Source organism: Actinomadura sp. NTSP31 (assembly GCF_041951385.1).
Taxonomy (GTDB): Bacteria; Actinomycetota; Actinomycetes; order Streptosporangiales; family Streptosporangiaceae; genus Spirillospora; species Spirillospora napierensis.
On the sequence record NZ_JBGNUT010000010.1, the window covers coordinates 230,165 to 284,291 of the forward strand.

Here is a 54,127-nt window from a genome sequence, read left to right on the forward strand (position 1 = left end):
GGTTGCCGGCCACGCAGCTGACCGACACGAGCGCGCTGTTGCCGAGCCAGTGCCCGAGCGGCGCGTCCCGCAGCGCGTCGGTGTAGTTGTGCCACTCGATCCCCGACGGCAGGCCGGGCGGGAACCGCCGCGTCTCCGCCTCGGTGGAGATCGACAGCAGCACCATCCACAGCAGCGGCGCGGTCATCACCAGCGCGATCGGCAGCAGGATCAGGTGCAGCGGGCTCGGCCGCCGGAACCGGGACCGGCGCGCGGCCGGGGCGTTCATCGTCGACATGCTCATCGGCCCTCGTAGAAGGAGGCGCGGCGGGTGATCGCGAGCTGCACCACCGTCACCAGCAGGATCACCAGGAACAGCGCGCAGCCGACCGCGGCGGCGTAACCGCCGTCGAAGTCGACGAACGCCTTGTCGTACAGGTGGTAGACGACGACGGTCGTGGCGCGCAGCGGCCCGCCTTTCGTCGTCACGTACACCTCGTCGAACAGCTGCAGCGAGTTGATGGTCAGCCACACCAGCAGGAAGCCGGACGCGGGCGCCAGCAGCGGCAGCTCGACGTGCCGGAACGCCTTGACCCGGCCGCAGCCGTCCAGCGCCGCCGCCTCCATCAGGTCGTTCGGGACGCTCTGCAGCGCGGACAGGTAGATGATGACCGCGAAGCCGAGCCAGCCCCACACCGTCATGGCGACCAGCGCGAACAGCGCCTGGTTCGGATCCTGGAAGAAGCCCTGCTTGGGCAGCCCCGCCTTGTCCAGTGCGGCGTTGACCGGGCCGAACTGCGGGTTCAGCAGCCAGTTGAAGATGATGCCGGTCGCGACCGTGGAGGTGACCAGCGGGACGAACACCGCCATCCGGTACAGCGTGATCCCGCGGATCTTCTGGTTGAGCAGCACCGCGATGGGCAGCGCCAGCACCATCGTCAGCGGCACGAACAGCACCGTGTAGATCGCCGACCGCTTCGCCGCGTCCCACATCAGCGGGTCCTTGACCAGCTCGGCGTACTTGGCGCCGCCCGCGAACGTGCCGGGCGAGGTGAGGTCGGTGTCCTGGAACGACAGCCAGAACGACCACAGCACCGGCAGCATGCCGAAGACGCCGATCAGCAGGATGGCCGGGGAGACGAAGCCCCAGCCGGCCAGGTGCTCGCTCAGCCGCCGCCGCGACCGGCGCGGCCGCCGGTCCCCGGCGGCGCGCGCGGTCAGTGCGGTGGACGCCATCAGGAGCCCGCCAGGATGCCGTCGACCTGCTTGGCCGCGTCGGCCAGCGCCGCCTGCGGCTGCTCCTTGCCGAGCAGCACGCCCTGCACGGCGGTGCCGAGGACCTTCGAGATCTGCGGGTACTGCTCGATGTTCGGACGGGACTTGGTGACGTTCTTGCTCAGGTTGTCGACGAACACCTTGTTGCCGGGGAATTTGGCCAGATAGTCCTTGTAGCCGGGCAGCTTCTCTTCGGACGTGCGCAACGGCAGGTCACCGGTCTGCGTGGCGTACCGCAGGTGGATCGGCGCCGAGGTCAGCCACGTCAGGAACGCCCAGGCGGTCTTCTGCGCCTTCTTGTCGAAGAGCATGTAGTTGTCGGGGCCGGAGATCGTGGCGTGGGTGACCTTGCCGGGCAGGTACTGCACGCCGTAGGAGACGTCCTTGTTGATCTGTCCGAGGTCCCAGGGGCCGGTCCACAGCATGCCGATCCGGCCGGAGTTGAACAGGTTGAGGTACTGCTGGTCGCCGGTGTCGAGGTAGACGGACTTGTCGGTGACGGCCATGTCGCGCAGCAGCTGCATCGCCTGCAGCCCGGCCGGGGAGTTGAACGCGGCCTTCTGGTTCCCGGCGTCGAGCAGGTCCCCGCCGGCCTGCCAGAGCAGGGCCAGGAAGCGCCAGACGGTGTCCTCGGTGCCGTCGTTGACGTACGACCACCCGTACTTGCCGTCGCCCGACAGCTTCTTCGCCGCGTTCCGGAAGTCGTCCCACGTCCAGTCCGGCGTCGGGTAGTCCAGGCCGGCGGCGTCGAAGACCTTCTTGTTGTAGACGAGGCCGAGGTTGTCGACCAGGGCGGGCACACCGTAGACCTTGCCGGCCACGGTCGCGCCCTGCCGGGCCGCCGGGTAGAAGTCGTCCCAGTTCAGGTCCGGGCTGCTCTTGACCAGCGAGGTGAGATCCTGGGTCTGGTGCCGCCCGGTCAGCGCGGTGATCGAGGAGCCGTACTGGTAGGCGACGGACGGCGGCTTGCCGGACACGAAGGACGCGAGGGTCTTCTGCAGCGTGTTGTCGTTGTTGCTGAAGACCGGCTCCACCTTCTGGTCGGGGTGCGCGCCGTTCCATTCGCCGACCAGCTTGGTGATCGCGTCGGCCTGGACGTCGGTGTAGCCGTGCCAGAAGGTGATCTTCTTGGCCGTGCCGCCGCCGCCCGAGCCGCAGCCCGCGGAGAGCCCGGCCACCAGGGCGACCCCGGTGACCAGCGCGGTGATCCGGCGACCGCTCGGCTGCCTCATGATCGCCTCCAGTGCTCGTGCTCGATTGTGCAGGATGCGCGGCACTTTAGAACACAATCGCTCAGCGGGCAAGGGATCGGTCGCCTGCCGTGCGGCTTGGCGATCGATAACCCGGGCAATCGATCACAACGATGCATCCCCCTGGGGCCTTCACGGGCGTTATGCGGCGCCGGTGTCCCGCTCCGGCCCAGCGGCGGCGCCGTCCGCGAGTGCGCTGGTGTCGCCGCATGGGTGTCTCTCGGGACCGCGCCTCGGTTTGTGAGTCTCTGTTCGTTTATAGATGATTGTGACGGTTTCCGAGCGCAAAGCGGCAACAACGGGAGGCGAAGATGACGGAACCCGGCGGATCGCCCGGGTCGGCGAGCGAGGCGGACCCGTGGTGAGGCGGCTGGCCGCCGCCCTGTCCGGGTTGCTGGCCCTGTTCGTCTTGGCGGGCGCCGTGCCGGCGGACGAGGCGGCCGGCAGCGTGCGGATCCGGCAGGGGGACGACTGGACGCTGCCCGCGTGGGTCCGCCCCTCGGCGAACTCCGGGTTCTTCTCCGAGCAGGCGGCGCCGGAACACCACGTCGACCTGCGCGGGCTCGACCTCACCTGGCGGCAGCTCCAGCCGGACGGCCCGGGACGGGTGCGCGACGACACCACCGGCACCGCCGAGGACATGGCCTTCCGGCCCCTGCGCGAGCAACTCGCGCAGAAACGGCCCTTCTGGATGCGCGTGTTCGCCAGCGGCTCGACATGGGCGCCGCAATGGGTGGCCGACGAATGCGGTGTGGAGACGGTCGGGCCCGACTACGAGGACCAGAAGCACCTGCCCATCTGGAACGAGTGCGTGTGGAGCCGGCTCCTCGCCCTCTACAAGAAGCTGTTCGTCGACTCGGGGCTGCGCGCCGACCCGCGGCTGCGGTTCGTCTACGTCCCCGGCGCGTTCACGTGGGCGGAGTTCGACTACGACGTCATCGGCGCCGCCGCGAAAGAGGGCCTCACCTTCCAGCGGTACCGGTCCTGGTACGCGCACGCCTGGCGGGACCTCGCCGCGTTGTTCGGGCCGTACCGCACCAAGCTGGTCTTCACCGGCGAGGACTATCCCTTCGGACCGTGGGGCAGCAAGACGGACCTGTTCGCCAGGCAGGCGGTCGACGCGGGCCTCGGAGTCCGCACCGGCATCACCGAGGAGTTCAACTACCACCTCAGCGAAGCCCCCTCCTACGGAAGCCGCATCGGCCCGGACGGCCACATGACGGTCGACGAACGCATGCCCGTCCACGATGGACGGCACGTCGTCGCCACCGAGAACGAGTGCTTCAACGACTGCGGCTACACCACCGGCGACCCGTACTACGCCGTCCGCCAGGCGAACCTCAAGGCGCTGCAACTGCGCATGAACTGGCTGTACGTGGTGCCGGGCCCCTCGTACATGAAGCAGTACCCGGCCCAGTGGCGGTGGGTGCGGCTGAGCCTCGGCAAGACCGCGTCCGATTCGCCGGACGCCTGGGCGGCGCTCCGCGACGCGGAGGACACCTACTGGCGGGACGAGACCGGCCCCTTCACCGGGAACCGCCTATGGCGGACCCGGCCGTGGGTGCGCAACCTCGAACGCTGGCTCGTCCAACGGGACGTCGAACCGGACGGCAACGCGCGCAGGTCGGCGGCCGACGTCCACCGCAACGTCTTCTCCGAAGAGAACGGCACCGCCTACGAGGGGCTGAGCACCGACCGCGCCCACGGGCAGACGTCGCTGTACTTCGACGTGGACGAGCGGTTCCGGCCGCGCCGCGAACGCGGACCCGTGCAGATCAAGGTGACCTACCGGGACGCGGGCCGCGGCTCCTGGTGGATCGAGCACGAGGGCGGCCGCTCGCCGCGGGTGCGGCGCACCGGGGGCGGCGCGTGGAAGACCGCGACGGTGCGGCTGCCTCGGCCCGTGTTCGCCGACCGCCTGAACGGCGGCACGGACTTCCGCATCACCACCGGCGCGGGCGACGACCTGGACGTGCGTTTCGTGCGGGTGGTCCGGCAGCGCCGTCCATGATCGCCGGCGGTCGCCCGTCCGGGCCGCGGCGATCCGGGCGGTTTTGCATCCCGCAGGGCGGATAGAGAGCGGGACGAGCGACGTCGTGCGATCACGGAACGTGATCGTTCTCTTGGGCCTTGGGGAGGCAGTGATGAGCATGCCGCACAGGATGGTGCGCCGGCTGGAGAAGGCGGAGGCGCTGGACAGGGTCGCCGGGCCGGTGAGCAAGGCGGTCCAGCGCCTGATCGGCCCGCGCCTGGTGCGGAACCTGCTGAGCGGGACCAACCTGGGCCATCCCCTGCACCCGCCGCTCACCGACGTCGCGGTCGGCGCGTGGACGTGCTCGACGCTGCTGGACGCCGTCGGCGGCCCGGCCGCCGAGCCCGCCGCCGACATGCTGGTGGGCGCCGGCGTGCTGGCCGCCGTCCCCACCGCCCTCACCGGGCTGAACGACTGGGCCGACACCCTCGGCGCCGAGCGGCGGGTCGGCCTCGTCCACGCCATGGCCAACACGACGGCGCTGAGCCTGTACGGGGCGTCCATGGCCATGCGCGCCCGCGGCGACCGCCGCGCGGGCAGGGCGCTCGGCCTCGCCGGGTTCGCGGTGCTGTCGGCCGGCGCCTACCTTGGCGGCCACCTGTCCTTCGTGATGGGCGTCAACGTCAACCGCACCGCGTGGCAGCAGGGCCCGCAGGACTGGACGCCGGTCCTGGGCGAGGACGAGCTGCCCGACAGCGAGCACCGCACGGTGGACGTGGACGGCGTGCCGATCATGCTCTACCGGGCGGAGCAGCGGGTGTACGCGCTGGAGGCGACGTGCACTCACATGGGCGGGCCGCTGGACAAGGGCACGATCGCGGACGGCTGCGTGACGTGCCCGTGGCACGGGAGCACCTTCCGGCTCGCCGACGGCGGCATCGTCCGCGGCCCGGCGAGCACGCCGGAGCCCTGCTTCGAGACGCGGGTACACGACGGGCGCATCGAGGTCCGGGTCCCTCCGGCGGGCGCGCCGCCCCGCAAGGCCGAGGGCGCGCACGCCGGTTCCGGCGAGCGGATGGGACGGGCGGCCCGCCGCCGGCTCGCCCGGATCTCGTGACGGCCTGATCCGCGTCCCCATGGCGGGCCCGGGGCCGCGGACGCGGCGCCCGGGCCGGGGAAGCGCCCAGCGGATCAGCCGAGGACGGCCGGCTTCAGCTCCTCCTCGCACCACGTGCGGAAGGTGGTGGGCGAGGAGGACTCGGGCGTGCGCGGCTCGGCGTCGTCGAGGCCGTTCTCCTTGGCCACCACCATTTCGACCAGCCCCTGGGCGTTCGCCTCGGACACCCCGCGCGCGAGCATGCTCTCCTTGAACGCCTCGACGGAGATCTGCTGGTGGCGGACCGGCCGCCCGAGGACCTCGGTCATGATCCGCGCCATGTCGTCGTTCGACAGGTCCTCCGGGCCGAGCACCGGCACGTCGCCGCGCCCCGTCCACGACGGGTCGAGCAGCAGCTTCACGGCGGCGTCCGCGATGTCGCCGCAGGAGCACGTCGGCAGTTCGCGGTCCCCGGACAGCGCCGAGAAGAACACGCCCTCGTTCCTGATGCTCTCCGCCTGGCCGAGCATGTTGTCCATGAAGGTCGGCACCGTCAGCGCCCGGTAGTGCACGCCGGTGCTCGCGATGAGGTCGTCCATCGCCAGGGTCGCCGTCACGTGGCCGGCGACGGGGAGCACTCCGCGGCCCAGGGCGGAGACGGCGACGACCCGCTGGACGCCCTCGCTCTTGAACGCCTCGCAGGCCGGCCCGGCGAAGCGGGAGTAGATGTCGTCCAGGCTCGCGGCCCGGTGGTCCGGCGGCGCGAGCCAGAAGACGGCGTCGGCGCCGGCGAACGCCTTGGCCACGACGTCGGGGTCGCCGTGCGACCCCTCGACCACCTCGGCCCGGTCGCGCACCTGGGCGGGCAGCCGGGACGCGTCGCGGACGATCACGCGGACCGGAGCGCCGGCGGCGAGCGCGCCGTCGACGACCCGCCGGCCGATCCTGCCGGTGGGCGTGGTGATGACGATCATTGGAGTCTCCAGAGCGGTGCGAGGGCGGGCGCCGGAACGGCGCCCGTACCGACGAGTCAAGCCGCCGCCGCCGCGAAGCTGAAGGATCGATCCGGTCCGCATTGATACCCTGGTGATATGAATGATCTGGAGTCGCGGCAGCTCAGGTACTTCGTGGCCGTGGCCGAGGAGCTGAGCTTCCGGCGGGCCGCGGAGCGGCTGGGCATGGCGCAGCCGCCGCTGTCGCGCGCGATCCGGGAACTGGAACGCGGTCTGGGCGTGCACCTGTTCGAGCGCACCACCCGCCAGGTCAGGCTGACCGCCGCCGGGGAGGTGCTGCTCCGCGACGCCCGGACCGCGCTGGAGGCGATCACCGCCGCCGCGCGGCGGACCCGCCACGCCGGACGGCCCGCCCCCGAGCTGCGGCTCGCGCTCAAGGCCGACTTCGACGCCGGGCTGCTGCCGCAGTTCCTCGCCGCCTACCGGCGCGAGGCGGAGGCGATCCCCGTGGAACTGGTGCTGGGCGGCCGGGGCGACCAGGAGGCCGCGCTGCGCGACGGCCGCGCGGACGTCGCGATCGTCCCCGAGCTGGCCGACGGCCGCGGCCTGGACGTCGAGCCGCTGCTGACCGAGCCCCGGCTGGCCGGGCTGGCCGCGTCCGATCCGCTGGCGGCCCGCTCCTCGCTGCGCCTGTCCGACTTCGCCGGCCGGTTCCTGCCCGACGGGAAGCCCGCCGAGCTGGGCGGCCTGCCGCCCGACCCGGCACGCGGGGACGGCCGGCCGCGGCCGCCCGCCGAGCGCGAATCGTTCGCCGGGAGCCGGCGGCCCGTCCGGGACCTGACGGAGCTGTTGAGCCTGGTGGAGCTGGGCGGCATCATCTGGTTCGTGCCGGTGTCGATCGCGCGGCGGCACGCGCGTCCCGGCATCGCCTACCGGACCGTCCGCGACCTGCCGCCGGCGGAGTTCTCCATCGCCTGGCCGCAGGACTCCCGCTCACCGGCCGTCGCCGCGTTCGTCCGGGCGGCCACCGCCGTCGCGGCCGCCGCGCAGCCCGTGCTCACCGCGCAGCCGTTGGACATCGCGCAGCCGTTGGACATGGCCCGGCCCGTCGGCGGTCAGCGGGCGGACGCCGCCGGGGCGGCGCCTTCGCCGGGCTTGGCCAGGAGCGAGACGAACCCGGTGACGGTGCGCAGGTAGCGGCGGAGGTCCGCCGGGTCGTCGGCGTCGACGCCGGCGCTGTTCACGAAGACCAGCGACAGCACGATGCGGGTCAGCACGTCGATGAGGACCGGCACGTCGACCGGCGGCAGCTCGCCCCGGTCGATCTTCTGCTGGACGACCGGCGCGGCGAGGGCGGTGACGCGGGCGACGGTGATGTCGGCGCGGACCGTGAACCAGGGCAGCACCATGTCGGGGACGTCCCGGACGGCGGCCGACAGCAGCGGGTGCGCGCGGGCCCGGCCGATGAGGAAGGCCAGCAGGTCGGACACGTAGTCGGCGTCCCAGCGCGCGGCGTCGATGATCGGCACGGCCTCGGCGAGGTAGGCGGTGAGCTCGCGCTCGATCAGCGCTTCCTTGATCTCGTCGAGGGTGCCGCCGTACTTGTACAGCGTCGGCCGCGACACCCCGGCGCGGCGCGCGATCGCCGACAGCATCCGGTTGGAGCTGAACCCGCCCTCGGTCAGGCACGCGGCGGCGGCGTCGAGGATGCGGGCGTGGATGTCCCCGTCCTGCCTCGGCATGCGCCGATTCTATGACGGGTCCCACAGCCGGCCTCCGTTGACCCGGTAAGCGGTCACTGTTTACAGTTCATAGAGGAAGTGTAAACGATCTGGGAGGTCCCCGATGGCACAGGTGACCGAGTACCGCGAGTTCCTGCGGACCCTCTCCAACGGGTCCGTCCACCGCCGGTTCGACCCCTACCTCGACATCGACTGGGACTCCCCGGAGTTCGCCGTCGACGCCTCCGACCCGCGCTGGACGCTGCCCGACTGCGACCCGCTCGGCGCGCACCCCTGGTACAAGGCCCAGCCGGACGAGAAGAAGATCGCGATCGGGCTGTGGCGCACCGCCAACATGCAGAAGGTCGGGCTGAGCTTCGAGAGCATCCTGATCCGCGGGATGATGCAGTACGCGATGAAGCTGCCGAACGGCTCCCCGGAGTTCCGGTACTGCCTCCACGAGATGTCGGAGGAGTGCAACCACATCCAGATGTTCCAGGAGCTGGTCAACCGCACCGGCGTGGACGCCCCCGGCATGAGGGCCCCCTACCGGGCGACCTCCTCGCTCTGGCACCTGGCCGCCTACGCCCCGGTGCTGTTCTTCATCGGCATCCTCGCCGGCGAGGAGCCCATCGACCACTTCCAGAAGGACGTCATCCGGGACGGCGCCGCGCGCCCGCCCGCGCTGCTGCGCACCATGGAGATCCACATCGCCGAGGAGGCCCGGCACATCTCCTTCGCGCACCGGTTCCTCAACGAGCACGTGGCGCGGCAGGGCAAGGTCGGCAAGGGCGTCACCTCGATCGCCTACCCGCTGGTCATGCGCTGGCTCGCGGGCGCGATCATGGCGCCGCCGCGGCAGTTCGCCAAGGAGTTCGACATCCCCCGCAAGGTGATGCGCGAGGCCTTCTGGCGGAGCGAGGAGTCCCAGGCGATCCTGCGGAACTACTTCGGCGACGTGCGGATGCTCGCCGAGGAGCTCGGCCTGATGAACCCCGCCGCCCGGAAGGTCTGGAAGGCCTGCGGCATCGACGGCAAGCCGTCCCGCTACCGCGGCGAGCCGCACCGCCAGGCGCACGCCGCCTGAGCCGCGCCGCCTGACCTGTTAAGGAACCGCCCCCGCCATGCCCCACGTGGTCACGCAGTCCTGCTGCGGCGACGCGTCCTGCGTCTACGCCTGCCCGGTGAACTGCATCCATCCCACCCCGGACGAGCCGGACTTCCTCACGTCCGACATGCTCTACATCGACCCGGTCGCCTGCGTCGACTGCGGCGCCTGCGTGAGCGCGTGCCCGGTGGACGCGATCGTCCCGCACGACCGGCTGGCGGAGTCGCAGGAGCCGTTCGTGCCGATCAACGCGGCGTTCTACGCGGACGGACGGCCGCGGCCGCTGCTGGCGCCGCACGTCCCGCCGCTCACCGTGCCGCAGGGGCGCGAGCCGCTGGACGTGGCGATCGTCGGGACGGGCCCGGCCGCCATGTACGCGGCGGACGAGGTGCTCACCGTCCCCGGCGCGCGGGTCACGATGTACGAGCGGCTGTCCACCCCGTACGGGCTGGCGCGCACCGGCGTCGCCCCCGACCACGTGAAGACCCGCCAGGTCAGCGAGCTGTTCGACCGGATCGTGGCGCAGGACGGGCTGCGGATCGTCTACGGCACGCAGGTCGGCCGGGACGTGGCGCACCAGGAGCTCCTCGAGCGGCACCACGCGGTGGTCTACGCGGTCGGCGCGTCCGCGGACCGGCGCCTCGACGTCCCGGGCCGCGACCTGCCCGGCACCGCGACCGCCACCGAGTTCGTCGCCTGGTACAACGGCCACCCGGACTTCGCCGACCGCCGCTTCGACCTGTCGCACGAGCGCGCCGTCATCGTCGGCAACGGCAACGTCGCGCTCGACGTCGCCCGCATCCTGACCGCCGATCCCGAGCGCCTGGCGGGCACGAGCATCGCCCCCTACGCCCTGGAGGCGCTGCGGGGCAGCCGCGTCGAGGAGGTCGTGATCGTCGCCCGGCGCGGCATCGCCCACTCCGCGTTCACGGTGCCGGAACTCGTCGGGCTCATGCAGACGCCGGGCATCGACCTCGTGCTCGACTCCGCCGACCTGGATCTGGAGAACGGCGCCGCCGACCCCGCCACCTCGCAGAAGATCCGGCTGCTGCGCGACCTGGCCGGACGACCCGCCTCCGGCGGGGGGAGGCGGATCGTCCTGCGGTACCTGGCATCGCCGCTCGCCATCACCGGCGGCGACCGCGTGCAGGGCGTCGAGCTGGCCCGCAACGCCTACGTCCCCGGCTCCGGCGATCGCGTGGAGCCCACGGGCGAGCGCGAGACGCTCGACGCCGGCCTGGTGCTCAGCTCGATCGGGTACCGCGGCACCGCCGTCCCCGGCGTCCCGTTCGACGAGGCCCGCGCCGTCATGCCCAACGCGGGCGGCCGCGTCCTCACCGAACCGGGCGGCGCCGTCCTGCCCGGCGTGTACGCGACCGGCTGGATCAAGCGCGGCCCGACCGGCTTCATCGGCACGAACAAGCAGGACGCCATGGAGACGGTCCGCCACCTGGTCGACGACTACGCCGCGGGCCGCCTGACCGCACCCCGCACCAGCCTGGTCTGAGCCTCAGCTCATCCGGTGCCGGATGCGCCACAGGCCGAATCCCGCGAGGAGCCCGGCGAGCAGGAGATAGGCGGCGGTCTCCAGCCCCTGGAAGGTCCAGTAGCGGTCTTTCGGCTGGTAGGTGACATCGACGTGGAGATCGAGCCGGCCGAGGCAGACGGCGGTGTCGCCGAACCGCCCGCCCGCGCCGGTCCGCTGCGGGCTGTTGAGGCACGCGTCGAACTTCGCCCCGCTCAGCGTCCGGCCGTCCGCCGTGCGGAACGGGCTGATGCCGCTGATCCAGGCGCCGGGGGAGCCGGGGACCGCGATGCCGTGCAGACGGCGACGCCGGTGACGGCCATCGCGGGCAGCGTCCGGCGCACGAGCAGGCCGACGACGGTGCCGAGCGTGAACGCCAGGACTGCGTAGCCGATAGGCGCGATGCCGCGGGCGCCGAACACGATGGCGGAGAAGCGGTCCTCGGTCGCCTCGTCGAACGGATGGGCCGCCCAGCTGAGCAGTGCGGCGGCCGCACCGGTGAACGCCGCGCCGGCCAGCGCCACGGACACGGTCTTGACGGTGAGTCAGCGGCGCCGGGTCACGCTCTGGTTCCACACGAGCCGGTGCGTGCCGGTCTCCAGCCCCCGGGCGATCAGCGGCGCGCCCATCCGCAGGTGGTCGGCGACACTGAACGACCCGTACACGGGCGTGTCCTGCGCGACGAACCCGACGCGCGCCAGATGCGACGGCCCGGCCGCCGGGGACGACCCGAGCACGCGCAGCGAGCCGGCGGTGGGCTCGATCCTCCCGGTCGTGCTCGCGGCCGGTTCCGTCCGTCAGCGGGCGGGAGAGCGGCGGGTGGCGAGGAGCAGCCAGCCCAGGTAGGCGCCACCGAGAACGCCGGTCACCACGCCGACGGGCAGGAGCGCGGAACCGGACAGGCGCTGCGCCGTCCAGTCGGCGGCGGCGACCAGGACGGAGCCCGTCAGCCCGGCGGTGAGGACGCCCGGCCCGGTGGCGCGGGTGACGCGGCGGGCGAGTTGCGGCGCGGCGAGCGCGACGAACGGGATCGGCCCGGCCGCCGCCACCGCGATCGCGGTCAGCCCGGTCGCGGTGGCGAGCAGCGCGAGCCGGGCGCGCTCGGCGGGACGCCCAGGGCGGAGGCGGCGTCGTCCCCCATCTCCAGCATCGTCAGCCGCCGGACCTGGAGGAACAGCAGCGGGCCGAGGACGAGCAGGCCGCCCGCGGCGACGGCGGCGTCGTCCCGGTCGCGCCCGCCGAGGCTGCCGACCATCCAGGTGGCGGCCTGCGCGGCCTTGCCGAGGTCGGCGCGGACGAACAGGAACTTGATCACCGCCTCCAGGGCCGCCGAGACGCCGATGCCGATCAGCACGAGCCGGTTGCCGTGCACGCCGCCGCGCCAGGCCAGCAGGTAGACGGCGAGCGCGGTGAGGCCGCCGCCGGCGAGCGCGCCGAGCGTGGTCCGCGCGGTCCCGGCGTCGAACACGATGATCGCGAGCAGTGCGCCGGCCGACGCGCCGTTGCCGAACCCGATGATGTCCGGGCTGCCCAGCGGGTTGTGCGACAGCGACTGGAACACGGCGCCGCTCATGCCGAGCGCGAGTCCGGCGAGCAGGGCGTCCAGGACGCGGGGGAGCCGCAGGTCCAGCACGACGAGGGCGGCGCCCGGCGGGCCGTTCCCCGCGAGAGTGCGCACCACCTGCGCCAACGCCGGCGCCGTCACCAGCGTGATCCGCTGGCAGAACGGAGCCCCGTCCGTCGTCGGCAAGGGCAAGGGCCACGTCGGCGAGACCCTGACCGCCCTCGGCCTCACCCGCCCCGCGGACCAGCAGGGCGCGGGCGTCGGCCACAGCGAACCGGTGAGCCTGGAGAAGCTCGACACCATCGACGGCGACTGGCTGTTCTTCGGTGCCCTCGGCGACAAGGCCACCAGCGAGAAGGCCCTCGCCGAAGCCGAGAAGACGCCGAACTTCACCCGCCTCGAGGCCGTGCGGGAAAAGCACGCCGTCACCGTCGACGGCTCCGCCTGGAACAGCGCCGGCGGGCCCCTCGCCGCCGAGACCGTCCTCGCCGACATCCGCTCCGCCATGACCGCCTGACCCCGCCGCCGAGTCGTCGCCATGACCGGCTCCATGGCGACGGCTCAGATGGGCGTCACGCGCGCGAGCGCCCCCCCGCCGCAACCTCGACAACGGCCGGACGCTACCGGAAGCGCCCGGCCCGGGCGATGGCGTCGCGTTCGGCCGCCTCGCGTTCGGCGGCCTCCTGCTCGGCGGCCATCCGCCGGTCATAGGCGGCGCGCGCCGCCGCGATGGCGTTCTGATGCTCCTCCGTCCAGCCGACCAGGGCCCGGATGGTGCTGTGCAGGGTCGCGCCCATCGGCGTCAGCGCGTAGTCCACCCGAGGCGGGACGGTCGGGTGCACCGTCCGGCTCACCAGCCCGTCGCGTTCCAGATGCCGCAGCGTGCGGGTCAGCATCCGCTGGCTGACCCCGTCGATCGCGCGCCGCAGCTCGGTGAAGCGCAGGCTCCGCTTGTCCAGCAGCGCGATCACCAGGAGCGACCACTTGTCGGCGATGCGGTCGAGGATCTGCCGCACCTCGCAGTCCGCGCGCTGGTCCCACTGGAGAACGTCGTCGTCGACGCCGGTATCCGCGCAGTAACCGAGGGACTTGAGAGTGCCGTCTTCCATGGTCACCGATGGTGCCCGAGGATTCTGCCGGTAACAAGAGGGAACCGGCGGGCACTCGGGGAACCGCCCCGGGACGCGGTTCCCGCGAGAGGGGGTCGAGCACCGATGTCCAATTCCGTCACCGGATCCGGCGGGCGCCTGACAGGCCGCTCATGGGGCGTGCTCCTGGTGCTGTGCGGCGCGATCTTCCTGGAGGGGATCGACGTGGCGATGCTGAACGTGGCGCTCCCGTCGATCCGGGCCGACCTGGGGCTGTCCACCGGGATGCTCAGCGGCGTCGTCAGCGCCTACGTGCTGGGCTACGGCGGGTTCATGCTGCTGGGCGGGCGCGCCGCCGACCTGCTGGGCCACCGCCGGATGTTCGTGCTGTGGCTGGCGGTCTTCCTGGTCTTCTCCGGGCTCGGCGGGCTCGCCACCGAAGGCTGGACGCTGCTGCTCGCCCGGTTCGTCACGGGCGTCGCGGCCGCGTTCATGGCGCCCGCCGGGCTGGCGCTGGTCACGTCCGCCTTCCCGGAGGGACCGGCGCGCACCAGGGCGCTCGGCGTGTACGCGGGGACGGCGGCGGGCGGCTTCTCGCTCGGCGTCGTCGCGGGCGGCGCGCTCACCTCGATCGGCTGGCGCTGGGTGTTCTTCGCTCCGGTCGTCCTCTCGGCGCTGATCCTGGTGGCGGCGCTCGTCCTCGTCCGCGACGCGGGCGGCGAGCGAACCTCGGACGGCTTCGACCTGGCGGGGGCGTTCACCCTGACCGGAGCGATGCTGCTGCTGGTGTACGGGGTCGTCCGGCTGGAGCGCGCCGGCGACGGCCCGTTCCTGACCGCCGGTGTGCTCGCCGCCGCGCTGGTGCTGCTGCGGCTGTTCACCGGCATCGAGCGCCGCTCCCCGTCTCCGCTGGTGCGCCCGGGCATCCTGCGGACGGCCCCGCTCGTCCGGGTGAACGCGGCCGCGCTGCTGTTCCTGGCCGCGTTCGCGGGCTTCCAGTTCCTGGCCACCCTGTACTTCCAGGAACTGCGCGGCTGGAGCACGATGCAGACCGGCCTGGCCATGCTGGTCATCGGGACGGACACCGTCCTCGCCCCCGTCCTCACGCCCCGCCTGGTGAACCGGTTCGGCAACACTCGCGTGCTGTTCGCCGGCATCGTGCTCGCGGCGGTCGCGTACGCGCTGTTCCTGCCCGTCGGGATGGACTGGACCTACGCCGCCATGCTCCCGGCGCTGGGCCTGCTCGGGCTGTCCTTCTCTCTGGCGTACGGGCCGCTGACCATGGCCGCCACCGACGGCGTCGCCGAGGACGAGCACGGCCTGGCGGGCGGACTGCTGTACACCGCCATGCAGTTCGGCACGGCGCTCGGGCTGTCGGCCGTGACCGCCGTCGACGTCGCGGCGGGCGGGGGACTGGGCGGCCTGCGCGCCGCGCTGATCGTCCCGGTCGCGGCGGCGGCACTCGGCGCGGCCGTCATCGCGTCCGGCCTCCGCACGCCCGCCGGGCGGAACGGCACGCCACAGGACGCGACGGCTCCGGCCGAGTCCGCCACGACCGCCGCCTGAGCGGAATGAAGTCGGGTGAAGCGGGCATTCTGTTGTCGCGGGACAACGGTCCGGCGCCCGAGCCGGGCCGATGGCGATGAGGAGTGACGGACATGAGCCTCTTGCAGCGGTTCTCACGTGCCCGGGCGGGACGCCGGGCCATGGCCGCCGAGCGGCGGCGCACCCCGAGCTTCCGCGAGATGCGCGCACGGCTGCGCACTGAGAAGGCCGAGGCCGACCTCCTCGCGACCGAGGAGCGCATCCACATGGAGGCCGCCCGCATCCGCCGCGGCCGCTGACCCCCACCATCACCTGAGCCCGGGAACCGCGCGGCCGGTAGTACGAGGGCTCACCCGGCCGCGCGGCGGCCCGTTCACCGGCGGGACCGCGCATCGGCGATGACGGCGTCCGGGCCGGGTCATTCCGGCGAGGGCAGGGTCCACAGGTGAACGGTGGTCTGGTCCTTGGAGAGCGTGTACCAGGCTCCCTCCCCGGCGGAACGGGCACAGCCTGAGACGGGGAAGGGATAAGCGATCCGTCCGCGCAGGGTCATCGTGCGCGGGTCGATGACCCAGTGGCGGGGTGACTCCGCGTAGTACTCGGTGCCGGCCACGGCGATGTCGTCGTACGGGAACGCCGCCTCGAAGTCCCAGGCGACGCGGTCTTCGCTCAGCGGGGGAACGGCCCCGTCCGCGTCCAGCTGCCGCAGCTCCACGCCGTCCGCCGCCCGGTGCAGGTAGAGGGTCCACTGCCCGGTGTCCGTGGTGAGGAAGTGCTCCCCGGACGGGCTCACGGCGAGGAGGACCTCGTCGACGAACCGGTGGACGGTGAGGTTCGCGCCGTCCCAGTGCCCCCACAGCACGGGGGAGTCCTCTTCGCCTTCGGCGACGGTGAGCCCCATGTACGACGGGTCCGGATGCGGGAAGTGGTAGGAACCGGATCCCACGGTCATCGTGTCGGCCCTGGCCAGCACGGTGCCGCCGGCAGGGTCGATGATCAGCCACTCTTCCTCGACGTCGTGCCCCGCGCGCTTGCGGACGTGGGCCCAGAGGATCCTGCCGTCCGGGGAGAAGGCCGCCGAGCCGTGGTCCCCGTGGCCGTGGTGGTGATCGTCGGCGTATTCGGAGAACGAGGCGTGGACCTCGGTGCACACGGCGGCGGACCAGCAGCCGTGGCGGATCTCCCACCGGACGGCGCCGGACGGATCCACGGCTCGCAGCGCGTGCACGCCGGCGAACACCGCGACGTCCCCGGCGGGAGAGACGGCCACCTTGCCGTACTGCCGAGGCCAGGGTGCGGGGAACCGGACCTCCGCCCGCTCGCCGCCCAGGTCACGGACCGCCAACTCGGTGTCCCCGCGCTGCACCAGCAACCTGCTTCCGGGACAGTGCAGCACCTGTGGAGCGTCTGCCGACGCGGGGGCGAGCGGACCGGCGGCGGCGGCCAGGAGCTGCGCGGCGAACTCGGTGATGTCCCCGCGGGCGGCATCTCTCGGCACGCCCACATGCTCTCACGCGAACCGACCGGCGATGATCTCCCTGCCGGCAGGGTCCGATCCGGCGTCCTCGGTGGTCAGCGGTGACGGTCGGCGATGGCCATCGTCCACTCGTAGAACGCTTCGGGGACGCCGAGTTCGGCTTGCAGGGCGGGGTCGATGACGGGGGCGTTGGCGGCGGTGAGGAGGTCGAAGAGGCCGAGATGGACCCATTCCCAGACCATGGCGCCGAAATTGTAGGCGAGCATGATGGGGGCGAGCCGCCGTCGGATACTGGTGATCGCCTCCTGCGCGAAACCGGCTGCGCGCAGCCGGTCGATGGTGGCGCGTTCCTGATCGGCGTCGATCCGGGTGTCGAGGAATGGCTCGAGCAGATCACCCCACGTGTCGGGACGGGACACTCCGGCGATCCCGTGGCGGTGGCAGAACGTTTCCAGGTCGGCCTTCCGGTCGTGCGGAACGAAGAGGGTCTCGCCGCGCGCGGTCCGGATCTCGGGTCTGATGGCCTTCCAGTCGGCGTCGCGGATCAGAGTGGGCGTGAGCTTTCCCATGGGGTGGACCGTGGCACCGCGAAAGTCATAGTCGAGGAAACGGATGTGGTCCTCGGCGAAGCGAACCTCCATCGGTTCAGGGTGGTCGTTCGCGGGCGCGGGCGGTAGATGAACACGCTGTGAGGTCCGCCGCTCCCGCCGGCCGGGACGGGTGCGGCTGCCGGGAGTTCCGGGGCAGCACGTAGGGTGCCTTCGACGGCACGTGGAAGGTCGGGCGGATGGACGCGGCGCAGGCGGTTTCCCTGGTGGTGGAGTGGATCCGGTCTCGCGGCCTGGACTATCCCACGGAGGGATTGGCGGCGGATCGCTTCGAGGCGGGCTGGAGCGTGTACGCGCCGGTGGACGTCGATGAGACGGACCCGATGGCCTTCCTGGACATGCCGGTCGGGCGGTCGGTGTTCCTGGTGGGCGATTCCGGCCGCATCGAGGAGGTCTCGTCGTCGATTCCCCCGCAACAGGCCGAAAAACGATTCACCGCACGGGAACGCGCCGCCCGATCGTCCGATGGCGCAAGCGGTCCGATGCCCCACGACCCTTTGGCGGGCGACGACATCGAGGTGGTCGCCTCCGAGGCGTCGATGCTGATCGAGCCGATCGTCCAGCAACTGGCTCTTCTCGGGCCGCCCGAATGGGAGTGGCTGTGGGCGGAGTTCGCCTTCACGGTCTCCGCTGAAATCGCCCACCTGCGCTTCTCGTCCTACCACCGGTCGGTGGTCGTCCCGGTGCCGGAATCGGTGGCCGCGCTCGTCCGCAAGCAGCGGGGGATCGTGGCGATGATGCCGGCCGGGCCGTGGTGGCGGCTGCTGCTCACCGTCACGAACCGCGGTGAGACGACGGTGAAGTACGACTACGGCGACGGCCCGTTCCCCTACGACCGGCTGTTGGCGCCCGAGCATTACCGCAACGACCTGGAAACCTATCCCCGGCCGAGCGTGCCGGCATGGCTCGCCCGGTACATCGACCGGCCCGGCCTGTGAGCGGGCGCGGCATGCCCGTCACGATCGTGGACGCGTGCCGGCGGGACGGCCGGGGCGGCAGCCCCACCGCCGTCCTGGACGACGGGCCCCTCAGCGACGCCGAACGCCGCGCAGTCCCCGCGCTGATGGGCACCTCGCACGCGGTGTTCGTCTCCGCGCAGGACGACGGGCCCGACGTCTCGATACGGTTCTTCACCACCGAGGGCGAGTTGCCGGCCTGCGGCCACGGGACGGTCGCCGCCCTGGCCGTCCTCGCCGAACGCGCCGGAAGCGACGACCACCGGGCCGTCCTGCGCACCTCTCGACGCACCTTCACCGGCCGCTGCATCCGGAACGGATCCCAGTTCACGGCCGACTTCGACCCCGGGCCCGTGGACCTGCGCGAGCCCACGGCGCACGAGAGCGCCCTCGTCCTTCCCGCGCTCGGCATCGAACCCGGCGTCCTCGCCTCCGGCCTCCGCGTCGCGTCGGTCGGACGGCCCCGGATGCTCGTCCCCGTCCCCACCCGCTCCGCCCTGACCGCCCTCGCCCCCGACCAGGTCCGGCTCCGCGCCGCCTGCGACGAACTCGGACTCCTCGGCGCCTACGTCCACACCCCGCCGACCGGCGGGGGCCGCCTCGCCGCCCGCCTGTTCGCCCCGTCCATCGGCGTCCCGGAAGACATCGCCAACGCCAACAGCACCGCGTGCCTCGCCGCCCACCTGGCCGGACGGGGCATCACCGACATCAGCGTCGACATGGGCGACTCCCTCGGCGCCCCGTCCACGATCACCGCCACCACCCGGCAGGGTGCCTCGAGGCCGGTGGTCCGCGTCGGCGGCACCGCCACGATCGCGCGGATCACCGTCCTCCCGCAGGCGTGAGCGGGGACTACGATCGGTCGGCCATGAGCCGAATGTCGAATACGCGGGGACGGCTGCTGGGCGGGGCGGGCCTCGTGGCGGCGGGCGCGCTGGTGGCGGTCGGCTGGGCACGCAGCCGCCTGGTGGTCGTCACCGTCGACGGGACGAGCATGCTGCCCACGCTGCGTGACGGTGACCGCGTGCTCGCCCGGCGGCGGCCTCTCGACCGGGTGCGGCGCGGGGACGTCGTCGTGCTGGAGCCGCCCTCGGACGGCCCGTACCTACCGGGTCCCGCGGGTTCCGACGGACCGGTCTGGAACGTCAAGCGCGTGGCCGCGCTCCCCGGGGACCCCGTGCCGCCGGGGATCACCGGTGAGGGCGGCACCGTGCCGGACGGGTCGCTCGTGGTGCTCGGCGACAACCCCGACAGCGTCGACTCGCGACAGCGGGGCCCCTACCCGGCAGACCGGCTACTGGGTGTGGTGGTGCGCCGCCTGGGCATCACCCCGGCACCGAGTCAAGGTCCGGCGCCTTGGCAGAAAGCCCCAACGCCCGGCGGACCTTGATCGCAGAGTGCACAAGACGGTTCCGGGCGGCGCTTGGACCCTTGTCGACGGTGATCGCCGGGGTTAGCTTCTGGACCAGCGAGCGCTGATCATTTCGGCAGCGTCCGCCGGTCGGAACCCCGCAGCCGGCTCGGCCGGCTCGACGTGAGGAGTTTCCCCATGATCCGTGCAGTCAACCGAATCGGCGACCGCCTCCTCGGCAGGATCCTGCCGAACACGACCGCCCGCGCCGAGGCGTGCTGGTGGACCTCCACCGGCATCCACTGCTGCATCATCGCCGGCAAGACGTACTGCCACTAGGAGCCGCGACCGACCCCCGCCGATCGTCATGCCGTACGTCGAGCTGGCCGCCCGCTGCGTCCTCGGGTTGACCTTCCTGGTCGCGGTGGCCGGCAAGCTCCGCGGCCGGAACGCCTTCCGGGCGTTCCGGCGGTCGGTGCCCGGCCTGGCTCCGGGCCTGCCGCCGGCGGCGACGTCGGCGGCGGTCGTGGCCGCCGAGGCCGCGGTCGTCGTCCTCCTGGCGATCGGGAGCACGGCGCCGGCCGGTCTCGCGCTGGCCGGCGCCGTCCTGCTCGCGTTCGCTCTGGCGATCCACCGCGCCCTCCGCACCGGCAGGCGTGCGACCTGCCGGTGCTTCGGCACGGGCGCGGCGCCGGTCGGCCGCGTGCACGTGGCGCGCAACCTCGCGCTCGCGACGGTCGCCGCGGGCGGTCTGGCGGCGCATCTCGCGGCACCGGGAACGGCGCATCCCGCCGGCGCCGCCGTCGCGGTGGCCGCCGGAGGGGTGCTCACCCTGGTGTTCCTCTTCTTCGACGAACTGGCCGACCTGCTGATCGTGCCGTCCGCGCGCGCTCCGCGCTGACGCGGCCGGCCAGGCCCCAAGGGACCATCGTTGCCGTATCTCGTCGCGGGCGTCGTCTTCGTCGGCGCCCTCTGCGCGTTCGATCTGATCCTGACCCTGGCGGTCGTCCGCCGCCTCCGCGAGCACGCCGCGCTGCTGGAGGGCGCGCGGGCTCCGGCCCCGTTCACCCCGCCCGGCACGGCACTGCCCGAATTCACCGCGGCGAGCCTCGACGGCGCCGCCGTGACCCGCGACTTCTTCTCCGAGCCGACGGTGGTGGGCCTGTTCTCCACCACCTGCGCCTCCTGCCGGGAGCGGCTTCCCGAGTTCGCCGACCGGGTCCGTCCCCTGGACGCCCGGCGCGTCCTGGCGGTGATCGAGGGCGACCGCGCCGAGGCCGAGCCGTTCGTCGCCGCGCTGGCATCCCTCGCCACCGTCGTGGTGGAACCGCGGCACGGGCCGCTGAACGCGGCGTTCGGCCACCCGGCGGCCCCGAGCTTCTACATCGTGGACGAGGGCGCCGTGGTGACGGCGTCGATGCTCACGCCGGCCGGCCTGCCGATGCCGGCGGGCACGTGAGCCGACCGGACCGGACGCGGCGGACCGCGGTCGTCGCCGCGCTGGCATGGCGGGCGCACCCGGGCGCGACCGCCGCATCGGTCGTGCTCGCCGTGCTCACCGGGCTGGCTCCGGTAGCGACGGCGTGGCTGATGAAGGGCGTCCTGGACGCGCTCGCCGCCGGCGGAGACCACGACTCCCTCCCGGCCCTCGCCGCGGGGCTCGCCGCCTGCGGGCTGTGCGTCACCGTGCTGCCGCACGCGTCCACCTACGCGCAGGCCCAGCTGCGCCGGGCGGTGCGGGCCCTGGTCGCCGCCCGCCTGTTCGGGGCGGTCAACGCGCACGGCGGGCTGCGCCGCCTCGAGGACCCGGCGTTCCAGGACACGCTGCGGCTGGCGCACGAGTCCAGCCAGAACGCCCCGGACCGGCTGATCGTCGGGACGCTCGCCATCGGCCAGGCGGCCATCACCCTGTCGGGGTTCGCGGGCACCCTGCTGGCGATCAACCCGCTGCTCGTCGCGGTGATCGTCCTGGCCGCGCTGCCCGCCGTCCGGATCCAGCTCGGGCTGAGCCGGGAGCGGGCCCGCACGATGTGGCGGATCAGCCCCGGCATGCGACGCGAGGTCTTCTACGGCGAGCTGCTCACCAGGCCCGAGGCGGCCAAGGAGGTGCGGCTGTTCGGCCTCGGCGCCTTCTTCCGCGCCCGGATGCTCGACGAGGTCCGGGCGACCGGCGACGCCGAGCGGCGGGTCGACCTGAAGACCCTGCGCGGCCAGGGTCTGCTCGCCCTGGTCGGCGGCCTCGTCGCCGGCGGCGGGCTCGTGTGGGCCGTGCTGGCCGCCGCGTCGGGCCGCATCTCCGCCGGCGACGTCACGATGTTCGTCGCCGCCGTCGCCGGTGTGCAGGCCGCGCTGACGTCGATCGTCGACCGATGGGCGGACGCGCACAACGCGCTGCTGCTGTTCGGCCACTACACCGCCATCGTGGACGCCGAGCCCGACATGCCCCCGCGGCCGGGACACCGGCCCGTTCCCGATCTGCGGCAGGGGATCGAGCTCCGCGACGTGTGGTTCCGCTACAGCGAGGACCACCCGTGGATCCTGCGCGGGGTCGACCTGCGCATCCCGTGCGGGAGCAGCGTCGCCCTCGTCGGGGTGAACGGGGCGGGCAAGAGCACGCTGGTCAAACTGCTGTGCCGGCTCTACGACCCGGACAAGGGATCCGTGCTCTGGGACGGCGTGGACCTGCGCGACATGGACCCGGCCGAACTCCGCGAGCGGATCGGCGCCGTCTTCCAGGACTTCATGGAGTACGACCTCACCGCGGCCGAGAACATCATGCTCGGCGACCTGTCCGCAGCGGATGATCCGGACCGCGTCCGGCAGGCCGCCGAACGCGCCGGCGTCCACGATGCCGTCGCGGCCCTGCCGCGCGGATACGACACCATGCTGAGCAGGATCTTCACCGACCGCGACGAGGGCTCCGGCGTCGCCCTGTCGGGCGGGCAGTGGCAGCGCCTGGCGCTCGCCCGCGCGTTCCTGCGCCAGAGCCGCGACCTGCTCCTGCTGGACGAACCGAGCTCGGGCCTGGACGCGGACGCCGAGCACGCCGTCCACGCGTCCCTGCGGCGCCACCGGCAGGGCCGGACCAGCGTGCTCATCTCGCACCGTCTCGGCGCGGTGCGCGACGCCGACCTCATCGTGGTGCTGAGCGAGGGCAGGATCACCGAACGCGGCACCCACCACGAACTGCTGGCCCAGGACGGCGAGTACGCCCGCCTGTTCGCCCTCCAAGCCGACGGCTACGCCCCCACCTGACAGAACCTTCCCCGGTAGGCAGGCGAGCACGGCGATGGAGTTCGTCCTTCCAGCCGTGGTACGAGAAATGGACGGGAAGAGCGACGGCGGAACACGCGTCGGCGGCATATCTCGTCGGTCCGGGCGGCTTCGGTGAATTGCTCCCCTATTTTCGTGATCGCGATTCCAGGCATCGTCCCGTCTCGTCATTTCGCCGTAAATCGTGGTTGGTCATTCTTGAGTGCGGCGCCGCAGAGTGCGATGCACGGGCCGGTGAAAACCGGCGCGCGATAATCGCATTCACGGCCATTTGGACGTTGAGGTCGTTTGGGCTAGAATGCACCGGTGACGAACCTACGGAAGCAGATAATCGCCGAGCTCGGCGTCAAGGCGTCCATTGTTCCGGAAGACGAGATCCGGGGGCGGGTCGACTTCCTCAAGGACTACCTGCGGTCGACGCCGGGCAAGGGGTACGTGCTCGGGATCAGCGGCGGGCAGGACAGCACGCTCGCCGGCAGGTTGTGCCAGCTGGCGTGCGAGGAGCTGCGCGCCGAGGGCCACGAGGCCACGTTCGTCGCGGTACGGCTGCCCTACGGCGTGCAGGCCGACGAGGAGGACGCGAGGGTCGCGCTGGAGTTCATCCGGCCCGACCGGTCGATCGCGGTGAACGTCAAGCCGAGCGCGGACGCCGTCGCCGGCGAGGCGGCGGAGGGCCTGCGGGAGCTGCTGGACGGCGAGCCCCGGCTGCGGGACTTCGTGCGCGGCAACATCAAGGCCCGCGAGCGCATGGTGATCCAGTACTCGATCGCCGGGCAGCTGAACCTGCTGGTGGTGGGCACCGACCACGCGGCGGAGGCGGTGACCGGCTTCTTCACCAAGTACGGCGACGGCGGCGTCGACCTCACCCCGCTGACCGGGCTGACCAAGCGCCAGGGCGCGGCGCTGCTGCGGGCGCTCGGCGCGCCGCCGAGCGTCTGGAAGAAGGTGCCGACCGCCGACCTCGAGGACGACCGGCCCGCGCTGCCCGACGAGGTCGCGCTCGGCCTGAAGTACGCCGAGATCGACGACTACCTGGAAGGCGTCGACGTCCCGCCGGAGCTGGCCGCGAAGGTGGAGTCGGTGTACCGCGCGACCCGGCACAAGAGGACCGTCCCGGTCACGCCGCTCGACGACTGGTGGCGCTGAGACCCGTGCTCAGCGGGTCGGGGCGTTGATGAGGAACGAGACCGCGCCGTGGTCGTCGAGGCGGACGTCGAGGACCTTGTCGTGCAGGTAGGCGGCGGCCGCGGAGTCGAGGAACAGGCGCGCCCCCTCCGCCTCGACCACCTCGTCGGTGGAGGCGGGACGCTCCGCCGGCGCCACGGCGAGGAGGGAGGCCTCGTGATCGAGCGGCGCTATGCGCATGCCCGCGCTGTCGGGCAGACCAGGTCCGCAGGACAGGTGGCGGATGGCGCTGGCGGCCGTTCCCGTGACGATGAGCACAACGAACTCCTGAGCCTCGCTTGAACCAACCGGTGGTCATGACTGCCGCATTTTGTCTACCCCAGGGGCTGAGCACCGAATCCGTGACGCGCGCCACGGGTAAGGGGAGAGTCCGACCTGCGAGAACCCGGGGGAGAGCATGAGCGAGCCGACGGCGGACGGCGGTATCGAGGGCGAGGAGCCGGAGAGAGCCCGGGCGGAGGCGGGGGAGGAGAAGCCCCGCCGTCCGGGGCGGTCCGGCGAGGGCGAGGAGTTCTCGCCCACCTCCCCTGAGGGGCGCGGCGGCCGGCTCGAGGATCTCAGCCCCGACGACTTCGAATAGCGGCCGGCGGAACGGCCCGCGCCGGCGCCTTCGCCGAGCGCGGCCGTGACGCCGACGTTCCGTGAACTCAACGTGAAAAGGAGCGGGCCGGTTGTCCTGCGACTATGCGCGCGCCATTCAGGACGTGATCGAGGAATCCATTGCCCCGCGGGCGGACGAGGTGGACCGCGGCGGGGCCTTCTGCCGCGCCAACATCGACGCGCTCGCCGCCGCGGGGCTGCTCGGCCTGGTCAGCGCCGAGGAAGCGGGAGGCCGCGGCGAGGGGCTCGCCGCCGCCGCGCACGTGGTCGAGAGGCTCGCGGGCTCCTGCGGGTCCACCGCGATGATCCTGCTCATGCACTACGCCGCCACGGCGGTGATCGAGGCCCACGGGCCCAAGGACGTCCGGGAGGCCGTCGCCGCCGACGCGCACCTCAGCACCCTCGCGTTCTCGGAGGCCGGGTCGCGCAGCCACTTCTGGGCGCCGCTCGGCACGGCGGTGCCGGAGGGCCGGGGCCGCGTCCGGCTGGACGCCGACAAGAGCTGGGTCACCTCGGCGGGCGAAGCCGACAGCTACGTCTGGTCGAGCCGTCCGCTCGCGGAGGACGGGCCGATGACGCTCTGGCTGGTGCCCCGCGACCGGGAGGGGCTGAGCGTCCGCGGCGGGTTCGACGGCCTCGGGCTGCGCGGCAACGCGTCCAGCCCGGTGAGGGCCGACGGCGTGCTCGCCGACCGCGACGACATGCTGGGCCCGGACGGCGAAGGGCTGAACATCGCCCTCCAGACGGCGCTGCCGCACTTCCTGATCCTGAACGCGGCGTTTTCGCTCGGGCTGATGGAGGCGCTCACCGCCCGGGCCGCGGCGCATCTGACCGGGACGAGATTTGAGCACCTCGGGCAGACGCTGGCGGATCAGCCGATGCAGCGCGCCCAGTTCGCCGAACTGCGGATCCGCACCGACCAGGTCCGGGCGTTCCTGCGGGACGCGCTCGACGCGCTGGCCCGCGGCCGGGACGACGCGACGCTGCGCGTGCTGGAGGTCAAGGCCGTCGCCGCCGAAGCCGCGTCCGACGTCGCGGACGCGACGATGCGGCTGTGCGGCGGGTCGGCGTTCCGCAAGGAGTCCGGCGTCGAACGGCTGTTCCGCGACGCGCTGGCGGCCCGGGTGATGGCGCCGACGACGCAGGCGCTGCACGACTTCGTGGCCCGGGCGAGCCTCGGCATGCCGCTCTTCTAGGGGGACGCGGATGACGCTGGTGATGGGCGCCGTCGCCTACGACTCCAAGGTCGTGACGATCTGGGCCGGGTTCCGGGCCTGGTTCGCCCGGCAGGGCTTCGACTTCGACTTCGTCCTCTACTCCAACTACGAGCGGCAGGTCGACGACCTGGTCGCGGGCCGCATCGACGCCGCGTGGAACTCGCCGCTGGCGTGGGTCCGCGCCCGGCGCCTCCCCGGCGCCTCGCCGGGGAGGGCGCCGTCCCGCTCGTCATGCGGGACACCGACCAGGACCTGACCTCGGTCGTCGTCGTCCGCGACGACGCCCCGTACAAGGACGTCGCCGACCTCAAGGGCGAGACGGTCGGGACCGGCGCGATCGACTCGCCGCAGGCCACGCTCCTTCCCCGCTCGCTGATCCGCGAGCGCGGGCTCCGGCCGGGCGGCGACGTCGCGGTCCGGCGGTTCGACGCCGGCGCCGGCCTGCACGGCGACCACATCGGCGGCGAGCGGGACGCCGCCCGCGCGATGATGGCCGGCGACGTCGCGGCGGCCTGCATGGTCGACGCCAATCACCTGCTGTTCGTGCGGGAGGGCACGCTGCCGGCGGGCGGCACCCGCGTGATCGGCCGGACGCGTCCCTACGACCACTGCAACATGACCGCCACCGGCACGGGACCCGGAACGGAGCGGTTCCGCGACCTGCTGCTGTCGATGCGGGCGACCGACCCCGCCGTCCGCACGCTCTTCGACCTCGAAGGGCTCACCGCCTGGCGGCCCGGCCGGACGAGCGGCTACGCGCCGCTGGAACGGGCCGTGGAGGAGGACGGCTTCTACGACGCCTCCGGCGCGATCACCGCGCCCGGCTACCGGCCTTGACCGACCCCGTCCTCGACGTCGAAGACCTCGGCTTCGAGACCGGCGCGCACCTGCTCGTGCAACGGGCGCTCGGCGGCCTCCCGCCCGGCGCCCGGCTCGGGATCATGGGCCGCGACCCGCTCCTCGACCTGCACCTGCGCGGCTGGTGCCGTCCGCGCGGCCACACCGTGACGGCGGCGGACGGCCCCGTCCGCGCCTGGATCGCCCCGGGCGGCCCGGACCGCTGGACGAACGCCGAGCGCGCCGGCGCACCCGACGACGTCGCCGGCGCGGCTCCCGCGCACTGGGGCCTGGCCGCACGCGGCGCGCTCGTCGAGCCGGGCGGCCCGGAACCGCCGTTCGACCTCGCCGAGCGCGACCTGGTCTGGGCCGACATCGCCCCGGCCCTCTACGCGAGCGCCGCGTCCGCGCAGTGGGACCCGGCGACCGCCGTCCCGTGGGACGCCGAGTTCACCCTGCCGCCCGACATCGAACGGGCCGTCGTCCAGGTCATGACGTACCTGGTCGAGAACGAGCAGGCCGCCCTGGTCGTCCCGGCCCGGCTGCTCGCCCGCGTCCACCCGCACTTCCGCGAGGTCGTGCAGCTCCTGGCGGTCCAGGCCGCCGACGAGGCCCGGCATGTCGAGGTCTTCGCCCGCCGCGCGGCCCGCACCGGCGGCCCGCTCGGCACGTCCGCCGCCGGGGGCCGCGAGTCCCTCGCCACCCTGCTCACCGAGCCCGACTTCTCGCTGGCGTCCTTCCTCCTGTCGGTGCTGGGCGAGGGCAGCTTCCTGAACCTGCTCGCCTTCCTCGACCGGCACGCCCCCGACCCCGTCACGCGGCGGGCCGTCCGCCTCGCCCGGCAGGACGAGGCCCGCCACGTCGCGTTCGGCGTCGCGCACCTCCGGCACCGCTCCGAGATCGACCCGCACCTGCGGTCGCGGCTGCGCGCCGCCGTCGAGCGCCGCCACGACGCCCTCGCCGCGTCCACCGGCCTCAACCAGGACGTGTTCGACGCGCTGATCCTCCTCGCCGCCGGCGAGTGGTCGCCGCGGGCCATCCGGCGCGGCCACGCCGCGGTGCTGGACCTGCGGAAGGAGATGGACGAAGGACGCCGGCGCCGCCTCGTCCACCTCGGCTTCCCCGACGACGAGGCCGCCGCCCTCTCCGCCCTCCACACCCGCAACTTCATGTGACCGACGGTCAGGACAGGGCGCGCCAGGTGTCGGTGAGGGTGTCGCGGAACTGTCCCACCTGCCGGGCCGTCAGGTCGCGGATCATGTGCCGTTCGAGTGCGCGGATCGGGCCCGCGAGGCCGTCCAGCAGGGCGCGGCCGGCGGGGGTGAGCAGGATCAGCAGCTCGCGCCGGTTGGCGGGGTTGCGCTCGCGGCGGACTAGGCCGCGCGTCTCCAGGGCGCGGACCATGTCGGCCATCGACTGCGCGGTGACGAACGAGTCGCGGGCGAGCTGGGCGGCCGACAGGCCGTCGTGCCGCTCCAGCACGGTGAGCGCCGTGTACTGCAGCGCGGTGATGCCGGCCGGCTTCACCAGTTCCTCCAGCCGCGACCGGACGAGCAGCTCCAGCCGCTTGACCAGGTAGAGCAGCGACGGCGGCGCCTTGCCGTCGGACGGCTCCGGCGGGCCGGCGGTCATCGGCTCTCCCTCGTCGCGGTGCACGGGTCCAGGGTAGGGCATTGACAGGAAACCTGTTGAATGTGAACACTGGCCATCAACAGGATTCCTGTCGATTGTGGGGAGCTATGGAACTGGACGGGAAGGTCGTCGTCGTCACCGGGAGCGGGCGCGGCCTCGGCCTCGCCTACGCCGAGGCCCTGGCGGCCGCCGGCGCCTCGGTCGTGGTCAACGACGTGGACCGGGACGCGGTCGACGCGGCGGTCGGCAAGATCACCGCGGCGGGCGGCACCGCGACCGGGGTGGTGGCGGCGGTCGGCGGCACCGCGGCCGCCGACGAGCTGGTCGGCACGGCCGTCCGGGAGTTCGGGCGGCTGGACGTGCTGGTCACCAACGCGGGCATCCTGCGCGACCGGGTGCTGTGGAAGATGACCGACGAGGACTTCGACGACGTCGTCCGGGTCCACCTGCGCGGCACCTTCACCTGCGCCCGCGCCGCGGCGGCGCGGATGCGCGAGCAGGGCACGGGCGGGCGGATCATCCTGATCTCGTCCCCGGCCGGGCAGCGCGGCAACTTCGGCCAGACCAACTACGCGGCGGCCAAGGCCGGCATCGCGGCGATGGCCCGCACGTGGGCGATGGAGCTGGCCCGGGCGGGCGTCACCGTGAACGCGGTCGTGCCGGTCGCGGCGACCGAGATGACCAAGACGATCCCCGCGTTCGGCCCGGTCATCGAGGAGTCCGAGCGCACGGGCGCGCCGCTGCCGGACTGGCTGCGCAAGGACGAGGGCCTCGGCACCGTCGAGGACGTCACCGGGCTGATCACGTTCCTGGCCTCGGACGCGTCCAAGGACGTCACCGGGCAGGCGATCGGCATCGGCGGCGACCGGCTGGCGCTGTGGGCCCACCCGAAGGAGAAGGCGGTGGCGTTCGCCGACGGCGGCTGGAGCGCCGAGGCGATCGCCGAGCAGTGGAGCACGGGCGTGGGCGCCGAGCCCGAGACCTACGGCATGCCCGCCCCCAAGGCACCGGAGGGCTGACATGGCCGACCTGACGATCGACGTCGAGGCGCTGACCGCCATCGACGTCCACACCCACGCCGAGGTCAGCAAGGACGGGCACGGCTCGCTCAGCCCGGAGCTGTTCGGCGCGTCCGAGGAGTACTTCAAGGCGCACGGGCACCGGCAGCCGACCATCGAGGAGATGGCCGCCTACTATCGCGAGCGGCGCATGGCGGCCGTCGTCTTCACCGTCGACGCCGAGCACGCCACCGGGTGGCCGCGCATCTCCAACGAGGAGGTCGCCGAGGGCTGCGCCGAGCACCCGGACGTCCTCATCCCGTTCGCCAGCATCGACCCGCACAAGGGGAAGGCGGGCGTGCGCGAGGCGCGGACGCTGGTCGAGCAGTACGGGGTGCGCGGGTTCAAGTTCCACCCGAGCATCCAGGGCTTCGCGCCCAACGACCCGATCGCCTATCCGCTGTACGAGGCGATCGAGGAGCTGGGCGTCCCGGCGCTGTTCCACACCGGGCAGACCGGCATCGGCGCGGGCGTCCCGGGCGGCGGGGGCATCCGGCTGAAGTACTCCAACCCGATGCTCGTGGACGACGTCGCGGTCGACTTCCCCGAACTGCGGATCATCCTGGCGCACCCGTCCTTCCCCTGGCAGGACGAGGCCCTCGCGGTCGCCAACCACAAGCCGTACGTGTACATCGACCTGTCCGGGTGGTCGCCGAAGTACTTCCCGCCGCAGCTCGTCCGGTACGCCAACAGCCTGCTGAAGGACAAGGTGCTGTTCGGCTCGGACTACCCCGTCATCACCCCGGACCGCTGGCTCGCCGACTTCGCGAAGCTGGAGATCAAGCCCGAGGTCCGCCCGAAGATCCTCAAGGACAACGCCGCCCGCCTGCTCGGGCTCACCGGCAAGGAGAACGCATGATCACCGCCAACGGGCTCGCCGAGATCAGGGCCCTGGCCGGCAAGGACCTCGGCCACAGCGCCTGGCTCGACATCACCCAGGACCGGGTGAACACCTTCGCCGACGCCACCGACGACCACCAGTGGATCCACACCGACCCCGAGAAGGCCAAGGACGGCCCGTTCGGCGCCGCCATCGCGCACGGCTACCTGACGCTGTCGCTGGTCATCCCGCTGTTCAACGACCTGCTCGGCATCCAGGGCACGAAGATGAGCATCAACTACGGTCTGGAGAAGGTCCGCTTTCCCAGCCCCGTCAAGGTCGGCGCCCGGATCCGGCTCGCCGGGAAGGTCGCCGAGGTGACCGACGTCGCGGGCGACGGCGTGCAGATGGTGTGCGACTTCACCGTCGAGATCGACGGCGAGGCCAAGCCCGCCTGCGTCGCCCAGGCCGTCTACCGCCACTACGCCTGACCCGCCCCACCCCGCCCGGCCCGCCCGGTCGACCGCGCGGCCGGCCGTCCGCACACGCTGCTCAGCAAGAGGAGTGAAACACCGTGCTCAACGCAGGACTCGGGGGATGGCCGGCCAGGCGGGCCGTGATGTCGCCCGGTCGCACCGCCTTCCTCTACCAGGGACGGCCGACGACGTTCGGGGAGGTGCACGACCGGACGGCCCGGCTCGCCGGGCGGCTGCGCGCCGCCGGCGTCGGCAAGGGCGACCGGGTCGCCTACCTCGGGCCGAACCATCCGGCGTTCGCCGAGACGATGTTCGCCGCGCACGTCCTCGGCGCCGTCTTCGTCCCGCTGAACTTCCGGCTGGCCGCGCCGGAGATCGACTACATGCTCGGCCACAGCGGCGCGTCCGTGCTGGTCTACGCGCCCGAGTGCGAGCCGGTCGTCCGCGCGGCCGAGCGGACGCCGGGCACCGTCGTGGCGGTCGGCGAGCCCGCCGACGGCGAACTCGCCTACGAGGAGTGGATCGCGTCCGGCGACGCGACCCCGATCGACACCGAGGTCACCCTCGACGACGTCGCGTGCATCCTCTACACCTCCGGCACCACCGGGCGTCCCAAGGGCGCGATGCTCACCCACGGGAACCTGGTGTGGAACTGCTACAACCTCCTCGTCGGCGTGGACGTCGCCGGTGACGAGGTGACCCTGGTCAGCGCGCCGCTGTTCCATGTGGCGGCGCTCAACCAGTGCCTGCTGCCCACGTTCCTCAAGGGCGGATGCTCGGTCATCATGCCATCGTGGGACGTCGACGCGTGCTTCGACCTCATCGCGCGGCACCGCGTCACCTGGATGTTCGGGGTCACCGCGATGTTCGCCGCGCTCGCGCAGTCGCCGCGGTGGGACGGCGCGGACCTGTCGTCGGTCCGCAGCCTGATGTCCGGCGGGGCGCCCGTGCCCCCCTCGCTCATCCACACCTACCAGGAGCGCGGTCTCGTCTTCTGCCAGGGCTACGGCCTCACCGAGACCGCGCCGGGCGCGACGTTCCTCGAAGCGGCCGAGAGCGAGCGCAAGGCCGGGTCGGCGGGGGTGCCGGTGTTCTTCGCCGGCGTCCGGTGCGTCCGCCCCGACCTGACGGACGTGGAGCCCGGCGAGCCCGGCGAGGTCCTCGTCAAGGGGCCGAACGTGACGCCGGGCTACTGGAACGCCCCGGACGCCACCGCGTCCGCGTTCACCGACGACGGCTGGTTCCGCTCGGGCGACATCGCCCACGTCGATTCCGAGGGCTACTTCTACATCGTCGACCGGGTGAAGGACATGTTCATCTCCGGCGGCGAGAACGTGTACCCCGCCGAGGTGGAGGCGGCGGTCTTCGAGCATCCGGCCGTCGCCGAGGTCGCGGTGATCGGCGTGCCGGACGCCAGGTGGGGCGAGGTGGGCCGCGCGTTCGTGGTCACCGCGCCCGGCGCCGCCCTCGACCTCGCCGACCTGCGGACGTTCCTCGCCGGCCGGCTGGCCAAGTACAAGATCCCCGTGTACCTGGACGTGGTCGACGACCTGCCCCGCACCGGCTCCAACAAGGTCCAGAAGGCACGCCTCCGCGACCGCCCCCTCCCGCCCGCCGCCCGTTGACTCAGCGAAGGGCGTCGGAGATGGGCTTGGCGCCGCCGTGGGCGGTGTAGCCGCCGTCGACGGGGATCTCGGCGCCGCTGATGTAGGACGCCTCGTCGGAGACGAGGAACACGACGAGCGGGGCGACCTCGTCGGCGGTGCCGGGCCGCCCGAGCGGCGTCTGCGCGTCGTTCGCCTCGCGGAACGCCGCCGGGGCGGACGCGGTCATCGGCGTCTCGATGAATCCGGGGTGGACGGTGTTGACGCGGATCCCGGCGCGTCCCAGCTCCGTGCACGCCGTCGCCGACAGCCCGCGCAGCGCCCACTTGCTGGCGGTGTAGGCGACCGGGTAGTGGCCGGTCAGCCCGGCGGCGGACCCGACGTTGACGATCGACGCCCCGGGCTGCATCAGCGGCGCGAGGTGCTGGATGCCGAGCAGCGCGCCCGTGACGTTGACGCGGTGCACCCGCTCCCAGTCGGCCACGGTGACCTCGCCGAGGCGGGCCCGCCAGGTGACGCCCGCGTTGTTGACCAGGCCGTCCACGCGGCCGTGGGTGTCGCGGAGCCAGGCGGCGAGGCCGGCCCAGCCGGTTTCGGACGTCACGTCGAGCCGCCGGTAGACGGCGCCGTCCGGAAGGCCGGCGGGCGCGTCGTCCGCGAGGTCGGTGGCGATGACGGTGGCGCCCTCGCGGGCCAGGGCGGCGGCCTCCGCCGCGCCCTGGCCCTGCGCGGCGCCGGTCACCACGACGACCTTCCCGGCGACCCGGCTCACGGGCGTTCCCGGGTCCGCTTGCGCGCGCGCGGGATCGGGACGGGCGCGGCCCCCGGGACGATCGTGTTGGAGACCGTGCCGATGCCCTCGACGGTGAGCGTGACGGTGTCGCCGGGCTTCAGCGGCGGCGGCTTCTGCTCGCCGCCGCGCCCCCACAGTTCGGCGAGGCAGCCGCCGTTGCCGCAGGTCCCCGAGCCGAGGACGTCGCCGGGACGCAGCCGGGCGCCCCGCGAGGCGTAGGCGACGAGGTCGTCGAACGGCCAGCCCATGTTGGACAGCAGGTCGCGGCCGACGACCTCGCCGTTGACCTCGGCGGTCAGGCCGAGCCGCAGGAACCCGTCCGCGTCGCGGTAGCGCTCCAGCTCGTCGGCGGTGACCAGCCACGGCCCGAGGGTGGTGGCGAAGTCCTTGCCCTTGCAGGGGCCGAGCCCGACCTGCATCTCGCGGGACTGCAGGTCGCGCGCCGACCAGTCGTTGAAGATCGTGTAACCGAAGACGTGGTCGCGCGCCTGCTCGGGCGACAGGTCGGCGCCCGCGCGCCCGATGACCGCCGCGACCTCCAACTCGAAGTCGAGGGCCCGGCAGCCGGGCGGCAGCGGGACGTCGTCGTGCGCGCCGACCATGGCGTGCGGGTTGGAGAAGTAGAACGTCGGCGCGTCGTACCAGGCGTCCGGGACGCCGGACACGCCGTCCACCGCCTTCCGGACGCCCTCGACGTGCTCCTCGAACGCGACGAAGTCCCGCACGGACGGCGGCTCGATCGGCGGCAGCAGCCGGACGTCCGCCAGCGGCACGGCCGGCCCCGTCTCCGGAACCGAACCCGAGGCGACGACGTCGAGCAGGTCGGTGCCGTCCGGGAACGGCAGCACCCGATCGTCTTCCACGGCGCCGCAGCGGCGGACGCCCTGGTGCAGGTAGGTGGCGAGTCGCATGGGGCTCCTAGCGGGTCAGACCGGCGGGGCGACGAACACGCCGCGGTCGGGGTCGTTGAACGACTCCTTGGCGATCAGCTCGTTCATCGGGTTGGCGGTGCCCCACTGGTCGGTGACGTCGGGGTCGGAGAAGTCGTACAGGTGCGGGTGCCAGGCGTCCTCGTCGAGGGTCTCCAGCTCGGTCGTGTACTCGATGGTGTTGCCGTGCGGGTCCAGGAAGTACGAGAAGGTGTTGTCGCCCGCCTTGTGGCGTCCCGGCCCCCAGATCATCCGCACTCCCGCGCGCAGCAGCCGGCCGGTGCCGAACATGTACTCGTCCAGGCCGCGCATCTCGAACGACACGTGGTGCAGGGACGTGTGCGGGCCCTTCGCGATCGCCATGCTGTGGTGCTGCGGGTTGCAGCGCATGAAGTGCATGACCTTGCCCATGTGCGGGGACGTCAGCGTGTCGCTGAGCGCGAAGTCCAGGTGCGTCTCGTACCAGGCGCGGGTGGCGTCGAGGTCGGGGGCGTTCAGCACGACGTGCGACAGCCGGACCGGGACCGCCTCGCGCTCCTCCAGCTTGCGGTGCTCGCGGACGGCGACGTCCGCCGAAACCTCGACCGTGCGGCCGTCGATGTCGAAGAACCGGAACCCGTAGCCGCCGCCGGGCGTGGCCAGCTTCCCGGGCTGGGCGACGATCGTGACGCCGGCCGCGCCGAGCCGCTCGGCGAGGGCGTCGACGTCGGCGGGCGAGGCGGCGCCGAACGACACCAGGTCGAGGCGCTTGTCGTCGGCCTTGCGGAGCCGGACGACGTACTGCTCCGGCGAGCCCTCGGCCGCCAGGAACGAGATGCCGGTGTCGCTCGCGACCTCGGTCAGGCCCCAGACGCCCGAGTAGAACTCGCGCTGCCGGTCGTAGTCGGGGACGGCGAGGTCCACGTGGCGAAGATGGGTGATGAGCCTTTCGGACATCAGTGCTCCTTGAGGTCGAAGAGGGCGACGGCGTTGCCGCCGCGCACGGCGTCCAGGTCGGGGCCGGGCGGCAGCGCGGCGCGCAGCCGGTCGAGCGGGTCGTCCACGCCCATGTCGAAGGGGTGGTCCGAGCCCATGACGACCTGGGACGCGCCCGCCGCCTCGATCAGCGCGCGCAGCGCCGCCGGCTCGTACACCAGCGAGTCGAACCAGATCCGCCGCAGGTAGCCGCTCGGCGGCTCGGCGCAGGTGCGGGACTCGGGACGCACCCGCCAGCCGTGGTCGGCGCGGCCGAGGTAGGTCGGCAGGTAGCCGCCGCCGTGCGCCGCGACGACCTTCAGGCCGGGGTGCCGGTCGAGCACGCCGGAGAAGATCAGATGCGAGAGCGCGACGGCGTTCTCGGTCGGCTGCCCGACGATGTTGGACAGGTAGAACCGGTCGAGCCGCTCGTCCAGCGTGCAGCCGAACGGATGCAGGAACACCACCGCGCCCGACTCGGCGGCCCGCGCCCACAGCGGCTCCAACTCCGGGTCCGACAGCTCCCGGCCGGGGGCGTGCGAAGAGATCTCGACGCCCTTCAACCCGAGCGACAGCGCGTGGTCGAGCGCCTCGACGGCGAGGTCCGGATGCTGGAGCGGGACGAGCCCGAGCCCGTGCAGCCGGTCGGCGGCCTGCGCGCAGTGCGCGGCGGTGGCCTCGTTCGCCATCCGGTACACCGTGCGGGCCAGGTCGGGCGCGGCCCAGTAGTGGTAGTGCGACGGCGACGGGCTGACGACCTGCACATCGACCCCGGCGGCGTCCATGTCGGCCAGCCGCGCCTCGATCCGCGTCAGCCGCTCGAACCGCTCGCCGATCATCTTGCCGCTGGCCTGCAACGACTCGGGGCCGTTGCGGCGCGCGTCCAGCTCCCGGTGCTCGGCGTGGCCGGGCGCGCCAGCGACGGTCTCCTCGATCTGCGGCAGCAGGACGTGCGCGTGCACGTCGACGGTGGGAATGTTCACGGGCGCTCGCTCACAATCGCGCTGATCCGGCCCATCAGGCCGGGGACGTCGGCATCGGGGGACGGGTTCAGCTGCCATTCCCCGAGTTGCACCGACGCCTCGACGACCGCTTTGGCGCGCTCGTACCGCCGGTCCATGAACGCGTCGAACAGCGCCTGGTCGAGACGGTCGGCGCCCAGCAGCAGTTCGGCGAGGACGGCGGCGTCCTCCAGGCACTGCGCCGCGCCCTGCGCGAGGGTGGGCGGGCACGCGTGCGCCGCGTCCCCGATCAGGACGGTGCGCCCCCGGTTCCACGGCCGGTCCACCAGCAGCGACTCGAACCAGGTGTAGTTGATCCGGTCCGGGTCGGTGATGTCGGCGCGGATCTCGTCCCAGGCGCCGCCGTAACCTTCGGCGAGCGCCCGCATGTGCGTCGGCTTGTCGGCGTCCGCGATCGACTCGCGGGGCCGCGCCTTCTCCACCAGGTAGGCGTACATGGTGTCGGGTCCGGTCGGGCAGTACCCGGCGATGAAGCACGGCCCGCCGTAGATCAGGTCGGTGCGCTCGACGTCCTTGGGGCGGCGGGTGTGGATCCGCCAGATGCCCATCCCGGTCGGCTTCGGCGACACGTCGATCCCGAGCAGCCCGCGCACCGCGGAGCGGATGCCGTCCGCGCCCACGACCAGGTCGTACGTGCCGGACGTCCCGTCGGAGAAGCGCGCGGTGACCCGGTCGCCGGAGTCGTCCAGCGCGGTGACCGTCAGGCCGAACCGCGTGGTCGCGCCCGCCTCCCGCACCGCGCCGGCGAGGACCGCCGCCAGCTCGGGGCGGTTCATGCCGAGCGTCGCGGGCAGGTCCGGGCCGCCGGTGCGGGCGTCGGGGATCTCCGCGATCAGGGTCCCGTCGGGGGCGCGCAGCCCCAGCACGTCGAAGGCGTACCCGGACGCGCTGAGCCGCTCCCACACGCCGAGGTCGCGCAGCACCCGCAGCGCGTTGCCCTGCAGCGTGATCCCCGAGCCGAGGGCGGTGATGTCCGGCTGGATCTCCGCGATGTCCACCGCGACGCCGCCCCGCGCCAGCAGGACGGCCAGCGCCGACCCGGCCGTGCCGCCCCCGACGATCAGGACGTTTCCGACTGCTGCCATGCCGACCTCACTTCACCGCGATGGGATTGACGGGGGAGCCGACCGCACCGGTGACCGGGATCGGCCCGGCGGTCAGCCAGAACTCGTACGCGCCGTCGGCCGCGCAGTCGGCGGCGAGGGCGTCCAGGTCCCAGAGCTCGCCGATCAGCAGGCCCATGTTCGGGATCGCGACCTGGTGCAGCGGCTGGAAGGCGTCGTCGAACTCGTTCGGCCGCACCTCGAACCCCCACGTGTCCGTGGCGATCGCCGCGATCTCCGTGCGGTGCAGCCAGCCGGCCGTGGTGAACGACAGGCCCGGCGCGGGACCGCCCGCGTAGTCGCCCCAGCCGTCCCGGCGCGCGCGCGTCAGCTGCCCGGTGCGGACGCACACGATGTCGCCGCGCCCGACCGTCACGCCGTGGGCGTCGATGGCGGCCTGGAGGTGCTCCTCGGTGATCGCGAAGCCGTCGGGCAGCTCACCGTCCTGCCCGGCGACGCGCCCCACGTCCAGCAGCACGCCGCGTCCGGAGACCGGCGCGGCCATGTGCTCGATGCCGGTGACCAGGTCGCCGTCGGACGTCACGACCTTCTCCGCCGGACGGCCGTTCCACGCCTTGCCGTGATCGAAGATGTGGCCGAGGCCGTCCCACTGGGTGGAGCACTGCAGCGGCATCGCGACGACGTCGTCCGCGCCGCCGATGCCGTGCGGGAAGCCCTGGTTGCCGAGCGCGGCGTCCGTCCCGGTGTCCAGCATCGTGTGGACGGGGTTGGTCCGGCGCCGCCAGCCCTTCTGCGGGCCGTTCATGTCGAACCGCTGCGACAGCGAGAACGACACGCCCCGCCGTACCAGCGCGGCGCCCTCGCGCCGCTTCGCCTCGTCGATGAAGTTCACGGTGCCGAGGACGTCGTCGTCGCCCCAGCGTCCCCAGTTGGAGTACTTGGCGGCGGCCTCGGCGATCGCGCCTTCGGGGTCGGACCGGTCGAGCATCACGCCTCCCCTGCGTCGGTGGATTCGGCGACACATCGGTTGCGCTGCGCGCCCAGGCCCGTGATCGAGCCCTCCATCACGTCGCCGGGCCGCAGCAGCCGGCCCCAGTGCATGCCGTTGCCGGCCGGGCTGCCGGTCAGGACCAGGTCGCCGGGCAGCAGCCGGACGGTCTGCGAGGCGTACGCCACCAGCCGCGCCACGCCGAAGATCATGTCCTTGGTGGACTCGTCCTGCATGGCGTCGCCGTTGAGGCGCAGCGTGACCCGCAGGTCGCCGGGGTCGCCGGCGAACGCCGACGGCACGAGGTACGGGCCGAGCGGGGTGAACGTCGGCGGGTTCTTCGCCCGCAGCCAGTCGGTGCCGATCTCCGGCATGTCCCGGCGGAACACCGCCTCGCGCGCCGTCAGGTCGTTCGCGATCGTGTAGGCCGCGACGTGCTCCAGCGCCTCGTCCTCGGACACCCGGTACGCCGGGCGGCCGATCACCGCGGCCAGCTCCAGCTCCCAGTCCGGCTTCTTGCACCAGCTCGGGATGACCACGTCGTCGTACGGGCCCGTCACCGACGACGGCAGCCCGATGAACATGTACGGCTGGTCCTCGGCCGCGCGCCTGTCCATCATCGCCGCGGTCTCCTCGCGCACCTGCTCGGCGGGCCGTCCGCCCTCCGGCTCGTGCGCCACCGCGAGGTCGATGACGTGGGTGCGGTAGTTGGCGCCCGACTGAAGGATCTGGCGCGGCTCGACGGGCGCGTGCACGGCCAGCCCGTCCAGGGGCAGCCATTCGCCGTCGGACTCCGCCGCGGCGTGCAGCAGGGGCAGGACGTCGTCCCAGTGCTCCAGCAGCGCGCGCGTCGAGGCCGCGCGGTCGCCCAGCGCCGGGACGGTGCGCAGGTCCAGGACCCGGCCGCCGGCGACCAGGCCGGCGAACCGCGGGCCGCCCCCGCGGGAGAAGGTGCCGACCGCGAACGGGCCGGACGGTTGCGCATGTGTTTCCACGAGGTTTCCTCTCGATATCTGCCCTAACCTTGGGACACCGGAGGGTGATCTGGGAAATAGATTCCTCGGATGGTGACCATCGACTTGAGTGATAGGTGGACGTCGTGAACCTGGCGAGCCTCGACCTCAACCTGCTCGTCGCGCTGCGCGCGCTGCTCGAAGAGCGCAACGTGACCCGCGCCGGGCAGCGCATCGGCCTGAGCCAGCCGGCCACCAGCGCCGCGCTCGCCCGGCTGCGCCATCACTTCGCCGACGACCTGCTCGTCAGGACGGGCAACGCCTACGAGCTGACCCCGCTCGGCACGGCCCTGCTGGTGCCCTGCGCGACCGCCTGCGGGCTGCTGGAGCGGCTGTTCACCAGCCGCGCCGAGTTCGACCCCGCCACCGAGCGCCGCGAGTTCACGATCATCGCCTCCGACTACGCGATCGCGGTGTTCGGCGCCGCGCTCGCCCGTGCGCTGCACGCCGCCGCGCCCGCGTCCCGGCTGGTGTTCCGGCAGGTCGGCCCGGAGATCACCGACAACACCGACGCGACGCTCAGCGCCGTCGACGGGCTGCTGATGCCGCACGGCGTGGTCAGCGGGTTCCCCACCGTCGAGCTGTACCGCGACGAATGGGTCTGCGTGATCGCCGACGACCATCCCGGCGTCGGCGACCGCATCACCATGGACGACCTGGCCGACCTGCCCTGGGCCGTCTACCAGAGCGTCTACGACGCGCCGGTCGCCCGCCAGCTCAGCATGTTCGGCCTCGAACCGCATGTGGAGGTGTCGGTGCAGAGCTTCCAGCTGCTGCCGAGCCTCGTCGCGGGCACCCGCCGCGTCGCCCTCATCCAGCGCCGCCTCGCCGACCTGGTGAGCCCGATCGCGGACGTCCGCGTCCTGCCGTGCCCGTTCGAGGCGGTGCCCGTCCAGGAGGCGCTGTGGTGGCACCCCGTCCACACCCAGGACGCGGCGCACATCTGGCTCCGCGAGACCGCCGCCCGAGTCGCCGCCGATCTCGGCACCGCCACCCCGCCCGCCCGTGCGTGACACCATGCCCCCATGGACGGGCCGGGGCCGGCCTTTCCACTGTCGGTGTCGTGATCCCGTGCGGATGGGGGCGGAGTGGGCGAGGACGGCCGGGGGCGGCGCCCGGCGGGGATGCTGGAGGACGCCGTGCTGGCCGTCCTGTGGGAGGGCGGGCGCCCGATGAGCCCCGCCGACGTGCAGGCCGTCCTGCCGGGGGAGCCCGCCTACACGACGGTGATGACGACGATGGCGCGGCTGGCCCGCAAGGGGCTGGCCACGCGCGAGCGCGCGGGGCGGGGGTTCGTGTACGCGGCGGCCGTCGACGAGGCGGGCCACACCGCCGCCGCGATGAACGAGCTGCTGCGCCGCCGCCGCGACCGCGGAGCGGTGCTGGCCCGGTTCGTCTCCGAGCTGGCGCCCGAGGACGAGGAACTGCTGCAGCGGCTGCTGCGCGAAGGCGGCGAGGACTGACCGGCGTGCCCGGCCCTACGCCCCCGCATATCCGGTGCACCCCCTCTGAAGTGGGGTTTCCGGCTGATTCGGGGGTATATCCCGGGCCCGGGTGAAGGGAGCCCGGCGCTGACGTTCCGATTACCCCCAGGCTTCTACCATCGCGGTAGTAGCCAGGTCGAGGAGCGAGGGGGCGGTGGGGCCGATGCCACCCGAACCCGACGTGACCGTCGTGGTGATCGTCTACAACGACGCGCCGCGGCTGCCGCGCGCCGTCCGCTCGGCGCTCGGGCAGTCGCTGCCCGGGGTCGAGGTCGTGATCGTCGACGACGCGAGCACCGACGCGACGCCCGCGGTCGCCGCCCGGCTGGCCGCCCGGGCCTCCGGCCGGGTGCGCGCCTTCACCCTCCCGGTGAACTCCGGCGGCTGCGGACGGCCGCGCAACGTCGGCCTCCGGCACGCCGAGGGCCGGTACGTGATGTTCCTCGACAGCGACGACACCCTCGACCGGCACGCCTGCCGGAACATGGTCGCCGCCGCCGACGGCACGGGTGCCGACCTGGTGTCGGGCCGCTGCGTCCGCGTCCTGCCCGACCGCGAGCACGTCTGGTACCCCCGGCTCTACCGGGAGAGCGCCGTCTACGACGGCATCCTCGACAACCCCGGCCTCCTCTACGACACGCTGGCGACCAACAAGTGCTACCGGCGCACGTTCCTCGACCGCGCCGGGCTGCGGTTCGCCGACCGGCTGCACTACGAGGACCTGCTGTTCAGCGCCCAGGCCTATCTCGGCGCCGACCGGATCGCCGTCATCCCGCACCGGGTCTACAACTGGCTGGTGGATCCGCGCGGCGGCGCCCTCTCGATCACCAACCGGCGCGCCGAGCTGAGCGGCTTCGCCGACCGGCTGGAGATCCACCGGCGCATCGACGCGGAACTGCGCGCGCACGGCGCGGACGAGCTCGCGCTGGTCAAGGACGTCAAGTTCGTCAACCACGACCTGCTGCTCTACCTGCGCGAGATGCGCAGCCGCGACCCCTGGCACCGCGAGGCGTTCGCCGGCCTGGCCCGGCCCTACCTCGCCGGGCTGGCCGACGCGGTGTTCGAGTCCGCCGAGAAGATGCCCGCGATCGCCGCGCTGATGATCCGCGAAGGCGACATCGAGGCGGCGCTCGCCGCCGCCGACCACGCGCCGAAGGGCGGCGGCCGGCCGGTCCTGTCGATCGCGCCCGCCGAACGGGACGGGCGCGTCTACTGGACCCGCGACCACCTCGGCACCGCGTCGGCCCGCCGCGTCCTGGACATCACCGGCCTCGGCGTGCACTCGGCGCCGCTCGGCGACCTGGTGCTCGGCGGACGGGTCACCGCGATGCGCCGCGACGGCAGGGCCCTGCGCATGTCGGGCACCGTCGTCAACCCGCTCGGCCGGATCCCCGAGGACGCCGAGCTGGGCGGCCGGCTGGAGATCCGCGACCGCCGCCGGCCCCGCCGCGCGTTCCGCGTGCCGGCGACCGTGCGCCGGGAGAACGGCCGGATCGCGTGGGAGACGGTGTTCCTCCCCTCCCGCGTGATCCGCCCGATCGGCCTGGTCGACCAGACGTGGGCGCTCTGGCTGCGGCTGACCGCCGGCGACACCGCGGTCGAGGTGCGGCTGACCTCCGAGGGCACCGCGCACTGCGGCCTCGCCGTGCCCGTCCGCCCCCGCCTGACCCGCGCCGCCGGCGACCGGCTGGAGGCCTACGTCGCCGCCACCGGCGAGCTCGCGCTGCGGATGGCGGCCGGGCGCTGGCCCGCCCGCGTCACCCTGCCCGCGCTGCGCCGGGTGGCCCGGACGGGCGCCGGGCGGCGCTGGTGGCGGCGGGCCGTCCGGGCCGAGCGCAGGCTGCGCGAGCGGTGCACCGCCCGCCGGACGAAGATCGCCGTGTTCAACCGGGTGCTGGTCCGGCTGCCGGTGCGCAAGGGCACGGTCGTCTTCGAGAGCCGCCTCGGCGCCCGCTACTGCGGCGACCCCAAGTACATCTACCGGGCGCTGCGCGACAGCGGCGCCCCCTACCGGGCCGTCTGGTCCTACCGCGACACCCGGCGCGGCTTCCCCGACGAGGCGCCGCTGGTCAAGCGCGGATCTTGGGCCTACTACCGCGCGCTCGCCCGCGCCGAGTTCTGGATCGACGACCGGAGCCTGCCCGGCGAGCTGAGAAAGCGCCCGCAGACCACCCACATTCAGGCGCAGGGCCCGGCGCCGGTACCGGTCGGCCCGGACGAGCCGTCCGCCGAGCCCGGCGCCGGGCGAGGCCGGTACGACCACGTCGTCGTCCGGTCCGAGCACGACGTCCGCGCGGCGGCGACCGCCCGGCCGCTGCGGACCGGCTGCCCGCGCAACGACCCGCTGATCAACGGCGGCGATCCGCGCGAGACGGCGGCGGTGCGGCGGCGCCTCGGGCTGTCCGGCGACCGCCGTTCCGTCGTGCTGTACGCGCCCGCGTTCCGCCCCGGCGAGGACGGCCGGCCCGCCAGGCCGTTCGAGGTCCCCTTCCCGCTGGAACGGTTCGCCCGGGAACTCGGCGACTCGCACGTCCTGCTCGTCCGCGCCCCCGGCCCCGGCACCGCCGTCGTCCCGCCCGGAATGGACGGCGCCGTGATCGACGCGGGGGCGGTGCACGACGTCGCGCCGCTGATGCTGTTGTCGGACGCGCTGGTCACCGACCATTCGCCGGTCCTGTTCGACTACGCGCTGCTGGACCGTCCGATGATCTTCTACACGCCGGACGCCGCGGGCCGCGCCGGCCCTCCGGCGCCGGAGCCCGGCCCGGTCGTCACCGGCGAGGACGCGCTGCTGGCCGTGCTCGCAGACCTGGACGGCGTCCGCCGCGAGCACGCCGCCGCCCGGCGCCGGTTCGCCGAGCGGCACGGCGAGTACGACACCGGAACCGCCGCCAAGGCGATCGTCGACCGGTTCTTCACCGGTGGCGGGCGATGACCGCGCGATTCACCGGTGTGTCACCGGCTACGGGGGCGGGACGGTGCCGAGCGCGGCGCGGAGCGCCTCCGTGGTCGCCCGCCGGGCCTCGACGGCGACGGGAAGGACGTGGTCGAGCCCGAAGAAGCCGTGGAAGGCCCCGTCGAACCGGCGGGCCTCCACCGGGACACCGGCCTCGGCCAGCCGCGCCGCGTACGCCTCTCCCTCGTCGCGCAGGGGATCACACTCGGCGGTGAGGACGAAGGCCGGCGGTAGATGGGACAGATCCCGGGCCCGCAGCGGTGAGGCGTACGGGTGGTCCGCGTCCGACGGGTCGGTGAGGTACTGCTCCCAGTACCAGCGCATGTGCGCCGCCGTCAGGAACCCGCCCTCGGCGTGCTCCCGATAGGACGCGGTGTCCTGCCCGGCGTCGGTCACGGGGTAGACCAGCAGCTGGAACGCGATCGGCGGACCCGCGTGGTCGCGGGCCGCGAGGCACGCGACCGCGGCGAGCGCGCCGCCCGCGCTGTCGCCCGCCACCGCCAGCCGGCCCGGGTCCCCGCCGAGCGCCGCCGCGTTCGCGTGCGCCCAGGCCACGGCGGCCCGCGCGTCCTCGACGGCGGCGGGGAACGGGTGCTCGGGCGCCAGCCGGTAGTCGACCGAGACCACGATCGTGCCGGCGCCGGACACGAGGATCCGGCAGAAGCGGTCGTGGCTGTCCAGCCCGCAGAGGGTGAAACCGCCGCCGTGGAAGAAGACGGTGACCGGGTGCGGGGCGGCGCCGTCCGGCCAGTAGATCCGGACGGGCGGGCCGGTGCCGCCGAGGACGCGGTCCTCGGTGCGGGCGACGGGGACCGGTGCGAGGTCGGGACGGGGCGCGGCGGCCAGCAGCCGCCGCGCCTGCGCCGCATCGGTGACCTCGGCGCCGATCGCGGGGAAGCCCGCCGTCATCGCGGCGGCGATCCTCTGCGCGCGGGGGGCGAGGGGCATGGTCAGCCGGCTGCCTGCGCCATCATCACGACCTCGCCGGCCGTCCAGCCGCCGTCCACCGCGAGCTCGGCGCCGGTCACGTAGGCCGCCGCGTCCGAGACCAGGAAGGACACCGCCTCGCCGATCTCCGCGGGCACGCCGACCCGGCCGAGGGCGGCGAGCGGGAAGCCGCCCTCGCCCTGCGTGGCGTGCTCGGCGGTCATCGGCGTGTAGGTCATGCCGGGGTGCACGGAGTTGACCCGGATCCGGTGCCGGCCCAGCTCCGTCGCGGCGATCTTGGTGAGGCCGCGCACGCCCCACTTGGACGCGCCGTACCCGGAGGTCAGCGGCAGCGCGGTCAGCCCGGCGGCGGAGGAGATGTTGACGATCGAGCCGCCGCCCGCCGCCTTCATCGGCTCGATGACCGCCTGCAGGCCGAGGAACACCCCGAACAGATTGATCTTGAGCACCTTCTCGAAGTACTCCGGGGACTCGTTCTCGATCAGCGAGTTCGACGCGATCCCGGCGTTGTTGACCAGCCCGTCGATCCGGCCGTAGGCGTCGAGCGCCGCCGCGGTGACGGCCTGCCAGCCGTCCCGGTCGGTGACGTCGTGCCGGACGAACAGCCCGCCGACCTCGGCCGCGGTCCCGGTGCCCGGCTCCTCCAGCAGGTCGGTGACGACGATCTTCGCGCCGTCCCGCGCCATCCGCGCGGCGGCCGCGGCGCCCAGCCCGCGGGCCCCGCCCGTGACGATCACTACCTTGTCCTGCAGTCCGGACATGATTCTCTCCCTGCTCTGACGTGCGCTTTCCTCACAACATATTCCAATTTGGAACATCTTCGTCGGGCGGTGACGTGCCAGGCGCCCGCGGATGGCTACGCTGGGCGCCATGGCGCTGCCCTCCGAACCGTCCGGTGAACGGCTGCCCGCCACGGCCTGGGCCGTGCTCGGCATCCTGTCCTTCGGCGAGGGGCTGACCGGCTACGAGATCCGCCAGTGGGCCGAGCACATCCTGCGGTTCTTCTACTGGAGCCCCGCGATGAGCCAGATCTACACCGAGCTCAAGCGGCTGGAACGCGTCGGATACGCCGAGTCCCGCATGGGCACCGCGGCCGACGGCCGGTCCCGGCGCGTCTACACCATCACCCCGGCCGGACGCGACGCGCTCGCCGGCTGGGTCGAGCGGGCGCCGGTCGAGCCGCCCGTCCTCAAGCACGGGACGGCCCTGCGCGTGTGGCTCGGGCACCTGGCCACCCCCGAGCGGCTGCGGCAGATCGTGACCGAGCACCGCGACGACGCCCAGCGGCTGCTGGAGGAGGCGGAGTACTCCCGCACGTACGCCGCGTCCGTCTCCGGCTGGGCCTACCCCGAGCTGGTGGCGCGCTGGGCGACCCGCTACTACGCCGCCGAACGCGACCTGGCCGACCAGATGCTCGCCGACCTGGACGAACTGCTCGCGTCCGGGCGGGCCGTCCCGCCGGCCGGCACGCCCACGCAGGCCCCCGGCTGATCACGCCCGCGCCCGCAGCCGCCGCTTGACGACCTTCCCGCTCGCGTTGCGGGGCAGCTCGCCGACGACGTGGAAGTGCCGGGGCACCTTGAAGTTGGCGAGCCGCTCGCGCAGCCAGCCGGCCAGCTCCCCACGGTCGATCCGCTCGCCGTCCCGCAGCACCAGGAAGGCCGCGCCGACCTCGCCGAGCCGCGCGTCCGGCACCCCGACGACCGCCGCGTCCGCGACCGCCGGATGCCGGACGAGCACGCTCTCGATCTCCGCCGGGTAGGCGTTGAAGCCGCCGACCACGAACATGTCCTTGAGCCGGCCGGTGACGGTCAGGTAGCCGCGCTCGTCCAGCCGCCCGCAGTCGCCGGTGCGCAGCCAGCCGCCGGAGTCGATCGCCTGCGCGGTGGCGTCCGGATCGTCCAGGTAGCCCTTCATGACGTTGTAGCCGCGGACCAGGATCTCGCCGGTCCCGCCGGGCGGCAGCGGCCGGCCGTCCGCCCCGGCGATCCGGATCTCGGTGCCGGGCAGCGCGGGGCCGGTGGTGCGCGCGACGGTCTCGGCGTCGGCGTCCACCGGGCAGACCGACGCCACGCCGCACGCCTCGCTCAGCCCGTAGGCGGTGAACACGTCCGGCACCCCGAGGTCGGTGCGGATCCGGCGGACGAGGCCGACCGGCACGTCGGCCGCGCCGGTCCCCGCCAGCCGCACCGCGTGCGGGGGCCGGCCGGGCAGCGCGAGCAGCGCGGAGAAGACCGTCGGCGGGCCCATCAGGACGGTGACCCGCTCGCCGGCCAGCCGGCGGGCCGCGCGCTCCGCGTCGAACACCGCCTCCGGCAGCATCGTCGCGCCGTTCAGCAGGCACGCCAGCACGCCCGCCTTGTAGCCGAAGGTGTGGAAGAACGGGTTGATCAGCAGGTACCGGTCGCCGGGCCGGAGCGTGGCGACCTCGCTCCAGGCCCGGAAGACCCGGAGCGTCTGGCCGTGCGTCGACATCGCGCCCTTGGGCCGTCCGGTGGTGCCGGAGGTGAAGACGATGTCGCAGACGTCGCCGGGACGGACCTGCCCGGCCCGCTCGCGCGCCTCGCCGGCGCTGACGCCGGCGCCGCCCGCGAGGTGGCCGGCCCAGCTCACGGCGGTCCCGTCCGGCTCGCCCGCCAGCAGCACGACCAGGCGCAGATCGGGCAGCTCGGCGCCTGACCCGGCCAGCATCGCCGGGTAGTCGTTGCCGAGGAACCCGCGCACGGTGAACAGCGCGGCCGCGCGGCTGCGGCGCAGGATGTCGGCGGCCTCGGCCGCCCGGTAGCGGGTGTTGAGCGGCACCAGCACCGCGCCCGCGCTCACCAGCCCGAGCGCCGCGACGATCCACTCCGCGCTGTTGGGCGCCCAGATCGCCACCCGGTCGCCGGGCCGGACGCCGGCGCCGATCGCCGCCCGCGCCGACGCCTCGACATCGGTTCCGAGCTGCGCGAACGTCCGCCGGACCGGGCCCTGCGCGGTCTCGGCCGCCAGCGCCTCGCGGTCGCCGTGGACGCGGGCGGCGTGCCGGACGAGCGCGGGGATCGTGGCGGGGGCCGGCTCGGCCGGCAGGTCGGGCGGCAGGTCGGGCGGCAGGTCGGGCGGCAGGTCGGGCGGCATGGTCTGCTCCTTCGGGCCGGACGGGGGAGCCGGGCGCCTTGACATGGAACCACAGGGATGCTTCTAATCGGAATGTTTCTATTAGAAATATATCGGTTCGATGTATGGAGGGCGCATGGCGGCGCACGCGGTGACGGACGGGACGGCGGCGCGCGCGGGCGCGGGCCCGGTGCCGGGGGAGCGGATGCGCCGGGTCCTCGGCGCGTTCTGCACGGGAGTCGTGGTGGTCACGGCCATGGACGGGGACGAGCCGGTCGGCATGGCCTGCCAGTCGTTCTCGTCGCTGTCCCTGGACCCGCCCCTGGTCTGCTTCTGCCCGGGCGCGGCGTCCACCACCTGGCCGCGCGTGCGCGCGGCCGGCCGGTTCGCGGTGAACGTGCTCGCCGCGGACCAGGGCGGGCTGTGCCGGGCGATGGCGGGCCGGGACAAGTTCGCCGGCGTCGCCTGGACGCCGGGCCCGGGCGGCTCGCCGCTGCTGGACGGCGCACTCGCCTGGATCGAGGCCGACATCGAGCGGGAGCTGCCCGGCGGCGACCACTCGATCGTGGTCGGCCGGGTCCGGGACCTGGCCGCCGTCCGCGCCGCCCGGCCGCTGCTGTTCTTCCGCGGCACCTTCGGTCATTTGCTCGCGAGGTGAGCGCGGTGCGGCGGCGGGCCGCCCGGTGTTAGCGCTTCGCGGACCCGGCGGCGAGTTCGTCCAGGTCGGCGAGCATCTGGCGGGTGAGCTCCCGCTCGGCCTCGTAGTAGCGCTGGGACCAGCGCAGCACCAGCTCCGGGTACGCCCACTCGGCGACCTCGGCGGCGCCCCCGGCGTCGGCCGCCGCGCGCCGGCTCATCTTCTCGGCGTAGTCGCCGTGCTGTTCGAGGATCTCGCGGAGCCGGGCCGGTTCCATCAGGTGGCCGAGCCAGGTGCGGAGCATCACGCCGTGCTTGAGGACGGGCGGCTCGACCGGCGCCTCGCGCGCCCAGCGCGACACCGCGGCCATGCCCTCCTCGGTGATCGCGTAGACGCGCTTGCCCCGGGTGCTCTCGGTCAGCTCGACGCGGGACGTGGCGAACCCGAGCCTCTCCAGCCGCTTCAGCTCGCCGTAGATCTGGCTGTAGGAGGGGCTCCAGTAGAAGAACTTCAGGCTCCAGTCGGCCCACTTCTTCAGGTCGTAGCCCGACAGCTCCTCGCCGAAGGACAGCAGCCCGAGCACGGCCCAGCTGGTCGGCGGGAGGTTCGGCGCCCCGTCCTTCGGCGCCCCGTCCTTCGCCACCTCGTCCTTCGCCGTGCCGCGCGTCGCCCTGCCCTTCGGTGCCGTGTCGCTCACCCGGCCAGCGTACTGGTCGCCGCATGCCGGACGGTCATGTGGCGGCACGGCAATATATCTGTTAGGAATATTTCGAATCGGAATAACTGGAGGACCCCGATGCAGTTCTCGATGATCTTCGAGGCCCAGCTGGCGAACCCCACCCCCGAACGCGAGCGGCAGTTGCTGCTCGACAGCGTCGACCAGGCCGTCCACGGCGAGGAGATGGGCTTCGACCGCGTCTGGGCCGTGGAGCACCACGGGCTGGAGCGCTACGCCCACATGACCGCGTCCGAGGTCTTCCTCAGCTGGGTCGCGGCGCGGACGTCCCGGATCCGCATCGGGCACGGCGTGATCTGCATGCCGTTCAACTACAACCACCCCGTCCGGGTGGCCGAGCGGGTCGGCATGCTGGACGCGCTGTCGGGCGGCCGGCTCGACGTCGGCGGCGGGCGCGGCTCCACCCGGATGGAGATGGGGATGTACGGCGTCGAGCCGTCCGCGACCTACCCGCAGATGGAGGAGTCGCTGCGCTTCCTCGCCAACGCGTGGCGCAAGGACGAGGTCGACTGGCACACCGACCTGCTGGACGTCGGCCCGGCGAAGATCCTGCCGCGTCCCGTGCAGACGCCGCACCCGCCGCTCTACATGGCCTGCTCGAAGCGCGACACCGTCAGGCTCGCCGCCGCGCTCGGCGTCGGCGCGCTGGTGATGGGCTTCGCCGGGCCCGAGGAGGTCAAGGAGATGTACGACCTCTACTGGGACACCGTCCGCACCCGCACCCCGGAGCGGCTCGTCACCACCGACACCACGGACAGGTTCGTGGCGCTGTGCCCGACGATCGTGCTGGACGACGGCGACCGCGCCCTGCGCATCGGCGCGCGCGGCCAGCGGTTCTTCGCCGAGTCCATCGCGCACTGGTACGGCCACGGCCCCGCACCGGCCGAGGACACCGAGGACGACGACAACATCGCCGCGCTCGCCCGCGACAAGGAGGCGCTGGTCGCCAAGCTCAACGAGGCGAACATCCCGGCGCGCCCGCAGGACACCGGCACCTTCAACGCCGAGCACGCTTACGGCACCGCCGAGGACGCGATCGAGTACGTCCAGCGGCTCGCCGGCATCGGAGTGGACGAGATCATGTGCCTGATCCAGATGGGCACCGTCCCGCAGGAGGTGTGCATGGAGACGATCCGGCAGTGGGGCGAGACGGTCATCCCGCACTTCCGCGCCGCCGAGCGCGCCGCCGAGCGGGCCGGGTCTCGCGGATGAGGCTCGACGGGAAGGTCGCGGTCGTCACCGGCGCCGCGCGCGGGCAGGGCGAGGCCGAGGCGCGGATGTTCGCCGGGGCCGGGGCCCGTGTCGTGCTCACCGACGTCCTGGAAGCCGAGGGCGCGGCGGTGGCGGAGTCCCTCGGGGACGCCGCCCGGTTCGTCCGGCACGACGTGACGTCGTCCGGCGACTGGGAGCGGGTCGTCGCCGTTGCCGCAGAGGCGTTCGGCGGCGTGGACGTGCTGGTCAACAACGCCGCCGTCTGGCGCACCGCCCCGGTCGCCGGCGAGACCCGCGAGAACTTCGAGGAGATCCTGCGGACCAACCTCGTCGGCCCGTTCCTCGGCATCCAGGCCGTGGTGCCCGCGATGCGCGAACGAGGCGGCGGCTCGATCGTGAACATCTCCTCGACGGCCGGCCTGCGCGGCATCCGCGGCCATTCCGCCTACGGAGCGAGCAAGTTCGGGCTGCGCGGTCTGACCCTCTCGGCGGCGCTCGACCTGGGCGCCGACGGCATCCGCGTCAACTCCGTCCACCCCGGCGTGATCGACACCCCGATGATCGCGAGCATCGGCGTCGAGCGCGGCGCCGGAAAGGCGCCACGCGTCCCGCTGGGCCGGGCCGGCATCCCCGAGGACGTCGCGGGCCTCGTCCTCTTCCTCGCCTCGGACGCCTCCGCCTACATCACCGGCGCCGAACTCGCCGTAGACGGCGGCCTGAGCACCGGCTGACCCCGTCCGTCTCGTTGACGTGCCGCGAGTCGTCGTTATGGGCAGCAGCGCCACAACGACGACTCGCCGCGACTCGACGTCGTTAGCGGGCGAGCAGTTGGTGGCGTAGGCGGGCCTCGGTGCGCCCGTCGATGCCGAGGCCGACGCGCAGGTAGCGGTCGAGCGTGCCGTAGGAGCGGCGGACCTGGTCGAGCGCCGCGTCCAGGTAGTCGGCCCGCACCTCCTGGATCGGGACGAGCAGGTCAGCGTCCTGCATGTACCCGGCCGCCTTCAGCTGCGCGCGGGTGGCCGCGTCGGCGTCCCACCGGTAGTCGTTGGACTGCAGGTAGTCGTACCGGGCGGTCTTGTCCGGGACGCCGAGCGCGCGCAGCAGCAGGTAGCTCGTCCAGCCGGTCCGGTCCTTGCCGCTCGTGCAGTGGAAGACCAGCGGCGTCCGCGACCGGTCGGCGATGTCGCGCAGCGTCCGGCCGAAGGCCGCGCGCGAGCCGGCGTCGCCGACGAAGCTCCGGTACAGCACGCGCATGATCTCCGCGCCGCGCCCGCCGCCGAGCACGGCCTCCTGCTTGGCGGGGTCCTTCGAGCCGATCGCGGCGTTCACGGCCGCGTACATGCCGGTGTCGGAGACCGGCCGGGCCGTCACCGAGAGCCCCGGCGGGAGCCGGTCCGCGCCGTCGCCCGCGACCTCGCCCGGCGTGCGGAGGTCGACGACCTCGCGGATGCCGAGCCGGCCGAGCGCGCCGAGGTCGGCGTCCGTCGTGCGGTTCAGCGCGTCGGTCCGGAAGACGAGGCCGGGCCGGACGCGCGCGTGCGAGACCGTCCGGTATCCGCCGAGGTCACGGAAGTTGACGGTGCCCTGCAGCGCGTCCTGCGCCGGCCCGGCGGCCGCCGGGACGGGCGCCGCCGCGACCGCGGCGGGGGAGGCGAGCAGGCCGCCGGCCGCGATGAGCGCGGCGACGCCCGCGCCACGAATCGAAGGCATGGGGATCCTCCTGGAAGGGGGTGAGAGGTGGCTCGCACCGTAGGAACCCCTGCCGTGCGCGCTTGCGCGCTTTCCCGATGAGCGGGAGACCGCCTCCCATCAGCGCAGCCGCGGGTGCGGGCCCGCGGTGAACAGGGCCCGCCGCACGTCGCGGGCGGTGGTGAGCAGCGGCGGGACGATCCGGCGCGCGTCGATCCGGGCCGGCGGGCCGCAGACGGAGATCGCCGCGGCGGCGCGCCCGGTGGCGTCGCGCAGCGGCGCGGCGACGCAGGACACGCCCCGGTGGCCCTCCTCGCGGTCGAACGCGACGCCGTGGTCGCGGATGTAGGCCAGCTCGCGGCGGAGCGCGCCGGGGTCGGTGATCGTGAACTTGGTGCGGGCGGGCAGCCCGGCGGCGAGCGTCTCGGCCAGCTCGTCCTCGCCGGCGAACGCCAGCAGCGCCTTGCCGGCGCCGGTGCAGTAGGCGGGCTGCCGGCCGCCGAGCCGGGACGGCACGCGCTCCTCCGTCCCGTCGCCGATCTTCTCCAGGTAGACGATCTCGGGGCCGTCGAGCACGGCCAGGTGCACCAGCGCGCCGGTCGCCTCGTGCAGCCGGCGCAGGTGGGGCAGGGCCGTCTCGCGCAGCCGGTTCTGGTGGACCGCGAGCGCGCCGAGTTCGAGCAGGCCGAGGCCGAGCCGGTAGCGCGACCCGGTGCGCTCCAGGGCGCGCAGCTGGACGAGCTGGTCGAGGATGCGGTGCACCGACGACCGGGGCAGCCCGGTGCGCCGGACCACCTCGCTCATCGACAGCTCGGGGCTCGTGCTCGTGAAGGAGTACAGGATGCGCGCCGCACGGGCCAGCATCGAGGTCTCCAGGGGCGGCTCGGTCGCCGCGGCGGGTGCCGGCATGGGCTGATTCCTCCCGGCTTGTCTCCCGCTCAGCGGGAAGTTGTTATTTCTAATTGGAACACCACGCCTAGCGTGCACGCAACACCCGCGTGAGCCGGATCACCCGGAACGGCCGCCGGGGGACCGGTGTCCGAGCAAGGAGCGACCATGAGCGAGCAGGTTCTGGAGGCGGTGCGCGACCTCGTGCCCGCGATCGCGGAACGGGCCGGCGACGCCGAGGAGGCGCGCCGGGTCCCGGAGTCCACGATCAAGGAGCTGGCGGGGACGGGGTTCTTCCGGCTGCTGCAGCCGAAGGCGTTCGGCGGCCACGAGGCCGACCCGGTCACGTTCTACACGGCCGTCCGGGAGATCTCCGCGGCCTGCGGGTCCACCGGCTGGGTCGCCTCGGTGGTGGGCGTGCACCCCTGGCAGCTCGCGCTGTTCCCGGCCCGGGCGCAGGAGGAGGTGTGGGGCGCCGACCCCGACACGCGCATCTCCTCGTCCTACGCGCCGACCGGGAAGATCACGCCGGTGGACGGCGGGTTCCGGGTGAGCGGGCGGTGGAGCTTCTCCTCCGGCTGCGACCACGCCGGCTGGGTGCTCCTCGGCGGGCTCGTCCCCGGGCCCGACGGCAACCCGGTCGACATGCGGACGTTCCTGCTGCCGCGCGCCGACTACCGGATCGACGACGTGTGGCACACGATCGGCCTGCGCGGCACCGGCAGCAACGACATCGTGGTCGAGGACGCGTTCGTCCCCGAGCACCGGACGCTGAGCTTCACCGACACCTCCGCGTGCGCCTGCCCCGGCCACGAGGTCAACAAGGCGCCGCTGTACAGGCTGCCGTTCGCGGCGGTGTTCTCCACGACGATCAGCATGCCGATCGCGGGCATCGCGCAGGGCGCTCTGGACGCCTACCTGAAGGCGACCCGCGAGCGCATCCGCGTCTCCTACGGCGGCCAGAAGGTGGCCGAGGACCCGCACGCGCAGGTCCGCATCGCCACCGCCGCCGGCGAGATCGACGCCGCGTGGACGCTGATGGAGCGCAACATCCGGGAGCTGATGGCGGCGGCCGAGGCGGGGGAGGAGTACCCGCTGAGGCTGCGGCTGCGCACCCGCCGCGACCAGGTCATGGCGACCGCCCGCGCGATCCGGGCCATCGACCTGCTGTTCGAGAACGCGGGCGGCCACGCCCTCAAGGAGGGCCACCCGGTGCAGCGCGGCTGGCGCGACGCGCACGCCGGGCGCGTCCACGCCGTCAACGACCCCGAGCGGGCGCTGACCCTCTACGGCATGGGCGCGCTGGGCCTCGAGGTGACGGACACGATGATATGAGCGGCCCGGACCCCGCGGCCGGGTTCCGGGACGTGCTCGGCCGGTTCGCGTCCGGCGTCACCGTCGTCACGTCCGTGGACGGCGACGGGCGGCCCGCGGGCCTGGCCTGCCAGTCGTTCGCGTCGCTGTCGCTGGACCCGCCGCTGGTGATGTTCTGCGTGGCCCGCACGTCCACGAGCTGGCCGCGCATCGCCGCGACCGGCCGCTTCGCCG

Annotated in this window: 59 protein-coding genes and 1 pseudogene (2 of these 60 cut by a window edge); 34 read left to right on the top strand and 26 right to left on the bottom strand. The window is 73.3% G+C overall.

The genetic code is table 11. From position 1 onward, the window contains the following. The 3 genes in view from ACA514_RS19420 to ACA514_RS19430 are tightly spaced (each overlapping or abutting the next) and all read right to left on the bottom strand, a layout consistent with a single transcriptional unit that may run on beyond the window. Positions 1-283 carry the start of a carbohydrate ABC transporter permease gene (locus ACA514_RS19420; RefSeq protein ID WP_375042581.1) on the bottom strand. It extends 569 nt beyond the left edge of the window, so only the first 283 of its 852 coding nucleotides appear in the window; its start codon is at positions 281-283; its stop codon lies beyond the left edge, outside the window. Further along, positions 280-1,215, bottom strand: coding sequence for a carbohydrate ABC transporter permease (locus tag ACA514_RS19425; protein ID WP_375042582.1), 936 nt, complete (start codon positions 1,213-1,215; stop codon positions 280-282). Before ACA514_RS19425 ends, ACA514_RS19420 begins: the two co-directional genes overlap by 4 nt. Then, on the bottom strand, positions 1,215-2,486 hold the full coding sequence (locus tag ACA514_RS19430; protein ID WP_375042583.1) for an ABC transporter substrate-binding protein: 1,272 nt from the start codon (positions 2,484-2,486) through the stop codon (positions 1,215-1,217). The genes ACA514_RS19425 and ACA514_RS19430 overlap by 1 nt, the downstream gene beginning before the upstream one ends. Before the next feature lie 376 nt (positions 2,487-2,862). Between ACA514_RS19430 and ACA514_RS19435 the strand changes: the two genes are divergently transcribed. Continuing rightward, positions 2,863-4,515, top strand: a complete 1,653-nt coding sequence (locus tag ACA514_RS19435) for a hypothetical protein (protein WP_375042584.1) — start codon at positions 2,863-2,865, stop codon at positions 4,513-4,515. A 133-nt stretch (positions 4,516-4,648) separates the two neighbouring features. Further along, positions 4,649-5,593 (top strand): Rieske 2Fe-2S domain-containing protein, encoded by a 945-nt coding sequence (locus ACA514_RS19440; RefSeq protein ID WP_375042585.1) that lies wholly within the window; start codon positions 4,649-4,651, stop codon positions 5,591-5,593. 74 nt (positions 5,594-5,667) lie between these two features. On the opposite strand, the gene ACA514_RS19445 is transcribed toward ACA514_RS19440, so the two are convergent. Beyond that, the gene (locus tag ACA514_RS19445; RefSeq protein WP_375042586.1) at positions 5,668-6,546 is read right to left on the bottom strand and encodes an NAD(P)H-binding protein; all 879 of its coding nucleotides are present in this window, start codon (positions 6,544-6,546) and stop codon (positions 5,668-5,670) included. Positions 6,547-6,663: 117 nt separating this feature from the next. Between ACA514_RS19445 and ACA514_RS19450 the strand changes: the two genes are divergently transcribed. Then, positions 6,664-7,722: a LysR family transcriptional regulator gene (locus ACA514_RS19450; protein WP_375042587.1), complete on the top strand. Its 1,059-nt coding sequence runs from the start codon at positions 6,664-6,666 to the stop codon at positions 7,720-7,722. Here the strand turns inward: ACA514_RS19450 and ACA514_RS19455 are convergent. Continuing rightward, the gene (locus ACA514_RS19455; RefSeq protein WP_375042588.1) at positions 7,641-8,267 is read right to left on the bottom strand and encodes a TetR/AcrR family transcriptional regulator; all 627 of its coding nucleotides are present in this window, start codon (positions 8,265-8,267) and stop codon (positions 7,641-7,643) included. The genes ACA514_RS19450 and ACA514_RS19455 overlap by 82 nt on opposite strands. A gap of 103 nt (positions 8,268-8,370) precedes the next feature. Between ACA514_RS19455 and ACA514_RS19460 the strand changes: the two genes are divergently transcribed. Both ACA514_RS19460 and ACA514_RS19465 read left to right on the top strand, forming a co-directional pair. Further along, entirely contained in the window at positions 8,371-9,333 is a 963-nt protein-coding gene (locus ACA514_RS19460) for a diiron oxygenase (protein WP_375042589.1), read from the top strand. Positions 9,334-9,370: 37 nt separating this feature from the next. Then, a complete protein-coding gene (locus ACA514_RS19465) occupies positions 9,371-10,861 on the top strand; it encodes an FAD-dependent oxidoreductase (protein WP_375042590.1) in 1,491 nt (496 codons plus the stop codon). Positions 10,862-11,094: 233 nt separating this feature from the next. Here ACA514_RS19465 and ACA514_RS19470 read toward each other — a convergent pair whose 3' ends face one another. The 3 genes and pseudogenes from ACA514_RS19470 to ACA514_RS19480 form a co-directional block, all read right to left on the bottom strand. After that, positions 11,095-11,409 carry a hypothetical protein gene (locus tag ACA514_RS19470; protein WP_375042591.1) on the bottom strand — a complete coding sequence of 105 codons (315 nt, stop codon included), beginning with the start codon at positions 11,407-11,409 and terminating at the stop codon, positions 11,095-11,097. A 15-nt stretch (positions 11,410-11,424) separates the two neighbouring features. Beyond that, positions 11,425-11,616 (bottom strand): hypothetical protein, encoded by a 192-nt coding sequence (locus tag ACA514_RS19475; RefSeq protein ID WP_375042592.1) that lies wholly within the window; start codon positions 11,614-11,616, stop codon positions 11,425-11,427. Between the two features lie 60 nt (positions 11,617-11,676). After that, positions 11,677-12,584, bottom strand: a pseudogene (locus tag ACA514_RS19480) (FecCD family ABC transporter permease). Between ACA514_RS19480 and ACA514_RS19485 the strand changes: the two are divergent. Further along, entirely contained in the window at positions 12,550-12,960 is a 411-nt protein-coding gene (locus tag ACA514_RS19485) for a hypothetical protein (protein ID WP_375042644.1), read from the top strand. The pseudogene ACA514_RS19480 and the gene ACA514_RS19485 overlap by 35 nt on opposite strands. Before the next feature lie 103 nt (positions 12,961-13,063). On the opposite strand, the gene ACA514_RS19490 is transcribed toward ACA514_RS19485, so the two are convergent. Continuing rightward, positions 13,064-13,552, bottom strand: a complete 489-nt coding sequence (locus ACA514_RS19490) for a winged helix-turn-helix transcriptional regulator (protein ID WP_375042593.1) — start codon at positions 13,550-13,552, stop codon at positions 13,064-13,066. A 105-nt stretch (positions 13,553-13,657) separates the two neighbouring features. On the opposite strand from ACA514_RS19490, the gene ACA514_RS19495 reads away from it, so the two are divergent. Together ACA514_RS19495 and ACA514_RS19500 are read left to right on the top strand one after the other, a co-directional pair. Beyond that, the gene (locus ACA514_RS19495; RefSeq protein ID WP_375042594.1) at positions 13,658-15,097 is read left to right on the top strand and encodes an MFS transporter; all 1,440 of its coding nucleotides are present in this window, start codon (positions 13,658-13,660) and stop codon (positions 15,095-15,097) included. 92 nt (positions 15,098-15,189) lie between these two features. Then, positions 15,190-15,375 carry a hypothetical protein gene (locus ACA514_RS19500; RefSeq protein ID WP_375042595.1) on the top strand — a complete coding sequence of 62 codons (186 nt, stop codon included), beginning with the start codon at positions 15,190-15,192 and terminating at the stop codon, positions 15,373-15,375. A gap of 119 nt (positions 15,376-15,494) precedes the next feature. Here ACA514_RS19500 and ACA514_RS19505 read toward each other — a convergent pair whose 3' ends face one another. Together ACA514_RS19505 and ACA514_RS19510 are read right to left on the bottom strand one after the other, a co-directional pair. Further along, positions 15,495-16,574 (bottom strand): hypothetical protein, encoded by a 1,080-nt coding sequence (locus tag ACA514_RS19505; RefSeq protein ID WP_375042596.1) that lies wholly within the window; start codon positions 16,572-16,574, stop codon positions 15,495-15,497. A gap of 74 nt (positions 16,575-16,648) precedes the next feature. Next, positions 16,649-17,194, bottom strand: coding sequence for a hypothetical protein (locus ACA514_RS19510; RefSeq protein WP_375042597.1), 546 nt, complete (start codon positions 17,192-17,194; stop codon positions 16,649-16,651). A gap of 146 nt (positions 17,195-17,340) precedes the next feature. Here ACA514_RS19510 and ACA514_RS19515 point away from each other — a divergent pair, with 146 nt between their 5' ends. The 8 genes from ACA514_RS19515 to nadE all read left to right on the top strand — a co-directional run bounded on the left by ACA514_RS19515 (position 17,341) and on the right by nadE (position 23,887). Then, the gene (locus ACA514_RS19515; protein WP_375042598.1) at positions 17,341-18,099 is read left to right on the top strand and encodes a hypothetical protein; all 759 of its coding nucleotides are present in this window, start codon (positions 17,341-17,343) and stop codon (positions 18,097-18,099) included. A gap of 11 nt (positions 18,100-18,110) precedes the next feature. Then, a complete protein-coding gene (locus ACA514_RS19520; protein ID WP_375042599.1) occupies positions 18,111-18,962 on the top strand; it encodes a PhzF family phenazine biosynthesis protein in 852 nt (283 codons plus the stop codon). 32 nt (positions 18,963-18,994) lie between these two features. After that, positions 18,995-19,507: a S26 family signal peptidase gene (locus tag ACA514_RS19525; protein WP_375042600.1), complete on the top strand. Its 513-nt coding sequence runs from the start codon at positions 18,995-18,997 to the stop codon at positions 19,505-19,507. Between the two features lie 159 nt (positions 19,508-19,666). After that, a complete protein-coding gene (locus tag ACA514_RS19530) occupies positions 19,667-19,807 on the top strand; it encodes a hypothetical protein (RefSeq protein ID WP_375042601.1) in 141 nt (46 codons plus the stop codon). A 28-nt stretch (positions 19,808-19,835) separates the two neighbouring features. Then, on the top strand, positions 19,836-20,369 hold the full coding sequence (locus tag ACA514_RS19535; RefSeq protein ID WP_375042602.1) for a MauE/DoxX family redox-associated membrane protein: 534 nt from the start codon (positions 19,836-19,838) through the stop codon (positions 20,367-20,369). Between the two features lie 30 nt (positions 20,370-20,399). Beyond that, a complete protein-coding gene (locus ACA514_RS19540; protein WP_375042603.1) occupies positions 20,400-20,927 on the top strand; it encodes a TlpA family protein disulfide reductase in 528 nt (175 codons plus the stop codon). Then, positions 20,924-22,723, top strand: a complete 1,800-nt coding sequence (locus ACA514_RS19545) for an ABC transporter ATP-binding protein (protein WP_375042604.1) — start codon at positions 20,924-20,926, stop codon at positions 22,721-22,723. Before ACA514_RS19540 ends, ACA514_RS19545 begins: the two co-directional genes overlap by 4 nt. A gap of 324 nt (positions 22,724-23,047) precedes the next feature. Continuing rightward, entirely contained in the window at positions 23,048-23,887 is an 840-nt protein-coding gene (gene nadE, locus ACA514_RS19550) for an ammonia-dependent NAD(+) synthetase (protein WP_375042605.1), read from the top strand. Positions 23,888-23,896: 9 nt separating this feature from the next. Here nadE and ACA514_RS19555 read toward each other — a convergent pair whose 3' ends face one another. Next, positions 23,897-24,184, bottom strand: a complete 288-nt coding sequence (locus ACA514_RS19555) for a Fe-S cluster assembly protein HesB (protein ID WP_375042606.1) — start codon at positions 24,182-24,184, stop codon at positions 23,897-23,899. Between the two features lie 139 nt (positions 24,185-24,323). On the opposite strand from ACA514_RS19555, the gene ACA514_RS19560 reads away from it, so the two are divergent. The 5 genes from ACA514_RS19560 to ACA514_RS19580 all read left to right on the top strand — a co-directional run bounded on the left by ACA514_RS19560 (position 24,324) and on the right by ACA514_RS19580 (position 27,755). Beyond that, the gene (locus ACA514_RS19560) at positions 24,324-24,506 is read left to right on the top strand and encodes a hypothetical protein (protein ID WP_375042607.1); all 183 of its coding nucleotides are present in this window, start codon (positions 24,324-24,326) and stop codon (positions 24,504-24,506) included. A gap of 91 nt (positions 24,507-24,597) precedes the next feature. Next, positions 24,598-25,722: an acyl-CoA dehydrogenase family protein gene (locus tag ACA514_RS19565; protein ID WP_375042608.1), complete on the top strand. Its 1,125-nt coding sequence runs from the start codon at positions 24,598-24,600 to the stop codon at positions 25,720-25,722. A gap of 10 nt (positions 25,723-25,732) precedes the next feature. After that, complete coding sequence (locus tag ACA514_RS19570) at positions 25,733-25,999, top strand: PhnD/SsuA/transferrin family substrate-binding protein (RefSeq protein WP_375042609.1); 267 nt, start codon at positions 25,733-25,735, stop codon at positions 25,997-25,999. After that, positions 25,975-26,580, top strand: a complete 606-nt coding sequence (locus tag ACA514_RS19575; protein ID WP_375042610.1) for a phosphate/phosphite/phosphonate ABC transporter substrate-binding protein — start codon at positions 25,975-25,977, stop codon at positions 26,578-26,580. The genes ACA514_RS19570 and ACA514_RS19575 overlap by 25 nt, the downstream gene beginning before the upstream one ends. Further along, a complete protein-coding gene (locus tag ACA514_RS19580; RefSeq protein WP_375042611.1) occupies positions 26,577-27,755 on the top strand; it encodes a ferritin-like domain-containing protein in 1,179 nt (392 codons plus the stop codon). Before ACA514_RS19575 ends, ACA514_RS19580 begins: the two co-directional genes overlap by 4 nt. 7 nt (positions 27,756-27,762) lie before the next feature. Here the strand turns inward: ACA514_RS19580 and ACA514_RS19585 are convergent, their stop codons facing one another. After that, a complete protein-coding gene (locus tag ACA514_RS19585; RefSeq protein WP_375042612.1) occupies positions 27,763-28,236 on the bottom strand; it encodes a MarR family winged helix-turn-helix transcriptional regulator in 474 nt (157 codons plus the stop codon). 83 nt (positions 28,237-28,319) lie between these two features. On the opposite strand from ACA514_RS19585, the gene ACA514_RS19590 reads away from it, so the two are divergent. From ACA514_RS19590 to ACA514_RS19605, 4 genes are all read left to right on the top strand, one after another. Then, complete coding sequence (locus ACA514_RS19590; RefSeq protein ID WP_375042613.1) at positions 28,320-29,231, top strand: SDR family NAD(P)-dependent oxidoreductase; 912 nt, start codon at positions 28,320-28,322, stop codon at positions 29,229-29,231. A gap of 16 nt (positions 29,232-29,247) precedes the next feature. Beyond that, positions 29,248-30,129 (top strand): amidohydrolase family protein, encoded by an 882-nt coding sequence (locus tag ACA514_RS19595; RefSeq protein WP_375042643.1) that lies wholly within the window; start codon positions 29,248-29,250, stop codon positions 30,127-30,129. Next, on the top strand, positions 30,126-30,581 hold the full coding sequence (locus ACA514_RS19600; protein WP_375042614.1) for a MaoC family dehydratase: 456 nt from the start codon (positions 30,126-30,128) through the stop codon (positions 30,579-30,581). Before ACA514_RS19595 ends, ACA514_RS19600 begins: the two co-directional genes overlap by 4 nt. A gap of 83 nt (positions 30,582-30,664) precedes the next feature. After that, positions 30,665-32,191: a long-chain fatty acid--CoA ligase gene (locus tag ACA514_RS19605; protein WP_375042615.1), complete on the top strand. Its 1,527-nt coding sequence runs from the start codon at positions 30,665-30,667 to the stop codon at positions 32,189-32,191. Between the two features lies 1 nt (position 32,192). On the opposite strand, the gene ACA514_RS19610 is transcribed toward ACA514_RS19605, so the two are convergent. Genes ACA514_RS19610 through ACA514_RS19640 form a run of 7 tightly spaced genes read right to left on the bottom strand, consistent with a single transcriptional unit; the run spans position 32,193 to position 38,915 of the window. Next, positions 32,193-32,942 carry an SDR family NAD(P)-dependent oxidoreductase gene (locus ACA514_RS19610; protein WP_375042616.1) on the bottom strand — a complete coding sequence of 250 codons (750 nt, stop codon included), beginning with the start codon at positions 32,940-32,942 and terminating at the stop codon, positions 32,193-32,195. Further along, positions 32,939-33,874, bottom strand: coding sequence for a fumarylacetoacetate hydrolase family protein (locus ACA514_RS19615; protein ID WP_375042617.1), 936 nt, complete (start codon positions 33,872-33,874; stop codon positions 32,939-32,941). The genes ACA514_RS19610 and ACA514_RS19615 overlap by 4 nt, the downstream gene beginning before the upstream one ends. 15 nt (positions 33,875-33,889) lie before the next feature. Further along, a complete protein-coding gene (locus ACA514_RS19620) occupies positions 33,890-34,828 on the bottom strand; it encodes a VOC family protein (RefSeq protein ID WP_375042618.1) in 939 nt (312 codons plus the stop codon). Continuing rightward, complete coding sequence (locus tag ACA514_RS19625; RefSeq protein WP_375042619.1) at positions 34,828-35,829, bottom strand: amidohydrolase family protein; 1,002 nt, start codon at positions 35,827-35,829, stop codon at positions 34,828-34,830. The genes ACA514_RS19620 and ACA514_RS19625 overlap by 1 nt, the downstream gene beginning before the upstream one ends. Beyond that, positions 35,826-36,953, bottom strand: coding sequence for an FAD-dependent oxidoreductase (locus tag ACA514_RS19630; RefSeq protein ID WP_375042620.1), 1,128 nt, complete (start codon positions 36,951-36,953; stop codon positions 35,826-35,828). Before ACA514_RS19630 ends, ACA514_RS19625 begins: the two co-directional genes overlap by 4 nt. Positions 36,954-36,960: 7 nt before the next feature. Next, positions 36,961-37,920 carry a cyclase family protein gene (locus ACA514_RS19635; RefSeq protein ID WP_375042621.1) on the bottom strand — a complete coding sequence of 320 codons (960 nt, stop codon included), beginning with the start codon at positions 37,918-37,920 and terminating at the stop codon, positions 36,961-36,963. After that, positions 37,920-38,915: a fumarylacetoacetate hydrolase family protein gene (locus tag ACA514_RS19640; RefSeq protein WP_375042622.1), complete on the bottom strand. Its 996-nt coding sequence runs from the start codon at positions 38,913-38,915 to the stop codon at positions 37,920-37,922. The genes ACA514_RS19635 and ACA514_RS19640 overlap by 1 nt, the downstream gene beginning before the upstream one ends. A gap of 104 nt (positions 38,916-39,019) precedes the next feature. Between ACA514_RS19640 and ACA514_RS19645 the strand changes: the two genes are divergently transcribed. The 3 genes from ACA514_RS19645 (at position 39,020) to ACA514_RS19655 (ending at position 43,352) form a co-directional block, all read left to right on the top strand. Continuing rightward, positions 39,020-39,946 (top strand): LysR family transcriptional regulator, encoded by a 927-nt coding sequence (locus ACA514_RS19645; protein ID WP_375042623.1) that lies wholly within the window; start codon positions 39,020-39,022, stop codon positions 39,944-39,946. Between the two features lie 75 nt (positions 39,947-40,021). Then, positions 40,022-40,396 (top strand): BlaI/MecI/CopY family transcriptional regulator, encoded by a 375-nt coding sequence (locus ACA514_RS19650; RefSeq protein WP_375042624.1) that lies wholly within the window; start codon positions 40,022-40,024, stop codon positions 40,394-40,396. Positions 40,397-40,580: 184 nt separating this feature from the next. Continuing rightward, on the top strand, positions 40,581-43,352 hold the full coding sequence (locus ACA514_RS19655) for a CDP-glycerol glycerophosphotransferase family protein (RefSeq protein WP_375042625.1): 2,772 nt from the start codon (positions 40,581-40,583) through the stop codon (positions 43,350-43,352). 27 nt (positions 43,353-43,379) lie between these two features. Here the strand turns inward: ACA514_RS19655 and ACA514_RS19660 are convergent, their stop codons facing one another. Together ACA514_RS19660 and ACA514_RS19665 are read right to left on the bottom strand one after the other, a co-directional pair. Beyond that, positions 43,380-44,321, bottom strand: coding sequence for an alpha/beta hydrolase (locus tag ACA514_RS19660; RefSeq protein WP_375042626.1), 942 nt, complete (start codon positions 44,319-44,321; stop codon positions 43,380-43,382). A 2-nt stretch (positions 44,322-44,323) separates the two neighbouring features. After that, positions 44,324-45,082, bottom strand: coding sequence for a glucose 1-dehydrogenase (locus ACA514_RS19665; protein WP_375042627.1), 759 nt, complete (start codon positions 45,080-45,082; stop codon positions 44,324-44,326). A gap of 109 nt (positions 45,083-45,191) precedes the next feature. Between ACA514_RS19665 and ACA514_RS19670 the strand changes: the two genes are divergently transcribed. After that, positions 45,192-45,812, top strand: coding sequence for a PadR family transcriptional regulator (locus ACA514_RS19670; RefSeq protein WP_375042628.1), 621 nt, complete (start codon positions 45,192-45,194; stop codon positions 45,810-45,812). On the opposite strand, the gene ACA514_RS19675 is transcribed toward ACA514_RS19670, so the two are convergent. After that, on the bottom strand, positions 45,813-47,438 hold the full coding sequence (locus ACA514_RS19675; protein WP_375042629.1) for a FadD3 family acyl-CoA ligase: 1,626 nt from the start codon (positions 47,436-47,438) through the stop codon (positions 45,813-45,815). It lies immediately after the preceding gene. Positions 47,439-47,553: 115 nt separating this feature from the next. Here ACA514_RS19675 and ACA514_RS19680 point away from each other — a divergent pair, with 115 nt between their 5' ends. After that, entirely contained in the window at positions 47,554-48,075 is a 522-nt protein-coding gene (locus tag ACA514_RS19680) for a flavin reductase family protein (protein WP_375042630.1), read from the top strand. Positions 48,076-48,103: 28 nt separating this feature from the next. On the opposite strand, the gene ACA514_RS19685 is transcribed toward ACA514_RS19680, so the two are convergent. Continuing rightward, on the bottom strand, positions 48,104-48,751 hold the full coding sequence (locus ACA514_RS19685; RefSeq protein ID WP_375042631.1) for a PadR family transcriptional regulator: 648 nt from the start codon (positions 48,749-48,751) through the stop codon (positions 48,104-48,106). Between the two features lie 99 nt (positions 48,752-48,850). Between ACA514_RS19685 and ACA514_RS19690 the strand changes: the two genes are divergently transcribed. Beyond that, positions 48,851-50,002, top strand: a complete 1,152-nt coding sequence (locus ACA514_RS19690; protein WP_375042632.1) for an LLM class flavin-dependent oxidoreductase — start codon at positions 48,851-48,853, stop codon at positions 50,000-50,002. After that, positions 49,999-50,733, top strand: a complete 735-nt coding sequence (locus ACA514_RS19695; RefSeq protein WP_375042633.1) for a glucose 1-dehydrogenase — start codon at positions 49,999-50,001, stop codon at positions 50,731-50,733. The genes ACA514_RS19690 and ACA514_RS19695 overlap by 4 nt, the downstream gene beginning before the upstream one ends. Before the next feature lie 82 nt (positions 50,734-50,815). Here the strand turns inward: ACA514_RS19695 and ACA514_RS19700 are convergent, their stop codons facing one another. Together ACA514_RS19700 and ACA514_RS19705 are read right to left on the bottom strand one after the other, a co-directional pair. Then, positions 50,816-51,712: a tyrosine-protein phosphatase gene (locus tag ACA514_RS19700; RefSeq protein ID WP_375042634.1), complete on the bottom strand. Its 897-nt coding sequence runs from the start codon at positions 51,710-51,712 to the stop codon at positions 50,816-50,818. A 99-nt stretch (positions 51,713-51,811) separates the two neighbouring features. After that, positions 51,812-52,600: an IclR family transcriptional regulator gene (locus ACA514_RS19705; RefSeq protein ID WP_375042635.1), complete on the bottom strand. Its 789-nt coding sequence runs from the start codon at positions 52,598-52,600 to the stop codon at positions 51,812-51,814. A 147-nt stretch (positions 52,601-52,747) separates the two neighbouring features. On the opposite strand from ACA514_RS19705, the gene hsaA reads away from it, so the two are divergent. Together hsaA and ACA514_RS19715 are read left to right on the top strand one after the other, a co-directional pair. Continuing rightward, entirely contained in the window at positions 52,748-53,914 is a 1,167-nt protein-coding gene (hsaA, locus tag ACA514_RS19710) for a 3-hydroxy-9,10-secoandrosta-1,3,5(10)-triene-9,17-dione monooxygenase oxygenase subunit (RefSeq protein ID WP_375042636.1), read from the top strand. Then, positions 53,911-54,127: the start of a flavin reductase family protein gene (locus ACA514_RS19715; protein ID WP_375042637.1), read on the top strand. It continues 272 nt past the right edge of the window; only the first 217 of its 489 coding nucleotides appear in the window; it begins with the start codon at positions 53,911-53,913; its stop codon lies beyond the right edge, outside the window. The genes hsaA and ACA514_RS19715 overlap by 4 nt, the downstream gene beginning before the upstream one ends.

Coding starts and splice junctions, on each gene's coding strand:
- ACA514_RS19455 (WP_375042588.1), bottom strand. CDS start 8,267: ATGCCGAGGCAGGACGGGGACATCCACGCCCGCATCCTCGACGCCGCC.
- ACA514_RS19660 (WP_375042626.1), bottom strand. CDS start 44,321: ATGCCCCTCGCCCCCCGCGCGCAGAGGATCGCCGCCGCGATGACGGCG.
- ACA514_RS19570 (WP_375042609.1), top strand. CDS start 25,733: ATGACGCTGGTGATGGGCGCCGTCGCCTACGACTCCAAGGTCGTGACG.
- ACA514_RS19590 (WP_375042613.1), top strand. CDS start 28,320: ATGGAACTGGACGGGAAGGTCGTCGTCGTCACCGGGAGCGGGCGCGGC.
- ACA514_RS19530 (WP_375042601.1), top strand. CDS start 19,667: ATGATCCGTGCAGTCAACCGAATCGGCGACCGCCTCCTCGGCAGGATC.
- ACA514_RS19705 (WP_375042635.1), bottom strand. CDS start 52,600: ATGCCGGCACCCGCCGCGGCGACCGAGCCGCCCCTGGAGACCTCGATG.
- ACA514_RS19515 (WP_375042598.1), top strand. CDS start 17,341: ATGGACGCGGCGCAGGCGGTTTCCCTGGTGGTGGAGTGGATCCGGTCT.
- ACA514_RS19560 (WP_375042607.1), top strand. CDS start 24,324: ATGAGCGAGCCGACGGCGGACGGCGGTATCGAGGGCGAGGAGCCGGAG.
- ACA514_RS19655 (WP_375042625.1), top strand. CDS start 40,581: ATGCCACCCGAACCCGACGTGACCGTCGTGGTGATCGTCTACAACGAC.
- ACA514_RS19535 (WP_375042602.1), top strand. CDS start 19,836: ATGCCGTACGTCGAGCTGGCCGCCCGCTGCGTCCTCGGGTTGACCTTC.
- ACA514_RS19430 (WP_375042583.1), bottom strand. CDS start 2,486: ATGAGGCAGCCGAGCGGTCGCCGGATCACCGCGCTGGTCACCGGGGTC.
- ACA514_RS19575 (WP_375042610.1), top strand. CDS start 25,975: ATGCGGGACACCGACCAGGACCTGACCTCGGTCGTCGTCGTCCGCGAC.
- ACA514_RS19510 (WP_375042597.1), bottom strand. CDS start 17,194: ATGGAGGTTCGCTTCGCCGAGGACCACATCCGTTTCCTCGACTATGAC.
- ACA514_RS19490 (WP_375042593.1), bottom strand. CDS start 13,552: ATGGAAGACGGCACTCTCAAGTCCCTCGGTTACTGCGCGGATACCGGC.
- ACA514_RS19520 (WP_375042599.1), top strand. CDS start 18,111: ATGCCCGTCACGATCGTGGACGCGTGCCGGCGGGACGGCCGGGGCGGC.
- ACA514_RS19495 (WP_375042594.1), top strand. CDS start 13,658: ATGTCCAATTCCGTCACCGGATCCGGCGGGCGCCTGACAGGCCGCTCA.
- ACA514_RS19695 (WP_375042633.1), top strand. CDS start 49,999: ATGAGGCTCGACGGGAAGGTCGCGGTCGTCACCGGCGCCGCGCGCGGG.
- ACA514_RS19670 (WP_375042628.1), top strand. CDS start 45,192: ATGGCGCTGCCCTCCGAACCGTCCGGTGAACGGCTGCCCGCCACGGCC.
- ACA514_RS19440 (WP_375042585.1), top strand. CDS start 4,649: ATGAGCATGCCGCACAGGATGGTGCGCCGGCTGGAGAAGGCGGAGGCG.
- ACA514_RS19600 (WP_375042614.1), top strand. CDS start 30,126: ATGATCACCGCCAACGGGCTCGCCGAGATCAGGGCCCTGGCCGGCAAG.
- ACA514_RS19665 (WP_375042627.1), bottom strand. CDS start 45,082: ATGTCCGGACTGCAGGACAAGGTAGTGATCGTCACGGGCGGGGCCCGC.
- ACA514_RS19635 (WP_375042621.1), bottom strand. CDS start 37,920: ATGCTCGACCGGTCCGACCCCGAAGGCGCGATCGCCGAGGCCGCCGCC.
- ACA514_RS19680 (WP_375042630.1), top strand. CDS start 47,554: ATGGCGGCGCACGCGGTGACGGACGGGACGGCGGCGCGCGCGGGCGCG.
- ACA514_RS19620 (WP_375042618.1), bottom strand. CDS start 34,828: ATGTCCGAAAGGCTCATCACCCATCTTCGCCACGTGGACCTCGCCGTC.
- ACA514_RS19615 (WP_375042617.1), bottom strand. CDS start 33,874: ATGCGACTCGCCACCTACCTGCACCAGGGCGTCCGCCGCTGCGGCGCC.
- ACA514_RS19460 (WP_375042589.1), top strand. CDS start 8,371: ATGGCACAGGTGACCGAGTACCGCGAGTTCCTGCGGACCCTCTCCAAC.
- ACA514_RS19700 (WP_375042634.1), bottom strand. CDS start 51,712: ATGCCTTCGATTCGTGGCGCGGGCGTCGCCGCGCTCATCGCGGCCGGC.
- ACA514_RS19675 (WP_375042629.1), bottom strand. CDS start 47,438: ATGCCGCCCGACCTGCCGCCCGACCTGCCGCCCGACCTGCCGCCCGAC.
- ACA514_RS19465 (WP_375042590.1), top strand. CDS start 9,371: ATGCCCCACGTGGTCACGCAGTCCTGCTGCGGCGACGCGTCCTGCGTC.
- ACA514_RS19630 (WP_375042620.1), bottom strand. CDS start 36,953: ATGGCAGCAGTCGGAAACGTCCTGATCGTCGGGGGCGGCACGGCCGGG.
- ACA514_RS19525 (WP_375042600.1), top strand. CDS start 18,995: ATGTCGAATACGCGGGGACGGCTGCTGGGCGGGGCGGGCCTCGTGGCG.
- ACA514_RS19450 (WP_375042587.1), top strand. CDS start 6,664: ATGAATGATCTGGAGTCGCGGCAGCTCAGGTACTTCGTGGCCGTGGCC.
- ACA514_RS19690 (WP_375042632.1), top strand. CDS start 48,851: ATGCAGTTCTCGATGATCTTCGAGGCCCAGCTGGCGAACCCCACCCCC.
- ACA514_RS19445 (WP_375042586.1), bottom strand. CDS start 6,546: ATGATCGTCATCACCACGCCCACCGGCAGGATCGGCCGGCGGGTCGTC.
- hsaA (WP_375042636.1), top strand. CDS start 52,748: ATGAGCGAGCAGGTTCTGGAGGCGGTGCGCGACCTCGTGCCCGCGATC.
- ACA514_RS19425 (WP_375042582.1), bottom strand. CDS start 1,215: ATGGCGTCCACCGCACTGACCGCGCGCGCCGCCGGGGACCGGCGGCCG.
- ACA514_RS19500 (WP_375042595.1), top strand. CDS start 15,190: ATGAGCCTCTTGCAGCGGTTCTCACGTGCCCGGGCGGGACGCCGGGCC.